Consider the following 57,671-nt stretch of genomic DNA (forward strand, 5'->3'; position numbering starts at 1 on the left):
CCCAACCAACCGGTTGAATCGGCACCCACGAATTTTACATTTAGCCAGGGAGAATAAATTACATTGGCAGTGCCCGGGGCTCCGGTAGCGCCGGTTGATCCTGTAGGCCCCGCTGGCCCCTGCGCTCCCGTTGCACCAGCCGGCCCTGTTGGGCCTGTTTTAGAACATGAGGCAATTATTACAATAACTGCTAATAATAAAATGACGCGAACGGTTAGAATTTTTTGTTTCATTTTTTTTGGTTTAAAGTTTTTTTGGTACTACAATTAGCAATCAATTTAGTTAACTTTTGCAGAATATCTTCTAATAAATAAAATATTGTTTTAGTCATAGAAAATTTACTACGAGGTATCAATAGCTTGCTTAGAAAACCGATTCATCTTTTAAAGAATAAATAGGGCGATATAATTATTGTATATAATGTAACCGAACTAAGCTCACATATATAAGATACAAGTATACCTTTCACTTACATTTGTGTTTTTTGAGCCACACACATTATGAAAACAGTTTTTATTACAGGAGCTAATAAAGGTATTGGCTTTGAAACAGCAAAACAGTTTGCACAAAAAGATTACTATGTCTATTTAGGAAGTCGCGATATCGGAAAAGGCATCCAGGCGATTTCAGAATTAAATAATGAGGGTTTGCAGAATGTTGAAACAATAGAAATTGATGTAAGCAATGATGCTTCCATAGAAAAAGCAAGTAAAACACTGGAAGAAAAAATCAGTAAGTTGGATATACTAATTAACAATGCAGGTATAAGAGGCGATTTTCCGCAATATCCTTCTACGGCAAATGTTGGTATGATTCGTAAAGTATATAACACAAATCTATTTGGCACTATAAAAGTTATTCAATCTTTTCTTCCACTCTTAAAACTTTCGCCAGCACCGAGAATAGTTAATATAACATCGGGGCTGGCATCATTAACCTTACACAACGATCCAGGCTGGAAATATTACCCCATTAAAGGTGCTGCTTATGGTCCTTCAAAAACGGCACTTAACGCGTATACTATTGCATTGGCTTATGAACTCAGGGATACACCTTTTAAGGTAAATGTGGTTGACCCGGGATATACTGCTACCGATTTCAATCAACACCGGCGAACAAAGGATGTAAGTGAAGCCGCTGCATTTATTATAAAGTATGCTACTATAGGCGATGACGGGCCGAGCGGAAAATATTTTAGTGATGATAATAATCCTCTTACTTTCGAAAGTCCATGGTAACCGAATCCAAGAAAAAACTATGAATAACGTGCCGTTGTATTTATAAATTAATGTCAAATAAATGTACTTATTCTATTTTAATTCCAAGGCTGTCCAGTATTTCAAAGGCTTCCTCCGTTACAAACCAGGTAGGCTGGATATTTCCGTTTATTTCATTGTCATTTTTATATTTAATAAGGCCCCTTGAAACTAAAGGCGAAAATGAACCGTCTATATCCGATTGCCCAAAGGGAATCCCGTTCAATTGTTTCTTACATGCCGACACCAGCGATGCGATCATTAATTTAGATAACGGTCTTTTAACAGGTTTTGAAAAATGGCCTTCATGTAATGGTATAACCTTCGATAAGGGTTTTTTCTTCATATTCAAATAAAATATAATAATCAGACTTTATAAATGATGCCTGTCAATGCTTTAAATGACAAGTATCATCATGACTAAAAAATATTTTATACCGGTTCTGGCCGGAAGGGGTTAATTAAAGTGCAAGGTATCTTTCAGTATAAAAAATCAGCAGTATAGAGTACTACGGAAAGCACCATAGCGGATGATTTTTATCATATATCAACCACGGGTGAAAATTTACATTTGTTAATAAATTAAAGCCATGCTCCGCCAGAAAGTGTTTGGGTCACCTGGCCATGAATTATTTCGTCACCGCAGCAGCGAAATTTTCCGCATTGAAGCATTGAGTGATGCCGTTTTCGCTTTCTCTGTTTCGTTATTGGTAATATCGTTGGAGGTGCCGCAAACATTTGTTGAATTAAAAACAATTATCCGCGGCGCTATTCCTTTTTTTGCAACGGTGGCGCTCCTTTTTCTTTTTTGGTATATGCAATATATCTTCTTTCGCCGTTATGGATTAAACGATCTTACTACTATTTTGCTTAACCTGGCCTACATGGCCATTATTCTTTTTTACGTATACCCCTTAAAGTTCCTTTTTTCTATTTTAATCTCGTCGTGGACAGGCATAAATTTATTTCCAAAGGCTAATGAAATGGGATTGACAGTTCTTACCCGGGAGGATTTTCCCCAGCTTATAATATTATTCAGTACCGGGTATTTTTTAATCTGGATGATCTTGTATTTTTTACACCAGAGAGCGCTTCATCATACTATAAAACCTCCATTAAATTTTTATGAAATTCAATTCACCATTAAAGAAAGAAGAGGAGCTTTATGGAATGCAATTATCGGATTAACCGCAATTATAATGGCAACAGCAGGAACAGAGGCTCTTGCAGGCATATGTTATTTATTTATCCCATTTGCGCTAGCGATAAACGAACGCATTTTTAAACTCAGCGTGAAAAAATTAAGCCAAAGGTAATTTTTAATAAATAGATTTGTTGCACATTGCTTAGTAATGATTGCATGTTTGCCGATTTATAATATTTACGCTGAGTCATTTGTTTTGAAACGGTACAGTGTTTGCAATGTTAGGGTTAAGTTCAGCCTTATTTAAATAATTGAGCTTTTAAGTTTATCAACTTGAGGGGCAACTCTAACGGCAAAAATAAATTTTTAACCGCTGCCTGCAGAACAAGGTTGGGTTGTTTGATTGTATTAATTATTTAAATTAAATGAAGCCATTTTTCTATAGCAAATTTTTATTGCTTGTTCTTGTTTTGTTTCTTCCACGTCATTCATCCGCTTTTGGAGTACTTACCCACGAAGCCATTATAGATGCTTCCTGGGATAACTCAATATTGCCATTATTGAAAGAAAAATATTCATATATAACTTTAGAACAGCAAAAAGAAGCGCATGCCTATGCTTATGGAGGCGCGGTTACACCAGACATGGGGTATTACCCTTTTGGCAGTAAGTTCTTTACTAACCTGGTTCACTATGTACGCAGCGGCGATATGGTAAACGCTCTATTAAAAGACGCCCGCAACATTAACGAGTATGCTTTTGCGTTAGGTTTCCTCTCGCATTATATTGCAGACAACTATGGCCATCCTTTCGCCACCAACGTTAGTGTGCCTCTTGTATATCCCAAACTCGAAAAAAAATATGGCCGTGTGATTACCTACGCGGATAACCGGATCTCGCATATGAGAATGGAATTTGGGTTTGACGTTTTGGAAGTGGCGAAAGGCAATTATGCCTCACAGGCCTATCATGATTTTATTGGATTCAAAGTGGATACTGCAGTTTTATCAAGAGCTTTTTCTGAAATCTACGGGGTTGATATAAATAGCGTATTTAATAACCATTTGCAATTAGCCGTAGAAACATTCAGGTGGATCGTATCAAACATATTTCCCACTATCACCAAAGCCGCATGGTCAGCAAAAAAGAATACAGTCAAGTCTCTAAACCATAGTGTAACAAGTAAAAACTTTACATTTAAAATGCGGCGAAAACAATACAACAAACAATTTGGGAAAGGCTATAAACGCCCGGGCATACGGGCAAAAATCTTATCTTTTTTTATCCGTGCATTACCAAAGATAGGGCCATTAAAAGCACTGCGTTTTAAAACCCCTACATCTAAAGCAGAAGAATTATTTGACAAAAGCTTTGATACGATATTAGTACACTTTGCTTATAATTTAAAGCAACTTCCGGAACAACATTTACATGAGAAGGACTTTGACTTTGATACAGGCAAGCCAACAGCAGATTGTGAATACAGCCTTGCAGATGAAACATATTGCGACTGGCTGCTACACCTCGAGGCTGCCGGTTTACCAAATGCTGACATAAGAATCAGAAATAACATTATAAATTTCTTTCACCTGGATAGTAATATAAATGCTTTCGATACTCCTTCGAAAAAATGTTTAAAATTTTATTCAGCATGCAAAGAGATTATGGCATTGCATTAAAAAAAATGGGAGGAAGTCAATCCTTTTAAATTACTATATTTTTTTATAATCATTTATACTTACTGCAGATTGAAAATTAGTTGTTAGTTTTAATTTAATCATTAACTTAGAAGTCAAATATTCCGTGTATTATTCATGATTCAACAATCCCCTACCATAAAAAGTTATACCGATATTGAATTATGAAGAAGCCTTTTGTAATTTTCTCAATTACTGTTCTATTTTCACTCTTTTTGATTACGTGCGCAAAAGAATATAGCTACGAAGGTGGCCCGCAGGCCGAGTATACAATCGAAGGTTCGCCGGCAGAATGCGCACCGGTAGTACTATCGGGAACTTATACTGAAGGTATCACTGTTGATTCATCTAATAATTTACAGGTAACCGTTGACGTTACACTTGCCGGCGGCTACAATATTTTTACAACACCTGTTAATGGTATTTCTTTTTCTGCAACAGGAAATTTTACCGATACCGGGAAACAGGTTGTCACCCTTGCCTGCACCGGCACACCTGCTGCTGTGGGAAGTTTTGTTATAAAAATACCGGGAGATAAGGGTTGCGATTTTTCCCTTAATGTTAAAAATAAAATTTCTTCAAGTTATTTTTTATCGGGCTATCCGAATGATTGCGAAAATCCCGGCATCGGCGGGCGATATGCCGTGAACGATAAGATAACCAATGGTGATACAATAACCCTACATGTGACTGTTATTACACCCGGGACTTATAATATACAAACCGATACTGTTAATGGAATTAGCTTTTCAGCCTCCGGCTATTTTTCTTTAATGGGCAATCAAACGGTTAAGCTTACATGCTCAGGTCTGCCTGACTCAGCTGGCCGCGTTTTTTTTAATGTGCATGCAGATTCTTCGCAATGTAAGTTCAGCATTCCCATAGAATCCGGCTCGCCCCAGGCTGTTTATGTTTTGGAATCCGGAACGTCGGGGGGCAGTCTTTACTGTACTCCGCAATTAGTAAATGGGACTTATTTTTCCGGAGTTTCTCTTAACAATACAAATACAGTTAATATTACAGCTTATGTAACTGTTATTGGCACGTATTCAATTTATACAACCAAAATAAACGGAATGATGTTTGGCAATTCGGGCACATTTACTGCTATAGGTCGCCAGACTGTGGTATTATCCGGAAGTGGAACACCCCTGACGGCAGGAACATTTACGTTTGCTCCAAATATAATAGGACCCGCACCAATAGGCGGAAGCTCATGCGGGTTTGATATAAATGTTCAATAAAAATTATTTCAGTTTTCACCCGAAAATCGTTACTCCGGTTTTGCCGTAGCTTTAATAACATTTGTGACCGGATCAGCCAGTGTTGGAAATGCATCCTTTAAGTTATTGAATTTTATGCGTTATGTAATAAATATCGAAGGGGCAACCAATCCATTCTTTATAGAGCTTATTACATAAGCAAAATCTTCTCCTGTTGTATTGCGGCTACTCATTAGCGTTGTTCTGTAACCTCTCAATCACTCTTCTTCAGATGGATTGATAATATCTTCCATGCTTAATTGCCTTAATGAATGCAAATGCACCGGAGGGCCGGTATATCACATCAAAGAAAATAAAGCCTTAAAGAATTATTTTACTGGATACTTTTTTTCCATCTCATCATAAAAACTTTTCAAAACATAAAATGCCTTTTTCTTCTGGCCGGTTTCTGATATTAATCCTTTCCTGTTCCAGTAATCCTGGTAAGTTGGGTTCATTCTTTTCGGTGACTGGAAATCAACGAGTATCCACGGCGTGATACCACGAAGACCATCAATACCCTTAATAAGCTTTACCTGGTTTTTATAAATAGCTTCCTGGAACTCTTCGCTGAAGCGGGTTTCAGCATCAGCATGAAAACCGGCCAGTGCCCCCCCGCCTGTTTCAGTAATGATAATAGGCTTACCATAATCTATCGTAAAACTGTATTTGCTGATGTCCTGTGGCAAGCCCGAGTACCAGCCAAGGTATTCATTAAAACTTACCACATCTAGTTTTTTTCCAAGCGGATCATCAAGATGAAATACATTATTATTGATATGCCCAAGCAATGCTGCAGATACTAATCTTGTATCATCCAACATGTGCGCATGGTCTGCAAGCGCTTCCATAAATTTTTCTCTAGCTTCAGTCGCCGGTGTTTCATTGCCTATCGACCACACAATTACGCTTGCCCTGTTTTTATCCCTTGCAATTAGTTCAGATAACTGATGTTGCGCAATATCATAAGTTGAAGAATTCTCCCAATCAATACTCCAGTACACAGGAACTTCTTCCCACAGCATTATGCCCATTGAATCAGCCAATCTTGATTCAGCTTCATTATGAGGGTAATGCGCAAGCCGAATAAAATTACAGTTGAGTTCCTTTGCCCATGACAGCATCATCCTGCATTCACTAACATTGCGGGGACGACCAGGTATAAAAGGATCTTCATCATGCATACAAATCCCTCTCAGGAAAACCGGCTTTCCATTGAGCAAAATATCTTGCCCTTTTGTTTCAACAGTTCTAAAACCAATCTTATCTGTCACGGTATCTTCTTCGTCCGTTATTATAACGTTATACAGTTTCGGATTTTCCGGAGTCCAGTAATGTAATTTGTTTGTGGTTATATTAATGTCTGCATAACCGCTATCATTTGTTGTGATCATTGTATGAATGTTTGCTTCGGGGATCGCTACCGTTATCTTTTGCGGAAGCTGCCGGCCCTTCAATTGAACAAATCCATTAATGTGCCTGTAATCAGATCTAGTCAGTTGAATTTTATAATCACTAATGAATGTTGAAGGCATTTCTGCCAGGAAAACGTCGCCCGTGATGCCACCATAATTCCACCAGTCAAAATTTTCTGTTGGTACATTTTCTTTCTTTCTTCTATTATTTGCTTTTACAACAACGAAGTTGCTTCCGTTATGCAGCAGCGACGTTACGTCAAATTGGAATGGAGTAAAACCACCCTTATGTTCACCGGCTTTCTGGCCGTTTATATAAACGGCAGCTTCATAATTTACCGATTTAAAGTACAGAAAATATATTTTTCCAGGTCGAGGCGTAACATTGAAATCATGTTCGTACCAAACGGTTCCTTCATAGTACAGCAGTTTATCATCCTGCGAGTTCCAGTCGCCCGGCACATTGAGCATAGTCGATTTCGCAAAATCATATTCTAACAAATCTGATTTTGATTTTTGTTCTTTGTTTTGGTAAAAGGAATTATTACCGGTTTCATATGGATCAATTATGTAATGCCATTGGCCATCAAGGTTCTGAATGTTACGGGAATCTATGTTCTGAATTATATCGACCTGGGCTGAGGCATAAAGGCCTAGCAGGTTACAAACGACAAAAAACACTAAATACTTTTTCATCTATAATTTATATTAAAGCATGAATGTACTCAAAAAAGAAAAACAAAAAATGCTGATTAATCAGTTGACTATATTTCTCACAAATAATTTTAGCCAATAAAAATTATAGGGTTGAATAAAAAAATATTCTTGTTCGTAATTGCATTCATCATTATTTTCCGAAATGCTATTAAACTCTTCATTCTATTTATTATTTAAAGGTTCATTAAAAATGATTCAAATTAAAAAACAATGTATAGTTGTTTAATGATTAGATCATAACAAATGCTGTTTATAGTCAGAATCAGTTTAATTGAAATGAAATGGTTTTGTTTCAGGCATTAACATGCATACCATGCGAGAGAGTAAAGCGCCTTAAGGAATTATATTTTTTTGCCAAAATTATTTTTCATTACTGCAATTTGCTGCATTGTGCCGAACAAAATTATTTTCATTCCCGGATAAATATTCGTTTCTTTCGGCGGATTAATAATGAATTTTCCATCTTCATTTTTTATACCAAGGCAATTTACACCGGGAGAATGCCAATTGATAATATCATAAACAGACCTGTCTTTTAAATTCATTGGCAGCTCTTCATAAGCAACCGATTCAATATTAATAGACTCAGCTTCGTCGCCCCAAAGGTTGTTAATAAATTCAATTACATCAGGCTTTGAAATTAAGGTGGCCATATGCGAACCACCAATCATTTCCGGCAATATTACATGATCAGCGCCGGCAGTTTTTAATTTGATAACCGTGCTTTTATGCTGTGCCCTGCTTATAATTGTTAATTGCGGATTAATGGGCCTTGCCGATAAAACGATGAAAACATTATCTGCGTCTGCAGGCAACGTTAGTAATAAGGCTTTTGCTTTTTTTATTCCTGCTTTTATAAGTATTTCGTCATCTGTTGCATCTCCATGAATATAAACTAAAGGCTTATCTTCCTCAAGCCAGTTTTTTATATGGTCTTCCACGTTATCGATTACAACAAAATCGATTTTATTAATCATTAGCATTTTTGCAGCCTGCTCTCCGTGGCGGCCAAATCCACAAATAATTACATGGTTCGAAAAATTATCAATTGAGTTCATAAGCTTCCGGTTTTTAAAATATGATGCCATTTCCCCGCTTACAATGTATTTAGTAAGGCTGCTAACGGCATACGTAAAAATGGCAAACGACGAAATAATAAAAATAATATTAAAGATCTTACCTGTTTCCGACAGCGGCTTCACTTCTGAATAACCAATAGTACCAATGGTGATAACGGTCATGTATAGCGCGTCTATAAAGGTATAATTCTCCAGTATCATAAAGCCCAATACGCCGGTAAGCATAATCAGCACTAGTACACTAAACCAAATTAAAAATGGAGAAACTCTTTTCAATTAATTCCTTTTGGAGTTAAGTTATTTCATTTACTTAAAACTGCTTCAATTTCCAGATAACGCCAATTAAACTGTTACGGTATGTTACCACGCCTGGTAAAGAAATCATCAGCTATCGCTTAAAGATAAGAAAGAAGGAGGCCGAAAATAAAAACTAAAATCATATTTCTTGCTTACCAAGGTCATTATTATTTTGAACGTTGATTAATATTTTGCTGGAGCAATTTATTTATTATTTCAAAATAAATATTATGAGAAAGTTATTGTTGCTGGTATTACTGTTCCCGGTAATAGAAAGCTACGCACAGAACTGGGAAAAAAATTATGATTACGTGGATGACTGCGTATGCGGTCTTTCACAAGTTAAGAAAAATGGCAAAGTTGGGTATGTAAATAAGAAAGGAATCGAAATAATTAAACCGCAGTATGATGATGGCTTGCCTTTTAATGAAGGATATACGGCAGTAAAAAAAGGAACAAAGTGGATGTACCTCGATAGTACAGGCAAAGTCGTTACTGATGCAGTTTTTGAAGAAGCGTTAAACTTTAGCAATGGAATGGCAGCCGTTGCTCAAAATGGCAAGTATGGATATATTAATACATCAGGTAAGGTGGTAATACCCTTTGAATTTTCCAATGCCCATCCCTTTTCCGAAGGGCTTGCGCCGGCTGCTAATATGAAAGGGCTTTGGGGATATATTGATAATGCAGGAACCTGGATAATAAACCCCATGTATGACTATACAGATAGTTTTATAAACGGGGAAGCAAGGGTGATGAAAGATAGTAAGGTGTTTTATGTGGATAAAAAGAATACAATGCTTCACGAATAGAATTTGGGAGAGAACATTTACTTATTATTAATTAAAGAACCGGGCACGATAAACTTCGTCTCTCCTTTCGCGTTAGTTTATTCTTTGGATAATGGCCGGCGCGGTCATACTTTTCCCCAGGCCTTATGGTAAATGCGAGATACACTCCCCCGTTTTGTGATTTATTTTTTGAAAATAAGTTGCTTAAGTTATGAACACCCATTAAAACAGGACCAGCCTTAAAGGCGCCACCAATCCAAATTTGCCCCTTTGCATTAACCAGCACTGGAAAATAACCACCTAACGATTTGGTCTCCCACCGGGGTGTAAGCGCCAGCAAATTCATATCCTTTATAAACAAAGTATTCTGCGATGAAAGTGATATAACGGGTACCGTTAACTCTGCATTTACAAAAAGACTTTGCGACACATGTTTATCTACATTGAGCACTAAGCGGGTGGGCTCATAAATGTAAAAATCTCCGGAAGGAATTGTAATGGAATTGGAAATGGTTGCAAGACTATCATTAAAATTATCCAATGTTCTAAGCGGGGTAAATTTATTTTCAAGCACCGAATTAGATATATCTTTCCCGGTGCCTGCAACTTGCCGGCTCCTGCTTCCGTATTGGTATTTATTACTGCCCAGGTCAAGGATTGATACTCCAATCTTTGTATCATAAATATCATCGGAGGCCGCTTCTTCATCTTCACTTGACAATAATAAATATTCAAACCCAACATCAGCAGTTACGGTGTAGTTGGCATTTTGCAAAAATGCTTTCCTGTTGTCCGCAAAAGATTTATTATTATCGATAAGATCCAAGTTAGATGAATAACCATATTGCAAACTGCCGCTTGTAAGTGAGTAACGATCATTATTCACGCCGGCTAGCTGAGTATAGTTTACTTCTGAAGTGTTGACATACGCTCCAGCCAGTGCCCTGTTCAACTTTATTGTAACACCGGCATTTAGTGTCCTGTATCCATCGTCAAAAATTTTTTGGGCATAGGTTCCATAAAATTCTGCCCAGGTGCTTCCAACTGATTCCCCAGATAATGGCAAATTGTTTATATTATTTTTCATAAAATCCGCAAGTTCCAACACAGTATCCTGCCAATCAGATTTACTGTTTAGTATATACACGTAGTTGCGAATATTGGCTCCAAAAGCAATCGCTGCATTGGAATTCAAATTAATCCTGGTATTTAATAAATGGATATTTTGATTGGAAAAGAAAAATCTTTTCTTACTCCCGTTTTGGATGGAAACGTCTGCATTTTTAGGAGAGGAAAAAAATGAATAATTCTTTATAAAAAATGCATTTGTACTCTGCTTAATTTGCACAGCCAACGGCGTAATATCCCATGCAAACGGCGTACTTACTATAGAAGCGGGGTTATTTCCGGTGCCCAGGCTTCCTGCATACGACGATCCGTTAATTGCCTGGTAATTTTGTGCAATAAGAAGATTATAAAACAGCAGGAACGGAATAAAAAAAGACACTTTAAGAGAATACATGATTATTAATTTCAAGCCTAAAATTTAAACAGAGTTAATTGTTTGAAATATACGTTTATAAACGGCCGTGAGTTCGTGAGACAAATACTTTAGCTAAATTTTATATTGTTGTTATTTACGATTAATATTGCTAGTTATCATATTCAACTCTTTAATCCTTTGAAATAACCGTGTAGTATTTCGTGTCAAACCAATCTGGCCGCCTCTTTGCAAAATGTAAAATGTTTAAAAAAATTTTACAAAAACCATGCTTAAAAAAAATTCATAATGCTTATACTGATTCGGGGATTTTATTCTTAAATTTATTTAGTTAACCCTGGAAGAGAACATACATTTTATTACCGAAAGCCCTAATAAAAGCTGAATTAAATTAAAAATATGAATAGAAATAAATTTCTCTCCGTTGTTGGGTTGTCTTTCCTCGGCACGTTTTTCTTTTCTTCAAAAGAAAAAAATGAACTAATAGTCCGCAATGCCTGCAATGATCCAATCACTCCTTCAGTTCCGGAGGGCCCCTTTTATAAAAATGAAGAATTGAACCGGGCGGACATCAGAGAAAGTAAAAAGGGAATTGCGATTGATTATATATTCCTGGTAGAAGATAAAAATTGCCAGCCCATTCAAAATGCAATTGTTGACATCTGGCAGTGCGACGCTAACGGTCATTACTCAGATTTTAAAGCAGAAAACACCATCAATAAAACCTGGCTGAGAGGTTACCAAAGAACGGATAAAAATGGAGCGTGCAGATTTACCGCTATTTTTCCCGGATGGTATGATAACAGAATAACTCATTTACATGCCAAGTTTTACATAAATGGAAAGGATATACTAACAACGAATTTCTTTTTTCCAAAAAATATAGAAAATGAAGTGTATAAATCTCCATTGTATCCAAAAGGACCTAATCCTTTACCCATCTTACAAGATTATGAACTTCGGGTTGATAAAGACACAACCCGCCACGACACGCTGCTAATGAATGTTTCAAAAAGCTCAAATGGAAGTTTAACTGCCTCCTACAAAATTGCCCTTGCATAAAGTTTTTGGGATACTATTATGTAAAATTTTAAAGTAACGGTTTACAGGGTTGGGAAATATTTAATTCATTAAGATTTTTATAAATCTTTTACCAGCGTAAATTTTGTGTACTTATATTAAATAACTTTAAGAAAAGAAAGGCATGTATAAAATCGTAAGGATATTATTGGCTGTATTTTTTATTTCCTTCTCCATACAAGGATTTTCCCAGGACACTGAAAAATCTGAACATCCCTTATTGGATAAATATTATCCACAAGCGCAAAAACCAAAACCTGATACCAATAAAGCCATTACCAATCAGATACAGCCGGTTTATCAGGTAAAGCCCACGCCGTCAGCCAGGAATATCTCATCTCCCACGAAAAAGCCTGTATTAACAGCCACCATAATACCGGCTGATACAATGTCGGAAAAACCCGCTCCTGCAACTAAGATAGTTCCCGCAGTAACAAATACTACTGCAATAACCGCCCCCGTTGCTGATGTGTCAACTGTTTCGGGACCATCCAATAAACCTGCTATTAATAAACAAGACACTATTACGGCAAAACTGCCTGTTCAACGCATTGTGCAGCCTCAACGTGCACCAACGCAGCCTTACATGGATACAAGGTTAGGAAGCAGTACCCCGCAATATGATACATGGAAAAAAAATAACAATGGTGCAGGCTCTGTGACAACAAGTCCAAAATAAAATCATTATCACGACTTAGGCTAAACGAAATTACCCTGGTAGCTCACCTCTTGTTCAGATCATCTTGTGGAAAAACTAGCTCTGGTTATCAATTATATATTGTAACCAATATATCAATAGTTCTTAATAATATATTTTATGCTGCCACCTGATATTATTGGAGACCCCGTTTTCATTATCCCGCTGAATTCCTGTCGGTCAAAGGAAGAATAGTAAGTGAACATATTCCTGTCAATACTTTTTATTTTGCCGCGGTAGGCCTTATCATCAATTGCACCGTAATAACTAAGCATGGTACTCCCTATAGATTTTATTTTCCCCTTGTAAAACTCATCGTTAAATGAGCTATAGTATGTAATGGGAACAGAGCCGGCATTTCGAAGAAACCCTCTAAATGCCACGTCATCATAATCGGTATAATAATCGAGAAACATTGTTCCAATAGTCTTTAATTTTCCTTTAAGAGATTCTTTATCATCGGCAGTATAATATGTAAGAGACGTTCTACCGATATATTTAACCTTTCCGCGGTAAGCTTCATTATCAGTAGAGGAATAATATTCTTCTCTTCCCATATACTTTTCCAGCCGTGGATAGATGCCTGTTAGGGGCGTTGTATACTCCTTACCCCAATCAATAATTTTACCATACTTCGTCATATTAACAACAACAGATTCGTCAACCAAAAAAGTAATGATATCCTGTTTGCCCCGGTTATCAATTGTTACCTGGACAATATTTTGTGCAAAAGCCGGTGAAAGGAAAAAACTAAGTATTAAGAGGAAGTATAATTTATTCATATAATTATTTTATTCGGTTTAAGTTAATGACAAATTGCAGAAGGCGCAAAATATATTATAAAATACTGCTCAGCATAAAATTTAATCGTAACGGCAAAGATTAAACGCAACCGGAAGCGTACTATCGTAATTGTTGTAAGCGCTCATCTTCGTTTCACTTTCGTCCTAAACTATAAAAAATTTGGCACGCATTTTATATTATAGATTTTAACTAAAAAATTATATTATGCTTAAATGGGCCGCTATTTTTATCGTGATAGCAATTATCGCAGCCATATTTGGCTTTACGGGTATTGCAGCCGGTGCTGCTTCTATAGCAAAAATATTATTCTATATTTTCCTTGTATTGTTCCTGTTAACCATAATATTTGGAGCAAGGGTTTTGGGAAAATGAGTGCTGAATATGATGCGGTAATGCAACAAGATGCCGGAATTTCAACATAAATCATGAGTATGAGTTATAGCATGTATCTATGTAGAAATGTTTACACATTTCAATTACTTACGATTTTGGAATTCCTGCATCTTTCTTTATTTATTCCTTCGTCCATTTCTAACGCCCACTCATTAGAACAGATTTTGTACAGCCTTTAAAAAATTAATCTGTTTCTAAAACTCTTTCTAAATATTTTTACAAGTAACTTTCATTTGTCGCAGGCTTTTTCAGTTCGATTCTTCTAGTCTTTTTTTAAAGTATTGATTAAAATATTCTTTATTAAAATACAAGAAAGTTGTCAGGTAAAGGCAATAAATAATACAACCATACTATATAAATATGAAATCAATTTGCTTTATTCTCTTGTTATGTGGCGCGGGCAATATTGTTGCGCAAAATCTTGTTCAGCAAAAGCTGGAACAGTTACCGGTTTATCATCCTGATGAATTTAAATCTGCGGGTGGCGACTGGCTTTTAGGCAGCACCAAGGCTGTAACTCATATTTTTAAAAGCACCAATGGCAATGATTTGACTATAACAAATGGTTTGGTAAGCCGTAAATTTCGACTGCAACCTTATATGGCTTGTTATGAATTCAAAAATCTAATGACAGGAAAAGAAATGCTGCGGGCCATAGAACCAGAGGCTGAAATAGAGATCAACGGTAAATCATATAATGTTGGAGGAGCGGTAGGCCAGTTTGAAAGAGGTTATATGCAATATGATTGGTTGAATAAATTCTCCAACGACGTACATGCGTTTCAGTTAGTTGATTTTTCAATTCGTGATATTCAATCACGATTTGAATGGAACCCCGGCCGTTGGGCCACCAATAAACAATGGCCGCCACAAGGTAAACAAATCGATTTTACATTTCGATTACTGGGTAATGACTTACAGGGAGTAACCCTGGACGTTATTTACGAAATGTATGATAATATTCCGCTTATGTCCAAATCGATGATTGTACATAACGAAGGCAATCGCATCATCAGGATTAATACTTTTAAAAGCGAGAAACTGGCCATGGTAGAAGAAAGTTCAGGGGTTAACACAGAAGGAGTTTTTCCATCGCCTCACATCTGCATACAAAGCGATTATACCTTTGGCGGTAATTCTTTTGCAGACGCTAACCACACTACATATTGGTTAACCGACTCGTTATATTCTTCGCAGGTAAACTATAATCTCCAAAGCCATTGCTTGGTTGAGAGTAAACCTCCAATTGGCCCTGAATATGTTTTGCAACCGGGAAAAAATTTTGAAACATTTCATACTTATGAATTAATGTATGATGGATATGACAAGGAGCGCTGCGGACTGGCTGAAAGGAAAATGTACCGCATACTTGCTCCATGGATAACTGAAAACCCAATATTTCTACACTTAACCACCACTGATCCCGGCAAGGTAAAAGCTGCTATCAACCAATGTGCAGAGGTAGGCTTTGAAATGGTAATCTTAAGTTTTGGAAGTGGGCTCGATATGGAAGATACCAGCAATATCAACATTGAAAAATTTAAAGCATTAGCAGACTATGCGCATTTAAAAGGTATTGAAATAGGCGGCTATTCTTTGTTTTCCAGCCGTAGTATCGATTCAGTAAATGATGTAATTAATCCTAAAACGGGTAAGCCCGGTGGTGCTATTTTTGGCGATGCCCCTTGCCTGGGTAGTAAGTGGGGACTTGAATATCTTCAAAAGTTAAAAACATTTATTACCAAAACCGGTTTTAATGTATTGGAAAATGACGGCCCTTACCCCGGTGATATTTGTGCTTCCACAACGCATCCAGGCCACGATGGCCTTAAAGATTCTCAATGGAAACAATGGTACTTGGAATCTTCGTTTTACCAATGGCTAAGAAAAAAGGATGTTTACCTTAACGCTCCGGATTGGTATTTTTTAAATGGTTCAAATAAAACAGGCGTCGGTTACCGTGAAGATAATTGGTCTTTGCCCAGAGAAAGACAGATTATTTTAGGCCGGCAAAACATTTATGATGGAACATGGGATAAAGCTCCCGGTATGAGTTGGACTTTTGTTCCGTTGACCCAATATCATGGTGGTGGCGATGCGGCAACTATTGAGCCTTTACATAACCATCTTGATGCTTACCAGGCGCACCTCGCTCAGAATTTTGGAAGCGGCATCCAGGCATGCTATAGAGGCCCAAGATTATTTGACGCACCTGCTACCGAAGCATTAGTTAAGAAGGAAGTGGCGTGGTATAAAAAATACAGAAACATTCTCAATGCCGATATAATTCATATTCGCCGGCCAGACGGAAGAGATTATGATGCTATAATGCACGTAGATGCAAAGGGAAAGGAAAAAGCCCTGGTAATGATCTACAATCCACTTGATATCAAAATCAACAGAAAAATAAAATTGCCCTTATATTATACTGGCTTAACAACAATTGCCCGTATAAGAGAAAAGGAAAATGCAATACAGCTGTATCATCTAAACAGGGATTATTCTGTTGAAGTATCTGTTGGTATAGCAGCTCACTCATATACCTGGCTGGTAATTGAATAATGAGGACTTGTAAATTTAATTTTGAATCTTTTTATTTTATATTATGAAAAAAAATTCAGTTTGCCTTTATCTTATAACGGTCCCTCTCCTGCTCTTGCACTTGGGAACTATTAGCGCTCAACAAAAAACAAATCCTGATTCTATTCGTAAAAAAATGCAGTGGTTTGCTGATGCAAAGCTTGGCATCTTTATACACTGGGGCATTTATTCGGTTAATGGTATTGACGAAAGCTGGAGTTTTCATAATAAAAAAATAAGCTATGAAAATTACATGAAGCAATTGAAAGGTTTTACTGCTTCAAAATATAATCCGCAGGCGTGGGCTGATTTGATAAAAGAAAGCGGTGCAGGATATGCAGTTATCACAACGAAGCATCACGATGGAGTGGCGTTATGGCCAACCAAACAACATCATTATAATGTAATGGATAATACGCCTGCGAAGAGAGATGTATTAAAACCGTTCTATAAAGCTTTGGATAAAGATGGTATCAGGCGGGGCGCTTACTTTTCATTAATTGACTGGAGTTATCCTGATTACCCGGGATTTTTAAAAGACAGCAGCAGATATAAAGTATCAGATGACCCCCGAAGATGGGAGAAATTTCAACATTTTTTCCAGGCACAAATTGCCGAAGTAAATCAATTGTATAGACCCGATTTATGGTGGTTTGATGGTGACTGGGAACATAGTCCTGAAGAATGGCAGGCCAAAAAAGTGAGGGAGGAAATTCTAAATGTGAATCCTCTGGCTATTATCAATGGCAGGCTTCAAGGCTACGGCGATTATGAAACTCCGGAACAAAACTTTCCCGTAAGCCGCCCGAAATTTAATTGGTGGGAATTATGTATGACCACTAATAACAACTGGGGATATCATCCTGATGATACCAATTATAAAACGCCTTTTGAAGTTATCAGCATTTTTGTGGATGTTGTAAGTAATGGAGGAAACCTTTTGCTTGACATAGGTCCCAAAGAAGATGGAACTATTCCCCCTGAACAAGTGCACATTTTACGAGAGCTCGGAAAATGGAATAAGAAAAATGGAGAAGCAATTTTTGGTAAAGTGCCCGGCTTACCACAGGGGCATTTTTATGGACCTACTACATTGTCAAAAGATTCCACGATTCTTTATCTTTTCTTACCCGGACAAACAACTGGGAATATTATGGTTAAAGGATTAGTAAGTACAATTAAAGATATACAGGTCCTCGGGACAACGGTACATTTAAAACCAAAAATCGTGGGCAAGATTTCGTGGAGTGCCGTACCGGGTCTGGTTTTTATAAATGTCCCTCAAAAATATAAAGACCCGTATATAACAGTTTTGAAATTAAATTTAGACAAGCCCGTGCAATTATACGGTGGCCACGGAGGATTGAATTAAGTAATAAAAGATGCACGAAGTTCAAATTTCTTAAGTTCTTCCTTGCCGGAAGCTGACGTCTATTATTTTTCCTCGACCCAATTGACATCTATTTCATTTGTTAGAGAGGTAAATCCTTACCTGACGTTCCCTTCTTTTATGTTTCACTGCTGTACAGGCATAGTTCTATCCTGAGTAAGATCCTGGTATTTCACAGTGAATTCATCCTCCGTGAATAAAAAGTTAAAAAAAATTTTCTAAACTTTTTTAATTTTTTAATAAGAAATTATACCTTTATTAAAAAACTAGGGAGCAGCTACTGTTTAAGAGAAATTCATATGACTGAAAAGAAGATTTTATTTAGAAACAAAATTTTAAAGGAGTTGTATTTTGAAGATAATCTTTCTTGTGTGGATCTAAGCAAAAGAATACACAAGAGCTTTCCTATAACGGCAAAACTAATTGAACAATTGATGGTGGAAAATTTAGTAATAGAAAACGGGTATGCTCCATCAACAGGCGGCAGACGCCCGTTAACTTACTCGATTCAAAAAAATGTGATGTACTTGGTGTCTGTTGCTATGGACCAATTTGTTACCAAAATTGCTATTATGGATATGCAGAACAATTTTGTTTCACCGATTGAAAAAATTGTTTTGCCTTTGCCCGATAATACAAAGGCCTTGGACGCCCTTATTGAAAAAATTGCGCAAGTAATTAATTCGTCAGGAATAGAAAAAGAAAAATTCATTGGCGTAGGTATAGGCATGCCGGGGTTTGTAGACGTACAAAAAGGCATTAATTATTCATTTTTGCAATTACCCAATAATGCAAGTATTACAAAACATATTAGTGAAATAATTGGGATACCTGTATTTATCGATAATGATTCGAGCCTTATAGCTCTTGCCGAGTTTTATTTTGGTGAGGCTCGGGGTGAAAAAAACGCGATGGTCATAAACATTGGTTGGGGAATTGGTTTGGGAATGATTCTCAATGGAGAGTTGTTCCGGGGCCATGAAGGCTTTGCAGGAGAATTTAGTCATATCCCGCTTTTTTTAAATGGACAATTATGCTGGTGTGGCAAAGTGGGATGTCTTGAAACCGAGACCTCCTTATTATTAATTATAGAAAAGGCAAGAGAAGGAATAAATTCCGGCAGACTTTCTAAATTGAATTCATTGACTTTCGATGATATTGAACAGGCTTTTGATGGTATTGTAAAAGCTGTCCGATCGGGCGACCAGTTTGCCGCTGAGCTTTTTTCAAAAGCGGGCTATAATATTGGAAAAGGTATAGCTGTATTAATTCACCTTTTTAATCCAAAAAAAATAATTCTGAGTGGCAGAGGAGCCTCGGCGGGTAAAATATGGTCGGCTCCCATTCAACAGGCCCTAAATGAGCATTGTATTCCCAGACTTTTCCAAGGTACAAGTATTGCGATGTCATCTTTGGGTACGCAGGCCGAACTGATCGGTGCCGCAGCTCTGGTAATGGAACATTACGAACAGGAACCCATTATAAACAAACAGATTGCTGCATAAGACGACATTCGTTTCAACAACAAATAAATTTATGAAGACGTTTTTTCTCCCCTGAAAATAATAAAACCATCTCTCATGTCAAAGCTTTTTTATCTCCTAACATTATTAAAATTTCAAACTAAAAAAATGCAACAACTTTCAAAGCGACTGCTCTTATTCGTATCGATATTATTTTGCGCAGCAATTGCTTTTGCGCAGCAAAAACAGGTTACAGGAACCGTAAAAGACAGCGGGGGTAATCCGGTTGTAAAAGCTTCTTTGGTTGTGAAAGGCTCAAAGTCGGGTACTTCAACTGATAAAAACGGATATTTTAGTATTCCCGTGAATGGGCCCGAATCGATACTGGAAATAAGCTCAATTGGTTTTACTACTAAAGAAATTATAGTAGGGCAAAGTAGCACTTTAAATGTTATTCTGGAAAGTGCTACAGGGGCTATGCAGGAAGTGGTAGTAACGGCATTGGGTATTTCCAAACAGAAAAGAGAACTTGGATATTCTATTACAGAAGTAAAAGGAGACGATTTAGCGAAAACGAATGAGGTTAACCCGGTTAACGCATTGCAGGGAAGAGTAGCAGGCGTTCAGATTGACCAGGGTGCCGGCGGCTTATTTGGAAATTCGAAGATTCTTATTCGGGGTAATTCTACACTTGGCACTAATAACCAGCCCATATTTGTAATAGACGGAGTTATTATGGATAATGATATTTTTAATGGAACAGGCCGCGATTTTGGTAACGATCTCAAAGATCTTAACATGGATAATTTCGAATCAGTATCCGTTCTTAAAGGTTCGGCAGCGGCGGCTTTATATGGTACAAGGGCTATCAATGGCGTGGTACTTATCACCACCAAAAAAGGATCGGCAAGAAAGGGAATTGGCGTTACCGTAAATGAGGCCTATAGTTTTTCGAAGCCTTATTCCGGGCCTGATTTTCAAAATGAATATGGTGGTGGCAGTGTAGGAGCCTTTTTTACTGACACCCGCGATCCAAATTATCTATCCGATGGCTGGACGACAAAAATTTTTCCAACAGATCCCATTACAGGAAAGCCTTACATTGATAGGCAGATTGGAAGGGAATTGGAGAATTGGGGGCCAAAAATGGAGGGACAGGATGTAATTAACTACGATGGCACTATAACAAAATACCTTCCACAACCAAATAATTTTTTGCAGGCTTTTCAAACTGGCATGGGTAACAATGTGAATGTTGCGATGGATGGTGGCACAGATAAATCAACTTTCCGGGTGTCTTATAATCACAATGATGCAGTAGGAGTTGTAAGAAATAATAAATTGATAAAGGATGCATTTGATCTGCGGGCTACTCACAACTTTAATAAATCCATTAGCGTAGATGCAAGCGTGGCATATTCCAGCTTTAATGGAAAAAATCCACCCCGTTTGGGTGGCTTAGATGCTTTCGGTTCATTCAACATCGGCCACATGTACACCTGGGTTTTACCACGTAATTATGATACCAGGTATTGGATGCAAAAAGATAAATACACCAGTATTCTTGGAGGTGTGCCTGATCCAAATAATCCGGCTGAACCTAATAAAGTGCCGGAAGCCCGATACTGGTTTGCACTTTATAATGATAATTATGTGCAGAATGAACAATTGGTAAGAGGAAGAATTGCTTTCACTTTTAAATTAACTGATTGGGCGAAATTTGTACTCGAAGGCAACTTTAACAATATTTATACTAAATCGGAAAACTCCGAATTGGGCCAGGGGATTAATTTTTCCGGAGGCTCATATAGCCTCGGCTTTAACAATAAACAAAGTAATCTCTTAAAAGCTATGTTATTGCTAAATAAAGATATTAATAAAGACATCAGCATTAATGGATATATAGGGGTGGAATCGCAGAAGAATAAAGATGATTACGAACTCAGTTCTACCTCAGGTGGCTTAAATTATCCCGGAGGCTTTTTTATTGCCAATTCTGTTAATCCACAAACAACTACTGGCGGTGTTCTAAGCAGAAAGAATTTTAATTCAGTATATGCCAGTGCCGACTTATCCTATAGAAATATGCTTTACCTGCAGGGAACTTTCCGCGGCGACTGGTCATCTGCTCTTACTTATAGCAATGGTAGTGGTAATAATTTTTATAATTATCCGGCAGCAAGCTTATCATGGATATTTACAGAAACATTTAAAAATTTACCATCATGGGTAAGTTATGGTAAACTAAGAGGAAATATAGCCGCGCTGGGCGGAGATACAGATCCTTTTAATCTTAATCCGGGATATGCTTTTAATGGATTCACTCTGGCAAACGGAGGCAATGTTCCTATTTCTACTTATAATTCAAACACTGTATTACAGGCAAACATAAAACCTGTAAGAAAAATCTCTAAAGAGGCTGGAGTAGAAATGCGTTTCCTCAATAGCAGGTTAGGTTTTGATTTGAGTCTTTACCAGGATAATACCAAGAACCAAATTTTAAATATAGGAACTCCAATTGAATCTGGCGTTGGCTCTATTCTAATTAATGCCGGCAACATCCAAAATAAAGGAATTGAGTTATCTATTGATGGCACACCCGTAAAAACACAATATTTTACATGGAATTCATCCCTTACCTATTCAAGAAATAGAAATTTAATCGTTGACTTATATCCGGGCAGAACTGAATTTGACCTGGGTGCAAACATTGCTGAAATAAGCACATGGGCGGTTGTAGGCAAGTCATACGGAACATTGCGCTCTCAAATTAATTCAACAAAATTTCAAGCTAAGGACGGAAGTGGAAACAATATTGCTGATCCGAGAAATGGCCTACCTATTTTGGCCTGGCGTAGTGATGCAAGAGCCGGCTTTCCTGCAAGAAGTAACCAGTGGCAGGATGTTGGCGATATCAACGCTAAATTCCGGGGTGGCTGGATAAACACTTTTACTTATAAGAATATTAGCCTGAATGTATTAATTGATACCAAAATAGGCGGGGATTTTGTGATGGCCTCATACCGGTTTGGTACACATACGGGAGCATTAGCCAATACTCTTACGGGCCGAGATGCAAGCCATGGAGGTATTAGCTGGACTAGCAAATATAACGGAGTAAGCTATGATGATGGCATGATTCCTGACGGCGTATTTGCAGCAGGGCAAAAAATCACCCAACCTGATGGATCAAAAGTAGATGTAAGTGGCTTAACCTATAAAGAAGCCTATGATAAAGGATATGTGGAACCTACGCATACGCCTCAGTTCTTTTATCGCTATGGTTCCTCTTCTACCGGAGTTTCTGATTATTGGATCAAGAAAAACTCATGGGTATCGCTACGCCAGGTAGCACTAAGCTATAGATTTCCTAAAAGCATATATGAAAAGGTGAAACTAAATGGATTGTCTGTTTCTGCAATCGGGCGTGATTTACTATATATATACAAGACATTACCGCTAAATTTTAATCCGGAATCTAATAATTCTAATAATACTGCATATTCAGGGGAAAATGGGTTTCTTCCCATGATTCGTTCTTTTACATTTTCGATAAGAGCATCATTTTAAAAATTAAAAAGATTTTATATCAAAAAATAATTATTCAATTATGAAAAAAATACTATCACAACATAAAGTCCTTGCAGTATTAATTATCTGTATTGTAGGCATCAGTTCTTGTAAAAAAGATTTTGGTTCCATTAATACTAATCCAAGTATCGTTACTACGCCTGATGTTAAGTTTCTTTTTTCTTATTCAGAAAACCAACTTGCAACCTACAAAGGAACTGAATGGGTATGGGAAAGTATGGAACAACTATGGAGATTTACGCAGCATATTACATCCGACCCGTATGAATTAAGCAATAACGTGAACACCAGATATAACGCATTTTATACCTCAATCCTGCCTAATCTTTTTGAGATCAGGCGACAAATAAGCAATAAATCAGATAAAGATGCTTATCAAAAAATGGCTTCTGTTACTTATATATTACAAATATTGCAGGGAATTAAAGTAACAGATATGAATGGATCCATTCCTTACACACAAACCCAGCAAGGAAGGTATGCCAGTAACTATAGCCCTGTATATGATACCCAATCAACGTTGTTTGATACTTGGCTAAAAGAATTAAATGATGCAATAGTAGTTTTGGAAAATAATTCTTTACCTGCGCAGCAAACCTATGGACCATCTGATATTTATTATAAAAGCGACTGGACCAAATGGGTAATGTTAGCCAACACTTTAAAACTACGTATTGCTGCCAGGCTTGAAAACCAGGATAAAGCGAAGACACAAGCCATCTTTCAGGAAGTGATGAAAGACGTGATAGGGCCAATAAGCAATGATGATGCACAGTTGTCTTATACAAGTACTGACTTTTTACCTTTCGGTACTTCAGGAGACATTGATTATAGGTCACCCCGTTATGCATCTGCATCAATTATAAAATTTTTAAAAGCTTCCAACGATCCAAGATTGCCGATATACTTTGAGCAAAATGGTTTACAGGGAAGTTTTAGAGACACGCTCAACAAGTATGCTGTTACACTTCCATCATTTATTAATATTAATGACCCTCTGATTATGTATCAAGGGGGCCCGGCTGATTGGACAACTGATCCTACCTATGCATCATATATTAAAAATCCATTCCAGGTAAGTCTTGCTTCCAAATACTTTCTGATCTCTCACATTAACCGTAAATTCTTTTCACCCAGATATAATGGGAACACGAGCGGACAATTTACGGACGTAATGGTAACTAATGCGGAATCATGTTTATTAGTAGCCGAATTTATTCAGAAAGGATATGCTGGTGGAGTAAATACAAATGGAACTGCAGAAGATTGGTATAATAAAGGAATTAGTTCTTCGATAAAAACTATGAATAATATTGCTATCGCAGCTGGTTCCACTACGGGCTTTAATGGCGATGGATCTACAGAAATTGCTGCTTATCTGGCTAACCCGGAGGTAAAATTTAATGGTAACAATAATTTGGAAAGGATTTACATACAAGAATACCTAAATCTATACCGTAATCCACCTGAAGCCTTTGTATTTTGCCGAAGAACAGGCTACCCGAAATATTCATCCACTTACTATGCAAGAGAAACATTTAATGAAGTTATACCAAGACGCTGGTGGACTAAGGATCCAGGTGAAGTGAATAGAGCCAATTGGTCAAGCGCCTTGCAGGAAGAAGGGTTTACTCCATTGGCCCAGGATGCGCCAACCTTAAATAAGGAAAGAGTTTGGTACGATAAAAACGCACCAGATTTTGGAAAAGGAAATTAATTTTTTGAAAATTCCTTCGATCAACCTCCGTTATTATGCGTTTAAATAATTACAAAAAATAAACTACACTAAAAGATAAATCAAATGAAACAGCTTCCCAAAAAACTGCTTTTGGTTTTAACGCTATTCTTTAGCGCAACAATCGTTTTTGCCCAGCAACGGCAAATAACAGGAACAGTAAAGGACAACGATGGTAATCCCTTGTCGAATGTATCATACTTAATCAAGGGAACTAAAATCGGTGGTATTACAGATGCGACCGGGCATTTCAGCATAAAAGCTGACAGGAGTGCAACGTTGGTATTTAGCTCCGTAGGTTTTTCTACTAAAGAAATAAAGGTAGGCAACCAAAGCAAGGTAGCAGTTAATCTGGCTTCATCGGAAGGAGAGCTAAACGAGGTAGTGGTTACTGCGTTGGGGATTAAACGGGAACGGCGTTCTATCGGGTACGCCGTAAGCACCATTAAAGCAGAAGAGTTAACTAAGGCTGGATCCACTATGAATCCATTCCTTGCTTTGTATGGTAAGGCTGCAGGCGTGGGCGTAAACACAGGGGCTGCTGGGCCAATGGGTGGTTTGAAAATTAATATAAGAGGTGCAGCGAGTTTAAATCCTAACCAGAATACAAGACCTTTATTTGTAGTGGATGGGGTAATCATTTCTGACAGGACAACCTCTATTGGCGGTTCTACCGGAGCAGGGTACGACTATGGATCAAACATTAATGATATTAATTCGGAAGATATCGCCTCCATTGATATTTTAAAAGGTGCCAAAGCAACAGTATTATATGGCACGGACGCTGCCAATGGTGTTGTACTGATTACGACTAAAAGTGGCCGTAATGCCAAGGGCTTGGGAATGACCGGATTTTTTCAATATAGCATAGAAAAACCAAAGTCTTATCTAGATTTGCAAAATGAGTATGGACTGGGAAATAATATTTACGATACCTCTTATACTACCTTGAACGGAAAAACTGTAAGGGCGATCCCTAACAGGCGATATAGTTTCGGCCCAAAATTCGATGGTGCTGATGTAATGTTTTATGATAGCTCAATAGTGAAAAACAGCCCGCATAACAGCTATGATGATCTTTTCAGAACAGGAAGTTCTTATACATCCAATGTGGCTATTTCAGGCAGCAGCGATAAAGGAAGCCTCAGAGCATCTTATACTAACTATGCTTATAACGACATTACAAGCCCTAATGCCTGGCAAAAGCGGAATACATTTAGTTTTAATGGAAATATTAAGGCTTCCAAATTTGCGAGTTTCGATCTCATCTCAAATGTGTATAATATCGTTTCTCAGAACAGAAGAGAGAATAATGCTGGCAGTATTGCCTGGGGTTTTCCGGATGACTACGATTATAATCAAATGTATAATTTATACAGAGATAGAACTGGTTACAAAAGAGATCTTACCAATTATGGAGTGCCCACTGCAGGCGTAGATATTGGGAATTACTTATGGGATCTTAATAAAAACCGCGTTAAGGATGACAAGTTTCACATTATAACTTCTGCAAAAACTACACTGAATTTCACCAAACACGTATTTTTTGTTGGCCAGTTCGGCCTTGACTATGATAATACCAATTATAGCAGCGAAATCAGTGTGGACAGAATATTGCCTACCGTAAGTGGCGGAGGTTTCAGCATTAAAAAAGAAAATAATACTATCCAGACCTACCAGGGGCTATTAAACTACGACAACAGTTTTATGAATGATAATTTCCGGGTATCAGGCTTTGGCGGTTTTATATATAGGTTGCGCACTTCTGAGTCGCTGGGCAGTAATACAATTGGCGGATTAAATTTTCCGGGATGGTATTCGTTTAATAACCAGGCAGGCACACCAAGCGCGGGTAACGCTTATCTGTTAAGAAGCTACTCAAGAGGAAGCGATGTATTATATAGTGCTGTTGCATCAGCCACTTTATCCTGGAAAAATGAATTTTACATGGACCTGCAGGGAAGACAGGACTGGAATTCAACTTTACCTCCTCAGAATAACAAATATTTTTTCCCGGGAGCTTCTTTAACGTGGAATTATACTGACCGGTTTTCCGTTCCTAAAATGAACAGCGGGCAGCTAAGATTTTCGTGGGCTGATGTAGGAAACGGAACAACAAGGTATTTTGCCAACAATCAATATGGTCTAGGTTATATTTCCGGAACAGGGGCACAAGCTGTAGTGGTAACCCCTCCAGGTAATCTTTTACCAGGAGCATTAAAACCTGAAAGAAAAAGAGAATTTGAAATAGGAATTAATAATAGTTTTTTTGCGGGGAACCGACTCACTTTTGATCTATCTTATTATACAAATAACCGTTACAACCAAATCATATCGCTTCCTATTTCTCAAACTTCGAGTTCCGGCGGATTGTTGATTAATGTGGCTAATATGAGAACATATGGTTTTGAGTTTTCAGTAACAGGAACGCCAATTCTTACTAAAAATATAAGATGGGATGTTACCGTAAATGGCGCCCGCCAGGGGTCTAAAGTTTTAGACCTTTATGGAGATCTTAAAGAATACACTTATGCAAACCTTATTAACGGAAGCTCTGCAAGCATAAGAGCCGATTTGAACAGGCCATTTGGAGATATAAAAATGAATGACTATACGAAGGATGATAAGGGTGAAAGAGTAGTAAATGCCAATGGAGTTTACACACTTAATGCGGACCCTACCCAGATGAAAGTATTTGGAAATATAATGCCCAAATTGCTAGGTGGGGTACTATCAGATTTCCGGTATAAAAATATTACATTTCGCGTAGCTCTTGATTACAAATATGGCGGTACTGTATTTTCTTATACCAATGAAAGAATGTACGGTTTGGGCGAATTGCAAAATACTCTGAAATACAGAGATGAAGCGCACGGAGGCTTGTCCTATTACATTGATAACAGTGGTGCAAAGGTTGCCTGGCAGAGCAATCAGCCCGCGCCTGCACAGTCCGCTGATGGTCACGTATATCACGATGGCGTAATTTTACCAGGTGTTATGCTCAATGCTGATGGCAAGTACGTAACCAATACTAAGATTGCATCTGCTTCAGATTATTATCTTACTTATATTAATGACCTTTCAACTTCTTTTCCACCGGACAATCTGTTTAAAAATGATTATATAAAGGTGCGGGAAATTGCACTGTCTTATCAGTTGCCACAGAAGCTTGCAAACAAAATAAAAATGCAGGCGTTAAGCATTACAGCAGCAGCCCGTAACTTATTTTACATATATAAAACAATTCCAAATATAGATGTTGAGTCAGCGCTTGGTGCGGATAGTTATGTTGAAAATACCATTTTCCCCGGCCAGCAAACATTTTCGCTGGGAGTAAATTTATCATTTTAACCAAAAAAATTTAAGAAATGAAACGTTTCATCTTTTATATCAGCCTGATAGCTGCATCGGTCTTCAGTTCTTGCAAAAAAGACCTTAAAGATCGGTTTTACAATCCTGATCAGTTAAGTGAAGGAGTTACCGACATTGTTCCGGGATTATTTACCTCATCCATCAGCACAAATAAAATATTTGTACAGGATTATGGCGAATGGTATTATTTGCTAAATGGAGGAACCAGCATTACGGGGTTTGAACAGATTGCCGAGCGGTATATTTCCTATCGTTACGATTGGTTTGCCACTTACGATGATCTTACTACGGGTAACGGTTTTGATGATTTTCCTATTACAAGCCAGGGCTATTTTCAATCAAGCTATACTCGTTTAAAAACATGGGAAACAATTCGTAATGAAGTAAACAATCGCAGCGGCCAGGATAAGCTGGATGCCAACGTGTATTTTAAACTAGTTACACTTGTTAAGGATTATCAAAGTGCCAAACTTGTGGATCTTTTTAATTCCATCCCCTACTTTTATGCCTTTCAGGGAAGTAATGGCGATAATAAGAATTGGTATCCGCCGTATGATGATCCCAAAGAAATTTACAAATCAATAATTACTGATCTTGGAGACCTTACTGATTCATTAACTATTGCATATAATCTCATGTCGCCAACAGCTAAACAAATACTTGCACAGCAGGATTTGGTTTTTAAAGGTGATATCAGCAAATGGACACAGTTTGCCAATGCTACCAGGTTGAAATTATTGGTACGTATTGCAGGCGTGGATGCGGGTTATGCTAAGCCATTGATACAGGAAACGCTAACCAAGCCCCTTCCTCAGACGGATCTTAGTTTCCAGATGTGGTTTGATACCGATCAAAAAAGTGCCGGCGGGTTTTGGATGCGTGGTCTTTATGAGAATACTTACGCATCTTTCATCCCGAATATTATAATGAAGAGATTGAATTACGGCACTTCGGCTTATGAACCGGGGACAGATGACCCCAGGCTTCCTGTTTTGGCAATGCCTACAAAATATAATGATTACCGGGGCGTCACTTATAATGTTGATACGCAAACTCCCATCTATAATAGTGGTGACAAATATTATCCTTACGCAGATAACCTGCCTGCAAGCCTTTCTACAAATGCTAAATCAATGTATAATTTTGCCACGTTTACACGTAATGGCAAAATGCCTGTTTACATGTTTTCACGGACTGAACTGGATTTGCTTCTTGCGGAAATAGAGATGAAAGGCTTAGCTACAACAGGTGAGGCAGCAGAAGATCATATTAAAGATGCTGTTATTCATTCAATAAATTACTGGTACAATATTAACGGGAACAGCGATTTTAAAGATGACCCCGATGCACAAGGCGCAGCAGCTCCCTTGTATCCAGCTAAACCAAGTGACGTGGCTATTGCTAATTGGGGAGATACAATCAAAGCTAAATTTATGGCAGCAGCTTCTGTTGATGATAAAATGGAAATTTTAATGCAGCAAAAGTTCATTCATCTGAATCTTATGCAGCCTTATGAGTTGTGGACTGAACTCAGAAGAACCGGCCACCCAAAGCTAGAACCATTTACCTGGCATGGCGCTTTGTCGAAACCATTTCCTGAAAGGGTTCGCTATCCGTCTGAGGAACAGACAAACAATCCGACTAACTTATCGAAAGTTTCAGCTGATAATAATTTAACTTCCAAAATATTTTGGGTGCCCGCAGACAGAAACCCGAATCTGTATTGGGATGATTACAATTATAAGTAATTAAAAAGAACAACATAATTTGAAAATGAAGCCGTCTCTTAATAAAATGGGGCGGTTTTTTTATTTTTTACTTGAATAGACTTATAAGCGCAGCCGGAGTGAAGAAAGTCAAAGAGGCTGGATTGGGTGAAAATTTAATTACTTAGGTTCTTCATTCGTATGATCTTTTAAATTTTCAACAAGCTGTGTTTTGGAGGTAACTTCTATTTGCGGTATGTTTTTAAACATTTCTATCTTACCCGTAACACATACTTCAGCGCCTTTATAATATTCTTCAGGCTTATTAAATTCTTTCCTTGCACGTGCTCTTATGACAATAGTTAAAGGAGCATTCGGGTAATAGGCGCCTGCATTTAATAAGGTAAGTGTATCTCTTTCGAAAAATTTCCCTCCAAAAATTTTTGTACATATTCTCACCGTTTCACCAACGTGATTTTTTGCGTCTTCCACTTTTATTTCTTTTTGGGCATAAGAACCAAACGCACTTAAACAAAAGACTATTATTAAAATATTTTTCATAAAGGAAAGGTAGGATTATATGATACACGCCGGTGATACGAGGGTGATATTTATCACTTGCATGACAAACTGCTGTCATTATTAATACCGGGTGTTGCTTATAATTTTATGACTAGAAAATGAACGACCATGAAAACAATAATAGTTGCGACTAACTATTCTATAGAGTCAAATAATGCAATGAAATATGCCGCCGAAATAGCAAAGAGCACTAACTCAACACTGGTACTTTTTAACTCATTCGAGCCTTCAGTGCACACTTTGAACACGCTGCCAAGGAGTTCTTCTTTGCAGGAATTATCATTAGACAATCGTAACCGCCTAAAAGATATCGCTGTCGAATTATCTAACGAATGTTCTATTAACGTCGAATACTTAACAAGAACAACAAACTTAATAGCGGAACTTGACTACCAGGTAAAACGTTTGAAGGCGGACATGGTGGTCATGGGGATGAAGTCGACCGAAACTGAATTGAGGCCGGGTAACACAACAACCCATTTTATCCATCATGCGCAATATCCGATACTTGCTGTGCCTGGGGAAGCTGCTTTTAATGGAATCTCGAAAATCCTGTTTGCATTTAATCCTTCCGGCAATAATGAAGAAAATAAGCTGCAAGTTCTGATGGATCTTGCCGGTATTTTTAATGCACAGATACAGGTTTGCCATATTGAAAAAATAATACAACCTGTAATAAAGGATAGCGACTATTCAACTACTGTTTCTGCGGGCCTTGAAAAGGCTCTCAATGAAACTAATCATTCTTATAAAGAAATAGCAGCAAACGATGTATTCAAGGGAATAGAAGAAGCAATAGAAAACTGGCAACCGGATTTGTTAGTAATGGTTCCTCATAAATATGGACTATGGGGAAGTTTTTGGCATAAGAGCACAACAATTAATATGGCAAAGCGAACGCATATTCCTCTTCTAACGCTGCCAAATACCGTCACAAATATCTCCTGATGAATCGAGAGAAACAAAAAATACTGTTTTTTTAAATAAATCCCCCACTACTCACAATTGATGATCGGGTTTGCGGGGATGACTGCTTTTAGTAAATAACGGTGACGATTAAACGCAACTACCGTGTCATGAGTTTACCATTTTATTTTATTGTGAAGGCATATGTTTTCAAGCAACAAGCCAGTTCCCGGCTTACATGCGAAGTAAATAAGAGCTTTTTTCAAAAAATTTCTTAAATTCATGGTTCTTTTTTAAATCTCCGTATCCTTTTTATTTCTTCACTTCTAAATTTTGTAAAAATGAACAAGAATCTTTTAAAAAAACTTTCAGGCTTTGCATTCCTGGGTATTTTCTTTTTATGTTTTCAATCATTCTTATTTAAAAATGGTGATCCGAAAACAGTAACCGGCGAAATCCTCGATATGAAATGTTATATGGCTTCCGGCGCTCATGGAGACAGCCACAAACAATGTGCAGCAACCTGTATAAAAGGCGGCTCGCCGATGGGCATTCTTACTGATGATGGTAAAGTTTATTTATTAATTGCAGACGAAAAAGATTCAGATCCTTATGACGATGCAAAAAAGTTTGCCGGAGAAAAGGTAACATTAACCGGTACCGTTTCAGAAAAAAATGGTGTGCAGGCAATAATTGTATCTGAAGTAAAAGCAAAAGTCTAAGCTGCGGGTATCCGCTTCGATTATTTTTATAATTCCTCCAATTTAAAGGGAAGCGCACGAATGCGTTTTTTCGTCAATTCAAATATAGCATTGGTCAATGCAGGTGCAACTGTGGGCAGTCCCGGTTCACCTGCACCCTCGGGCTGTTCACTACTTTCAATAACATGCACTTCAATTGCGGGGCTTTCTTCAATGCGTAGCATTTTATAAGTATTGAAATTTTGTTCAACCACTTTTCCTTTATCAATGGTTAATCCGCTTTTATACGTTGAGGTAAGTCCCATCACGATGCATCCTTCTGTTTGGGCTCTTATAATATCCGGATTAACAGGAGTGCCGCAATCAATAGCAGCTATAATTTTTGTTGGCACTATCTTTCCCTGTAATCTTTTCACTTCTGCAACCATTGCTACAAAAGCGCCTGAACGTTCAACGATCGCAACACCTTTACCGGTGTCTGTTTCACGCGGCGAATACCAGTTTGATTTTTCCGCAACTTTTTGCAACACTCCCGTGTATCTTTTGTGATTTTTAAGAAGTGATAGCCTGAAATCAATAGGATCTTTCTTAGCCGCATAAGCAAGCTCATCAATAAATGATTCATGGGCAAAACAATTGGTGGAATGATAAACAGAACGCCAGTAAGAAACGGGAATATAGAATTTACGTAACACCCCGTTGATTCTAAGATTGGGTATGGCATATTCTGTATTAATGCCGCCGGCGATCCCATCTGTTGGCTTTGAATTATTGCCGCTTTGATTTCGAATATCCTGACAGATAACCTTGTGTTCAAGCGAAACCAGGTTTCCATCTTTATTTATAGCACCCCTGCAAACATTAAGCGAGCACGCACGAAATGGCCCTTGTGTGAGATCATCTTCCCTGGTCCAGATTACTTTTACCGGCGTCCCCGTTTGTTTTGACAAGTCTGCAGCTTCTTCGACAACATCTGTCAATGACCGCCGTCCAAAAGCGCCTCCCATCAAGGTGTAATTAATCTTCACGCTATCCTGGGGAACCTTGTATTTTTTTGATAAAAAATCTTTCATACCATTCGGATTCTGTGTTGATCCCCAGAATTCACATGTATCCTTTTTTACTGATACGATAGCATTCATTGGCTCCATAGGTGCATGCGTTTGATAAGGAGTTTCATAAGAAGCTTCGATTTTAACCGGAGCATCATTAAATGTTTTGTCAAAATCTCCTTTTTGTTCAAATACTTCCGCAGGCTTACGGGATGCATCTATATAGTCATCTTTTATCTTTTGCGTTGTCCATGTTTCCAGGTCGCCATTGTCCCATTTAACTTCAAGCATTTTTCTTCCCTGTAAGGCAGCCCAGTAATTATCGGCTATAACTGCCAAGCCTACACGAACTTGTCCGAAAACTTCCCTTTGCGTTTTTAATACATATTTAACTCCTGTTACCGCTTTTGCTTTCGTATCATCAAAACTTATCAGCTTACCCAAAAGAACCGGGGATCGTTCAATGGAAGCATACAACATGCCGGGCACTTCAATATCAATTCCAAATTGTGCATCCCCGTTTAATTTAGCAGGAATGTCTCTCCTTGGAAGGGATTTGCCTATAATTTTAAAGTCTTTGGCCTGCTTCAATGTTGGATTATCGGGAGCCTTCAATTTTCTTGCGTCAGCTACCAAATCACCATAACTCAATTTGGCTCCCGTGCTTCGGTTAATGACCATAGCATTTTCAGCATAACATTTCTCTGCAGCAATATTCCATTTGCCGGCGGCAGCGATAATAAGCATTTCTTTTGCGGAAGCCCCTACTCTTCTCATCAGCTCGTAGTTGCGACGAATACTCTGACTCCCCACAACCATTTGGTCACCATACTTTCCTCTGTCGGCAGGCGATGGCATTATATTGATGTTTGCAATATCTACGTCGAGTTCTTCAGCGATGATCATAGGAATTGCCTCAAAGGTACCCTGTCCCATTTCAGGTCGATGATTGAGCAAAGTTATTTTTCCGTCTGTATCTATATAGATGAATGGGTTCAGTTCTGACTCTGCATTTCCATTTTCCAGGTCAAGATTTACAATTTTTGGCTCTTCTCCAAAAACCGACACGTAACCAAGTGCGAGACAGGTTCCCGACATTGCAGCTATTTTTAAAAATTTTCTCCTGGGAATTGCTGATGAGAATTTCATAACAAACAATTTTTAATTAGATGGATTTAAGATACAAAAAGCAGACTATAAAGTTAGATGATTCCTATGTGGAAACGACGTGCTTTTTATTAAGGCGGTAACTGAATGAAAAACTTTTTTATTATAGGGTGGCTCTTTCTAATAATGGTTTTTATATACTGATAAATAAAATAATCGATGTAATTTTAGTATCTTAAAGCACAGTTATTTCAAAAGAGAATTCTCACCTTTTAAATTTCTAATTATGCCAGAATATACTTTAAATGTGAACAACAAAAACTATAAAGTAGATGTAGACCAACAGATGCCTTTGTTATGGGTTATCAGGGATTTTGTAGGCTTGAAAGGAACCAAGTTTGGCTGCGGCATTTCCCAATGCGGAGCCTGCACCATTCATCTTGATGGCACTCCTGTTCGTGCGTGCAGGTTGCCGGTAACCGCTGCAGCAGGTAAAAAAATAACTACTATTGAAGGTATCTCCGAAAATATTGACCATGCTGTACAAAAAGCATGGATTGAAATGCAGGTACCTCAATGCGGCTATTGCCAGTCTGGGCAAATAATGAGCGCTGTAGCATTGCTAAAAAATAAACCTAAGCCTACTGATGCGGATATTGATGCGGCCATGCGTGGAAATCTCTGCCGCTGCGGAACCTACCAGCGAATACGCAGCGCCATTCATCGGGCAGCAGAATTAATTTAGCGGGATAACTGCATACATGCGTTCCCGTTATGTTAGGCTGCTGCGATTCATTTCTTTATTTTATTAACTTTTTCAACCTTACTATTATGGAAGAAACATTATCAAATATAAACCGACGCAACTTTTTAAAATTTACAGGCATTACCGGTGCAGGTTTAATTATCGGTCTTTCATTCAAAAGCAATAATGGCTTTGCTGAAATTGCTAAACCCGGTGATGATGCAGCATTATATGATTTAACACCATTTATAATGATTGAAAAAAGCGGAGCCATTACCATATTTAATCCCAGGCCGGAAATGGGACAGGGAACTTTTCAATCGATTCCATCGTTGATTGCCGAAGAACTGGAAGTGCCGTTAGATGGAGTCACCATTAAACAAACCGGCGGTCAAAAAATATTCGGTCGCGGGCAATTTGCAGGCGGCAGTAGTTCGGTACGCTCTGACTATTTTACTTTGAGAAAAGCAGGCGCTTCTGCCCGTGAAATGTTAGTAAAAGCAGCAAGTCAGCAATGGAAGGTGCCCGTAGAAGAATGTTATGCCGGTGATGCAAAGGTTTTTCATAAACCTTCTGGTAAAAGTATTGGGTATGGTGATCTTGCTGAAGCCGCTTCCAAATTGGAAGTACCTAAAGATCCCAAACTTAAAGACCCAAAAGATTTCAAATTATTAGGAAAGAAAACGATGCGCCCTGATATTCCGCTAAAATCATCCGGCAAAGCTGTATTTGGTATCGATGTGGAAGTGCCGGGTATGGTGTACGCATCTATCGAGCATTGCCCCGTTTTCGGTGCGAAGATGGTAAGTTATGATGATACTGCTGCAAAAAAAGTGAAAGGCGTATTGTCGGTAGAAACGTGTGACCGTATTTTTGGTAAATACAAGCACGAGGGTATTGCCGTAATTGCTGATAATTACTGGGCAGCTTACCAGGGACGCAAGGCTCTTTCGGTAAAGTGGGACTACCAGGGAAACGAGAACTTTAATTCAACAGAATATGATCAAAGTCTGCGTGACCTCGCTAAAAAGGAAGGAGTAGTTGATCATGAAAAAGGGAATTTTGACAAAGCATATAATGAAGCCGGTGTTAAGATCGATGCTTTTTATGAAACACCTATCGTTTCACACTCTCCTATTGAACCAATGAATTGCGTTGCAAGTTGGTACGATGATAATAAACTCGAGATCTGGGCTTCTACCCAGGTGCCGGGCGATCTTGCCAGCAGTTTGCCCAAAGGTCATGGCATACCCGAAGAAAATGTAAAAGTAAATGTATTGTTTAGCGGAGGCGCTTTTGGCCGGAGGTTATACAATGATGTTATTGATGAGGCAGTGCAACTCTCAAAGAAAATCAGGAAGCCGGTTAAAGTAATCTGGTCAAGAGAAGATGATACACAACTTGGCCCATTTCGCCCGATGACCTATTCAGCAATGAAGGGAGCGCTGTCTTCGGATGGAAAAGTAGTAGCTTTTCAGCATAAAGTAATTTCACCTTCTATCAACGCGTCTGAACATGAAAATTATGACAAAACAAAGCCGGACCGCACAATGACGGAAGGGATCAGCGAACAGAAGTATGACTTTCAAAACATGAAGAACATGTATGTAAATGCGGAATCTCATATTCCTTTTGCAGCTTGGCGTGCCGTAACAAGTACTACACTTGCATTTGCACATGAATGTTTTGTTGATGAACTGGCGGTAAAAGCAAATAAAAACCCGATGGAATTCCGTTTAGCAATGATTCCGCAAGATTCAGATACGGCAAATGTTTTACGCAAGCTCAAAGAAGTTTCCAATTGGGATAAAGCATTACCCAATGGCTGGGGCCGTGGTGTAGCACAATATGAATTTTTTGCCGGCCTTGCCGGGTATGTGGTAGAAGTATCCAAAAACGGAAACGGTATAAAAATTGAAAAGGCTTACGCAGTTATTGATCTTGGCACAGTGGTTAACCCCGACATGGTAAAAAACCAGGTGGAGGGTGCTGCTACAATGGCTTTATCAGCAGCCATTAAAAATGGAATTACATTTGATAAAGGGCATACTATTCAAACCAATTATAATAATAACCCCATTGTTCGCATTAATGAAATGCCTGTTGTTGAAGTACATATTCTTGCAAATGGAGGTCCGAAGATAAAAGGCGTTGGTGAGCCAGGTTTACCTCCTTTTGCGCCAGCATTATGCAATGCGGTTTTTGCTGCGACGGGTAAACGCATCAGGAGATTACCGTTTGATATTAATAATGTATAATTGTGAGTTGTAAAAGGTGAATACCAAATATAATTTGTACCTGAAATATTTGAAAACATGAAGAAAGTATGGATCCCCTTAGTTGTTACTTTAAGTATATTTTTTATTTGCACGGCTTTTTTCCAGGAGTATGATCTTAATAAAAGCATTGAGCGTGGTAAAGAAGTGTACTCCGCCAACTGTATGGATTGTCACATGGCAGAGGGAACTGATCCGCAGAATACTTATCCGCCGCTGGCGAAATCAGATTATTTAAAAAAATCTGCTGATACATTGATCAATATAATTCTTGAAGGACAAACCGGTGAAGTAATTGTAAATGGCCAAAAATACAATGACGATATGCAGCCGCAAAATTATTTGAGCGATGAACAAATTGCAGATGTATTAAATTATGTGCGAAATAGTTGGGGTAACAAATATCCTGCAATTACGCCTCCGCAAGTAAAAGCATTGCGTAAATAATCTTTTCCTTTCACAAATGGTTAACGGAGTCTAAAAGAATTGCGGCATTTCGCAATAAGTGTTAATGTGGTCAATCGGGTTTAATGAAACCGATTATCACAATTTTTTGTTCAGAATAACGTTCCGTTATGTATCATAAAATGACTCATCATTGGAATGGGTGGCAGGTTGAAATAACCTTTATACAATAGGAAGAAGAAAGTTTATAAAATTTCATGAATTTACGGGTAAACTTAGCCTTTATATAAGAGAATCTTAAAAAGAACCGGAATTATAATAATCTCAGCCATGCTGCAAGGTGCAATCTTTTTCAAAATCATTCCATTTGAATTATTTTAATTTTCGGAAATTAGCCTGAATTTACCTATTATAAACTAGCCTAAAAGAGAGTATGAAACGATTAATTTTAATTTCTTTAATAGGAGGATTAATATTCATTAATCTTTCATCCTGTAAAAAAGTACTTGCTGCTGTGTATGGCGGAACAGATGTTACAGTTCCTCAATTTCAATTGATCCTTCCACAGATTTACAGTGTTCCACCGGGCGAAATTCCCCTGGGAAGCTATTCTTATTACATCAACCTGGATAGCTCTGTAAGAGCCAGTACCGGCGGTGTTTTTGGAGCAAATGCGGTTAACTCCGTTAAAATAAAAAAAGTAACCATAAAAATTACTAACCCGGATGCGTACGATAATCTGGCCAATATTGATAGTGCACGGGTAACACTTCAATCGAGTTCAAACAATAATCCTCTACAACTTTTTACCATCGGCTTCCCCGCCACCTACGACGATACCTATGACTATACTACATCAAATAGCCCTGAATTATTACCTTATGTAAAAGGCAATATCATAATCTATAATGTGTTCGGCAAATTGAGAACACCTACTAATAAACCATTAGGGCTGACAGTTGACGTTACTTTAAGAGCTAACTAATGTGTAGGGAAATAGTGAGACCATTATAAAGACTATGATAACGATGTTCCGTTCCAACCATTGCAATTTTTTAGAAGCGGAAATTCTACAATTAAACCGTTTACCCAAATTATTTTTCACGAATAGTGAGAAGGAATTTTTAAAGCTTGTTAGATAAAATTGAAAGAGTTGTGTGTCATAGCGGATAATCGTGATTGTTATTGGGAACTATCATCCCTCTTACAAGAGGTCCTTGCATATTTTTTGGCAATTGAGCCAGGTAAAAAAACCTAAGTGCCGCTATATACCCACAGTGCTGACAAGACTCCTGCTGCTGCTACGATAATGCTTATAAAGATGTACTTTAAGCTCCTTTGTTTTTCTAATATATTCATAACTTAAATATCTTTTCAATAGTAGTATAACGAAAATGATGCCATTTTTATTTTATTCCAGGAATGAATTGTTCGTATAGAACGAATTTTACATCCTGGTATAAATTTGTTTAGGTAGTATAATAGTGCTGAACAACAGTGGCATACAGTACGAAATAATACAGATTATATTCAATTGAGCTTTTTATATTTTATTTTTGGTTTACTGTTTAAAAAATTCCCTTTTTAATAAATGCTATGATGAATAAAATATTGTTTCCGGTTATTGCTTTTGCTTTGTCATTTAATTTTTGTTATTCGCAATCATTCCAGTTAAAAAACGATCAACGGCTTCATGCCGTTACCTTCGGCAACAATAAAATAAAATTTGTGTTGAGCTACGACAATGAATGCAGGATTTCGAGTGTGCAGGTAAACGGTCAACAAGTGCTTGACAAGGCCACCGGAATTTATTCCGAAATAAAAACTGCAAATAAGACATTTTCTACTTTACACCTCGCTGCTTCCCCAGTTGTTTCTGTTACAGCCAACACAATAAACGTTGATGGTGTTAATTATGGCGATGATGAAATTAAAATACACGAAAACTGGAAATTCCAGGTGAGCGATACGGGAATAAAATTTATAATAACAAGAAATTGCTCCAAAGCTTTTGAAGCAGCATCTGTTTCTTTTCCCGCAATCGAATTCAATGATATCAATACATGGGAAGGTGCTTTCCAGGGCTTTGGCGGCATAGCATGGTTTTATTTATTTAATGAAAAACTTTGCACCTATGGTGTTCATACAAACGAAGCGTCTTTTTGGAATAGTAAAACAAATAAAGGGCTGAACATTTCGGTGGATGCGCCGGGCGAACAGGTGGCCATGAAATATACCCGCACCAATGATGATAAACTGGCATATAGCATCGCTATATCCACAAAAGAAATGGTACCCCGTTATGATTCCGGAACTCACCGCCGCCGCTTCATCCGAAAAAAAACAGATGTGTGGCAACCTTTCAAATTATTGGCCGGCACAACATCGCAGAGCATCAATTTTTCTTTTTTTGACTACGCAAAAAAGTATGGCCGCGGCGAATTCAAAGGTATTAATGGCAAACAGGTGACTGCTGTTTTAAATACGATTGCCCGAATGGGAGTGATAGACGCGAATCACTTTGGCGGTAACAGCTGGCATACGCCCTACGGGCCTATATGCCTGCATGAGCAATACATTGCACAATTGGGGCTTGGCATAAATGATCCCCATTATTTGGAGGGATATAAACAATGTCTTGATTTTTATCGTGATAATGCTATTAAACCTAACGGTCGCGTATGGCCGCGGTGGGCTTATACCAATGAAGATGCGATGCCGGGCCAATTTACTGATAAAGGTTTTTATGAGGCCCAATGGGGATACCTTATGGACTCCAACCCGGATTTTGTTACCAATGTTGCTGAACTATACGACCAGACAGGCGATAAAACCTGGGTTAAAAAACAACAAGCAGCTTGCGAAAAAGCTTTGGAATTTATTTTGAAAAGAGATACTAATGGAAATCATCTTGTTGAAATGATGAACGACAACCACACAGAAAAAAGAAGCAGCGACTGGATAGATATCATTTGGGCATCTTATGAAAATGCTTTTGTAAATGCAAAGTTGTACCACGCATTGACGCTATGGGCGGGCATTGAACAACAGTTGGGTAACACTCAAAAAGCATCTTACTATGCCGGCTATTCGAAAAAACTTAAAGCGAGCTTTAACAAAAGCATACATAACGGTGGCTTTTGGAATGATGACAAAGGTTATTACGATTACTGGAGAGATAAGGATAATTCCATACACGGCGATAACCTCGTGACGCCAGTGAATTTTATGGCCATTGCTTACGGGATTTGCGATGACTCTACCCGCCATAATTCAATTTTAGAAAAGATAGAAGCAGAGATGCAAAAGGAACATTTGTTCTTCTGGCCTATCAGTATGTTTCCTTATAAAAGGGATGAAGGATTAGATTACCAGTTTCCCTTTCCTTACTATGAAAATGGTGATATCTTTCTATCGTGGGGAAGTGTGGGTGTAAATGCCTATGCCTCCTGGAAGCCTGAGCTTGCTTTGCAATATGTAAAAAATATCCTGCGGCAGGACAGCATTGACGGTTTAGCGTTTCAACGTTATTCCCGCAAAAAACAAGATGGCCAGGGTGACGATATTCTTTCGGGAAACAGCCTTGCGGTTGTTGGCTTATACCAGGCTATCTACGGTTTCAATCCCTTATACAACAGGTTCTATTTAAACCCTCATCTTACAAAAGAACTTTCCGGTTCAAAATTGAATTATAATTACAGGGGACAGCGCTTAGTTATTGGTCTCGAGACGAATCTATACACCATATCAAACGGGCAATTCAGCGTGAGCGCAAAAAATGATTTTGGCTTTTTTTCAACCAACAATAGTGCGCTGTATTTTAATAATAAAAATGCTGAGTTTTCCTTAAAAGCAACTATAAGTAATAGGATGCATCTTAATCTCACTATCATTGAATGTAATAGCAGAACGTTGATTTGGAAACAGGATTCAAAGAATTCTACCGGCGATATAACCTATACCATTAATGATCTTAAACCCGGAAGCGTTTATTCAATTTATGTTGATAACATGTTGTTGAAAAAAGCTAAAAGTGATGCTAAAGGACGTCTATCGTTTGATGAAACGCTTAAGTTTAAGACTATAAAAATATTGCTGCAGTAAATTTGAAAAATTATTTATAAAGTAAACCATTGGACCATTCCTCATTTATTTTTTTTAATAGATATTATGTTCGGGAACAAATTCGATTTTACTTACAAATTATAGAAACAAATTTTAGTGTAGGCGCCACGGTTACATGCAGCGTATCATCGGATAAAGTTATTATCATTAAAATCGATTGATCGAACCTGTTTGACAACTGTATAACCAGGTTGTTTCATCGTCCGCACAATTTATTTTAATGAAGTGTAGCCCGGCCCTTTTAAAAACCTGCCAGGCATTGCACCTGTGTGATTATTATTTTTTAAAACTTGTATCCCATTTACAAAAACATCGCTCACTCCTGTTGCGTATTGATGCGGCTTATCATAAGTAGCATGATCCTGTACTGTATTAGCGTCAAAGATTACTACATCCGCATAGTAACCTGTTTTAAGCCCGCCACGTTTGTAAAGTTTCAAATGAGTAGCCGGAAGTTTTGCCAATTTATAAATGGCTTGTTGAAGATTCATCAATTTTTCATCACGGGTATATTTGCCTATTACCCTTGCAAAACATCCATAGGCGCGGGGATGTGCATTTGATTTCAGAAAAATACCCTCAGGTGTATAAGAAGGTTCATCACTCCCGAAACTTACCCAGGGCAATACCACTTGTTTCTTCACATTTTCTTCATTCATTAAAAAATAAGCAACGCCTACACGGGTACTGTCGTGGATGATAAGGTCCATCGCTGTTTCTTCAGGCGTTTTACCAAGCATCTTTGCAACTTCGGCTAATGTTTTGCCTGTATATTTTTTTAAAGAATCTTGCTTAAATGAAAGCAATAAAATATTGTCTGCGCCACCGGCGCCATAATATAAATTCTCCCAGTTTTGTACATCTTCATTCATCTCTTTAGCCATTTGCTTTCTTACTACGGGATCCTGCAAACGTTTCCGCAATTTTCCAAAACCTCCATCCTGTAATGTCGGTGGAAAACATGACGTTAGACCAGTTGCTGCCGCAGTATAGGTGTACATGTCTGCGGTAATATCCAAACCCTGCTTGCGTGCGCTTTCCACCATTTCAATTACACTATCCATCTTATTCCAATTGTTTTTACCGGCTGCTTTTAAATGGCAAATTTCAACCGGAATATGGGATTGTTTTGCAATCGTTATAATTTCGTTTATAGCTTCCGTTAGTTGATTCCCCTCACTGCGTATGTGACTTATATAGGTCCCGCCATATTTAGCCGCTTCTTTTGAAAGCTCAACGAGCTCACTTGTTTTTGCAAAGTTATCCGGGGCATAAATCAATGCACAGGTAACACCCAGCGCACCTTCCCGCATGGCAGTATCAATCAATATCTTCATGCTATCCAGTTGTTTGGCGGTAGGGGCTTTATTGTCTTCGCCAATTACATATTGACGAACAGTACCCAGCCCAACAAAAGAAGCAATATTGCAGGAAATTCCCTTGTGCTCCAGTGTATTCATATATTGGCCAAGCGTATTCCATGTTACGGGATATTTAATATCGGTCTCATTTTTTTGAAGTTGCTCTTTCATTTTGGCATTCAAAGGGCCGTAACTCATTTCATCAAATATTTCAGTTGTTACTCCTTGTCTTAAATCACTTTGAGCTCTGCCATCCTGGAAGAGACTTTCTTCAGAATGACCCATCATGTTAATAAATCCTGGTGCAACAGCTTTTCCATTGGCATCGATTTCATTTTTTCCATGAGCATTCGTCAGGCTACCAATAAACGCAATGGTATCCGCATTGATGCCTATATCGCCCTTGTAAGGATTTCCTCCACTCCCCTCATAGATTATTCCATTTCTTATAATCGTATCGTATTGCTGCGAATGGTTGCACGCAGTAATGGAAAGAGCAAGAAAAAACATACAGAATAAAAACCGCATAGCGTTGTATTTATTATTAATAATGAATTAAAATTGTAAAATAGGAATTAATTTGAGAAATATAGGAGTTCTCTTCGCTCCTCTCCTTCTCAATTTAGGAAGCTATATCATCAGTAAGGATAATCTTTATTCATTAAGCAGCCGGTCCACCGTTTCATAAAATTTATTTTTAGATGCTATATAATATTCACCACTGGCGGGGCCATAAAAGTTAGTATGTACCTCCCTTACATTTCCTTTCTTATCTATAAAAATAGTTGTGGGGAAAGACCTGATTGGAGTAAGCTGCGGCAAGGTTTTTTCAGTTTTATTTTCATCACCGGCAGTAACACCGGTAATAAGCATGGGATATTGTACATCAAATAATTTTTGAAATTTGGCCAAGCTTTTTTGGGACCGCGCAGCATCAGTAGTTAATTCATAGGCCAACGCAATTATCTCTACTCCTTTTGAACGATTTCTCTTGTAATAGCCAGACAAAAACTTTGTTTCATCAAGGCAATTAGCACACCAGCTTCCCATCAGCTGAATTACGACAACTTTATTTTTATACTTTTCGTCATTTATTGATACCGGAACACCTTGCAGGTTATTAAAAGTAAAATCCAGTTTTGATGCACCTTCACGTAACCGTGTTGGATCATCTATTTCGGGCAACGCAACAGAATTATTTTTTTGGGCAGTCCATGTTTCTTTAGCGATATAGCCATTATAAAAAATACCTCCCGAAATGGTATTCGCATCACTGATTTTAGCCTCAAACAGATGAACGTTGTCACCATCAAAAGCCGATAGAAAAAGCGAGTCGCCAGTGACAATTCCATCAAGGTAACGGTAATCCGCAGACGGAGTTAGAAAGCTCCCGGTAAGTTTATTTCCATTCTGCTCAAACACTGCAACGGCTTTGCGTTTCGAGCCATTGGCTCTTGTGATACTAACATCCCATTTACCTGATATATTATTTTTTGCTTCGCCGTAAACAGGGCTAAAACGATCAGGGATATTTGCATAACCGCTGAGTGGCCAGTATTGCGTGTTGCCTGATGTGCCTTTTAAATAAATTCCCTTCATATTGCCATTGCCCTGTAATTTTACCCTAAAGGACGATTCAAAGGCAGGCATTGTAAAGAACATCGAGTCTCCGGCTATCTTTACATCAGTAATTTTTATTCTCTCTGCTGCATTAATAACATATAAAACCATTTTGCCGTTTTCGTTCCCTCGTAACAATTGAAACACCACTTGTTTGCCATCTTTGCGCTCCAATGCCAGCCGCCAGTTATCAGGCAATGGTTGTTTAACCTGCGCTTCCGTAAACACAGAAATCAGCAGGCACATAAAAAATAGAATTCTTTGTTTCATTTGCTATAATTTCTGTTGCACAAGTTCGTGAAAGAAGATGTAAAATGAACTTGCAAAAAATACCGGTAAATAAAGTAAGGAAATATATACCGGCAATTACCGGAATAATATTAAGCCAGCGCTTTGAAATTAAAAAAATGAGATCGCTGCTTACTCCCAGTTCGAATAAGCTTGAACGTTATACAAAGTTTCACCGGCAAAAAAATCGCATGCCGGAATCAACTAATCGCATATAAAATAAGACAGGGCTTAGCCGTAATATGAACGGGACGCCAACGAAGAATTTTAATTATTACTAATAATAATCGTTTGAGAATGAAGCTCAGCAACTGCTCTCAGGAGCTTGCACCTTTTTAAAAACTCCTTCCACAGGTTATATAAGGTAGTAGACTGCTGGTTCAGTTTTGAATAATTATCTAATGTTGAGTCACAAAATTCCATCAGGGTTTCACGACGCTTCTCATACACGTTCCTGTAACTATGAAATTTTTCAAATTCATCTTCAAACGCTGCGATGTTGATGGTATTAATTTGCCAGTTTGCAGAATGAGCGACACGTATAGACGAAAATTTATCATATATAGCTTCGATGTCACCTTCATTTGCTTCATTATATTTCGTTATTTCTGTTGCAAGTTTTTGAAGCGTTTCATACACTTTTTTAATTTTCTCGCTATAGTTCACGAGTTCCTTTTCAGTTTGCATCTGGCTTTCTGCCAGTTTCTCCAAACTTGTTTCTTCAACGTCATAGCTCGCATCGCTCAGCTTATCAGCAAGAGAGCAGCTGTCATTAAATGTCGCCTCTGCCTTAGTTAATTCATCACGCAATGCATCTAACGTTTTATTTACCGGTAAAAATTCATTATACAGCTTATTGGCAGTTTGATACATTTCAAATTCAAAGTCATGTAGTCGTATATACGCAGCAAGAAACTCCTCGTCCTGTGCGGTAAAGGTAGTTTTACCGGGCTCGTACTCTATATCGATGTTCCTGGTTGGATGCCTGATTATCTCCTTTTTTACTTGTTCCTGCAATTGTTCCATATCGCAAATTTTTTATTTTTCGTGATAGTTTTAAAACGAGAAGATAATTTTTTTAGTATATAATTATTATACAAATCGTTTTATCAAATTTAATAGAATATCCGCTCGCTTGTACGTGTTAAACTTAACCTTCAACTCATTAAAATGAAGACGAAAGGTGAAACTTTTTATGGCAGCTACCGTTCCTTTTTTAGTTCAACTTTTTATAACAGGAATTAATAACCCCTGTAACTGCGGTTATTTACGCCATGATTATGGTAAGAACGACGGTCGCCCCGGTCGCCTTGTGAATAGCGGGAGCCATTACAGCCCGATAAAAATATAACAGATAACACAAGCACTATCGCGAGCAAACTAAGATTGTTTTTCATGCGGTTAGTTTTTAATAAAATAAATATGTCCGTGACGTTTCATTTAACGCAATTTCGCTGATTCATATTGCAAAAACTCTAATGGATATTTTTAAACGTCGTCGCCCTTTATCGGTTACGGTTCATTCTGCTCGCTTTAAGCATGATCGTAATCATTTTCCTGGTTAAATGGACGGCAATTGTATAACGCAAATAAATATAAAACAACCCCGGTATCGCCAGGTGATGATCTGGGGGTTATTTCTTATTAATGCATTGTTGTTTGCCATGGGAATTCCCATGGCAAACAACAACCAAACAGCTTTTTATTCCTATTGTTTGGGAAATTTGTCATATCTTTTAAATTCTTTTAATTGCTTGCTCTAATAAAAAATGAGACCACGATACACTTCATTTCTATATATGACCGAAGTCATAAATCACAATTGAACGGGCCTATATTTTTGCGCAAACAAAAACTCAATCCATTATGCAAACTGCAAAGAAATTTGATGAGATTACTGACATGCCCGAAGACCTGCCCTACATTTTCCTGCTTATTCCATTTGATCCAAAGATGAATACAAAAACAGGTTTTGAAAAAGTAGTAAATGCCGCTGCTGCCAAAAATGAAAATGAATTAATGAGAAAATATCCTGAAGATAAGGTAAGACCTGTTGTAGTCAAACTCCACCGGGTTATAAAAAACCTGGATCAAAACACTCATAAGAAAAGTATTGCTATAATTGTTTCGCCTCTTATAGAAAAAGTTTATTATTTCGACTATACGTCACCGTTACAATGGAACAGTTATGATATAGCATCACCGCTATCTTAACTGCATGAAGCCTTATTTAGTTTCTTTAGAAATCAGGCATATAATAAAAAGCTCCCCTGCAAAATATGCAGGAGAGCTTTTTAATCATCCCCAACTTATTGTTTTATCAAATAAATTTTCTGGTGCTGCTGGCCTTGTATTACTTCCACCATATAGGTTCCTGGCCGCAGGTTACTTCCAAAGCGGAGCGCCTGGTTTTTAGCCGCATTCATCTTTGAAAGGAACTTTCCATTGATGTCATACAGGTTCACTTCGATCTTTTCATTAGAACCGGAGTTCACCTGCAATTCAAAATATTGTGAACTTGGATTCGGTATCACCTTGCAATCAAACAACTGATCGACATAATCCATCTTGCCGTTGCTGTTATGCGGCACAACTACCTGGGTTGTTTGGGTTGAAGTATTACCGGAAGCATTTGTACTGGTAATCGTTATCGTGTACACTCTTCCGTTACCCCTGCCTGATCTTTCGGCACGCAGTTGTACGTGATGATCGTTTAGTATGATCCAGTCAGGTGAAGTATCGCCATCCCCTGTACCATTCGCAGGTTCATTGCTGCTTACGGAAAGTGTACTGGTAACCTCTCCGCAGTTATCCGATGCTGTATAGTTAATAGTTACATCTTTCATCTGGTGGTTTGGAGGCCATAAGGAAGAAGGACTGGCACTTACCTGCGTAATGACCGGGATTTCTTTATCCAGTACTGTTACGGTAAAGCTGCAGGTGTCTTTTTGTCCTGATGAACTGGTTGCAACAAATGTGTTAGTAGTATTGCCAACGGGGAAGAGGCTGCCACTGGCGAGTCCTTGAGTTTGTTCCACCGTTGTATTTTCACAGGCGTCTGTAACAACAGGTGGATTGTAACTAACGGTGGCTCCGCACTTACCGGCTTCTGAATTTACAACAATATCTGCATTACATTGTATTTTGGGTGGAATAGTGAGAACTGTTACAGTAAAGCTACAAGTATCTTTTTGGCCTGATGAGCTGGTTGCAACAAATTTGTTGGTAGTATTGCCAACCGGGAAGAAACTACCACTAGCAAGTCCTTCGATTTGTGCCACGGATGTATTTTCACAGGCATCTGTAACAACAGGTGCATCGTAACTAACAGTCGCACCGCACTTACCTGCTTCTGCATTTACAACAATATCTGCATTACATTGTATTTTGGGTGGAATAACAAGAACTGTTACAGTAAAGCTACAGGTATCTTTTTGGCCTGATGTACTGGTTGCAACAAATTTATTGGTAGTAATACCAACCGGGAAGAAACTACCACTAGCAAGTCCGTCGATTTGTGCCACCGATGTATTTTCACAGGCATCTGTAACAACAGGCGGATCGTAACTAACAGTCGCACCGCACTTACCTGCTTCTGCATTTACAACAATATCTGCATTACATTGTATTTTGGGTTGGATTGGGATAATGGTTATACCGAATCCGTTATCAGGTCCTCCAACAAGCGGGTCAGTGCTTAAAACACGAACACGATAATTTGACCCTGCCCCTGAGCAAATCGGTATGGTTGCATTAATTGTACCAGTTGTACCACTTGTGGTAGTACTGCCAATTACCTCTCCGGAAAAAAAATTACCATCAGGTGTGCCAATTTGTAAGGTAAAAACATTGCCGGGATTAAAATTGCCTACTGCAGTAAATGCCACAGAAAATGATGACCCGGCTTTTATAGAAGGAGAAGTAGGAGAAATTGCTGTAATTGATGTAATACTTGTATAGGGCACTGGAGTATACTCATACATTTTATTTGTTGGAATTTTCCAAATAGTAGGAATGCCAAAAATGGTTTTATAAAATTCAGAAGTCTCACCAAAACCAATGTACCCCTTGCTACCAACGCTAAAACCTGTAGCAGTTGAAACTCCCGGTCCGGGGAAATTTGCTCTTGGAGTCCAGGCATTGGTAACCGGGTCGTACTCTCTGAAATCTGCCCCGGAACACATATATCCTTTTGTGCCCATGCTGAAACCACAAGGAACGTGGCTAAAGGGATCTATACCCACATTTGCTTTTTCTGTCCATAGATCAGTAGTGTGATCGGTAGCGGGAGTGTATTCCCAAAAGTCATTCTTGCCCCCCCCCCATACCCACATATCCTTTGTTGCCAATACTAAAACCCACAGCACCATCTCTTTTTGATCCGCCAAAATCCGATACGTTCCTAAAACTTTTGGTATCAGGGCTGTACTCCCAAAAATCGTTCATGAGATAAGTAGTACTCGGAACCAAACTACTTATGATAGTTCTATCGATAAAGGATAGCCCGGTAAAAATATTCAGAAGAGTACTAACTATAGTACCGACCGGTATCGAAATACCTCCAGTACCTACGTACCCTTTGCCACCGATACTGAAACCTGCAGCACGTGTTCGCGGTAACATACCATTTGAAAAATCTTTTATTCTGTTCCAATTGTTTGCAACAGGGTCATATTCATAAAAATCATTATAAACTAATGGAAAATCCTTTCCTCCTCCAAACCCTATATACCCTTTGTTACCAATGCTAAAACCAGTTGCTTCCGACCTTGCATATCCGGGAAACTCTGCTTTTTGTGTCCAACTATGTGTGGATGGTTCGTATTGCCAAAAATCCTTATAGAAGACACGGGTTTCAAATACATTTTTATCGTCACGTCCTGTGCCCACATATCCATAACCATTTATACTGAAACTAACCGGGTATGAACGATTAGCTAGAAGATTATCCCCAGTATATTGCCAGGTATCAGCCTGTGCAAAAGAAAAAAAGGAAATTAATAAAAGTAATAAAGTTGCCCAGCTTGCAAATAGTTTTTGCTTACGGCTGCTGGCATAGCCTGGTAAAGTCTTTTTCATTGTATTAAGTTTTAAAATTTTAAAATTTTATTTTCAGGCTGTCAAGCTCTTTTTTTTCAACTGTTGGAGGCATCATGCCTTGTTGTAATTTTTTTATCACCAGGCGGGCTACTTTTTCTGCATCGCTTTTTTTCTCAAAGCCTTTGTTTCCTGACATTCCGGGTATGTTTGGCTGGTGTATCAGTAGCTTGTTATTTATAGATATATCATATCCATATGTATTGCCCTCCGAAGGGATAATGCGATAGGTAGTATCGCCGGGCGAGACTTGCATCATGAAGCCCTTTAAGGAAAGCAATGAATTCGGATAAGTAGCTGGTGTGTTGGTACTCAGGCGGGCCTTTGTTGTTCCTGCCGCAAACAGGACAAAAGCAAATAAAAGGATTTTAATTGTTTTCGCTTTGGAGATTTTTTGTTGCATAAGTTTCTAATTTAAAATGATGGCTTTTCATTTTAAATACCAGGATTGAATGCATTTTTTTTCTTGTGGTTTTAATGGCTTTAATTGACAAATCACCTTTATATTATTGGTGAGCCCTGGGGAACAAAAGGTTCGCTTGATAACTTTTGGCAAATGACATCTTAAGGTTCGAGAATTGAATTCCTCAACACCATAATCATTGGGTAAATTTAATATTGAACCGCCCTAATTTAAATGATGCTTATCATGCGGATTACTGATTTTACACTTGTTTTAAATCATCCTCGTAAGTCGACGACAAATCGAACTAAAAAATGGGAAGTAAAATCCTGACGTTTATTAATGGAAAATGGAGGAGTTCGGAATAAGGTATGGGGCAACTGTGTTTACGAAGTGAAGCAAGCGTTTAAAGAAAGTTTCGCACACAAAAAACCCGGAATCTCTCCCGGGTTAATTGCAGTCTTTCACGAGAATAATTTATACAAGTTTTTGAAAGTTTAGGTTGATTATTAAAGTTAAAAAATAATTTCAAATTCACGTTACTAAAGGCCCGGATATATTTATCTATTTAAAAGATTATCAGTATATTATATCTTTTTACGATATGTTAAATGTGGAAAAAGCAGCGCACTAATGCGTTTTAATTTTTTACCTCGACAACGGTTTTTCATAACCTATTGGATAAAAAGGCCGGGATTTCTTTTTGAATCATAGTATTGAACTTACTTATATTCTGATTGTTTCAGAGATCCTGTATTTTTAACCCCTGAATATGACTCCTTACCTGATCACCTGGGCCATTGCAATTTTATCTGTAGCCGGCATTATTATACGCCCTTATCACTTACCGGAAGCCATATGGGTTGTTGCCGGTTCTTTGTTATTACTTGCCCTGCATTTGATTTTGCCGTTAGATGCTTTACGCGGAATAGAAAAAGGCACCGATGTTTACCTGTTTCTTATTGGTATGATGCTGCTGGCTGAAATTGCAAGAGAAGAAAAGCTTTTTGACTGGCTTGCTGCACATGCTATAAATTATGCCAAAGGGTCTTCTACTTTATTGTTCTTATTGATTTATGTTGTCGGAATTATTGTTACCACTTTTTTATCGAACGATGCAACTGCCGTGGTACTTACACCGGCTGTTGCAGCGGCCGTAAAATCTGCTAAAGTAAAAAAGCCGCTCCCCTATCTTTTTATTTGTGCATTTATTGCCAATGCCGCTTCATTTGTTCTTCCTATTTCCAATCCGGCTAACCTTGTTATTTATGCATCACACATGCCACCGTTATTACAGTGGCTTTCAACTTATATTTTACCATCTTTTTTTGCAATTAGCATCACTTACGTTTTATTATATTGGCGTCTGCGAAAGGATATACAACAGACCGTTGAGACAAAAATAATTATACCACCACTTTCACGTGAAGGTAAAACGGCGGGTATCGCTATTATAGCCACAGCAATTATCTTATTGGTCTCCTCTTCATTTGGCATTCAGTTAGGGCTGCCCACCGCCATCTCCGGCGCACTGGCCACATTAATTGTTTTGGTAAGTGCAAACAAAAAGCCATGGGCAATATTGAAAGGTGTTTCGTGGTCGATACTTCCGCTGGTGGCTGGTCTATTTATAATCGTTGAGGCTCTCGATAAAACCGGCCTCATCACTTCACTCAGTAATATCTTAAAAAACGATGCTGCTCAATGTGCCACACTAACGGCATGGCGTAATGGCACTATTGTAGCGTTTGCCAGTAACCTCACTAACAATTTACCATCCGGGCTCATAGCTGGTAACGTTGTGCAGGCATCCGGAGTTTCGTCACTTATAAAACATTTTGTTTTAATTGGTGTTGATTTAGGGCCTAACCTTTCGGTTACGGGCTCGTTGGCTACAATACTTTGGCTGGTTGCCTTACGCCGTGAAGGTGAAAATGTAAGTGCTCTTACATTTCTTAAACTGGGCATTATAGTAATGATTCCTGCTTTGTTTGCAGCATTCGCGGCATTATTATTATAAATAAGCAAACCCGTTTTACATTTAATAGTAATAACTTAAATTTAGTCCTTATCTTTTCAATAATATTTTTTATTTAACCCTTGGGGCAGTATATCTTTAATCCTTCATCCTCATAATTTTTCTCCGCAAACCTTTATTAATTTAACGCCATTCCTGGGATTATAAAAAGTTTAAATACCCGCCTAAAATGAAGAAAATAAATTTACTTGCCAAAGAAATTGAAGAATTGAAAAGAAAAAAATAACTTTACCGCCTCTTACCACTCTCCTTTATTAAACCACTGGTTGATTTAATCCCTTTCCTATAAATAAATTAAAATAATTTTCATCTATTCATCCAGATTAATCTTACGTATTAATTTGGAAGTTTAAATAGGCAATATGATTAAACAACTACTATTCACCGTTCTTTCAGTTTTTTGTTCATTAATGGCATATTGCCAGTTGTACAACAACGGTGCAACCATAACAATTCAAAATGGTGGTTACATGCTGCTTGCAGGGAATCTGCAAAATGTATCCGGCACTATCACCAATGATGGTAAAATTGAAGTACAGGGTAATTTTATAAACTCCGGAACCTATACTTCCACTGCTAATGAGGATTCTCTGATTATGTCGGGCACTGGTCAGGATACCCTGACAGGCGGAGGTTCTCTTATAAACTATCTTACCATTAATAAAACAACGGCTTCCGATAGTGTAAAATTGGGTGGAACAACAACAGTAAATACAAAACTCGATTATCTTTCAGGTGGTTTATCAACCGATCCAATTTTAAATCCGTCTTTCACATTAACCTCCCCCGTCGCGGCAGTATATAATTTTAGCACGGGAAAAGAAATCGTTGGCAGTGTTAAAAGAACCGGCTGGACTAATGGAACTGCTTTTGTGTTTAATCAACCGAATATGCAGGTTACGACAAATGGAGGAACAAGTCCCACTGAACTTACCGTTACTATGATTCCGCAAAGCGGCGGAGGAGATCCCACACAAAATGAAAGGGAAGTCAAAAGGAAATTTTTATTTACTCAAACAGGAGGTTCAGGATTTAGTGCTGACGTACGTTTTCCTTATGCAACTAACGAATTAAATACAAATGTTGAAGCTAATGTTGTTCCATGGGAATTAATCTCAAGCGAATGGAACGCTCGCTTAATACCCGTAACACATGATGTGGTAAATCATTTTGTTTCTACCACCGGTATTTCTGCAGCAGACATGGCCCTGGAATGGAAACTTGCAGATCCGAAATATACATTTAATGTAACGGCGTTTTTGCGTGGAGCATGGAACGGCACTTCAATGAATACTGCGCTCAATTCGGCAGGTGTTCTTCCTTTATCACAACCCTATAACACTACTCCTTTTAATTATACCGGAACGGAATCTGTGGGCGGCATTCCCAATTCAAATATCGTCGACTGGGTACTTATTGAACATCGTAAACCCGCATCAGGCTTAGCATCAGATGCTACTTCCTCAACTATCACCGGGCGTAAAGCAGGATTTCTTTTAAATAACGGAACTGTGGTTGATCTTGATGGAGTAACCCCAATATCATTTAATATAACCAAACAAGGAGGTTCGTTTATAGTGATAAGACATCGTAACCATCTGGGGGTAATGAGTAATTCAATTCCCTCCAATCCTGCCGGAACGTTTACAAACGACTACTCCCTACTCGCAAATAGTTATAAAGCTTCCGGCGCTACTTCTGACCCTGTAGAGTTACTTTCAGGTGGCTTAAAATATGGTCTTTGGGCTGGTGATTCGAATAAAAATGGAGTTGTAAACGGAACGGATGTTAGTTCCATTAAATTAGCTATTTCATCTTTGGCCACTGGTTATCTCTTTACGGATGCTAACTTAAGTAATAGTATTAATGGTACAGATGTCAGTTTAACGAAAAATACTATTTCATCATTGGGCTCCGGTAGTGCGCCCACGATAGCTAATGGCAATACACGTTTAAGTGCTCAGGTACAGACAAATATTCCAGACCCCATTGTTGAATAATTCAGTCAAAATATTATAAAAAATATCATGGAAAAATACTTACATAAAATTATAATACTATCCTTTGTAATTTTTTTATCTGCATCGCTTACAACAAATGCACAGACCTTTGAATGGCGCCTGTCAAACCCTACGTATAGTAGTGTAGATCCTGATGGAGCAGGACCCGCTACAGGTTCGGTTACGTTTACATTGCAAATTCATACGACAGGTGCAACAGTTAATAATATCAACGTGTTGGCAACCGGATGGAGCTATCAATCCAGTGCTGCGATGATCCCAACTACGCCCGGCTGTTCAGTTGTATCTAATCCGGCAAACGTAACAGTTTCTGCGGCATTTGTTGCAGGAGGTTTTGCTTATACAACAGTTAACCAATGTGCAGCTTTTTCCCAAACAACCGGAGGACAAACCTTTGATAGAACGGTAGCAGGAACGCTGGATGGAACCGGCATAAATCTTACAAGCACTTGGGTGGATGTTTTTACAGCTACTTTATGGACATTGGGCAATACATCTCCAGAAGGGGGCTATGTTATAATTAACTCCGGTTCAACTGGGACACCGGGACCGTTATCATCATATTCAGTATCTGATGATCAGGCTAATGAATATCCTGTAAATTCACTTACTTATACTACGCCGCTCTTTTTAGGATCGCCACTCCCCGTTGTCTTCACCAAATTTGATGCCCATTGTACCAACAGCGGCTCTGTTATTAGGTGGGCTACTGAATCAGAATCCAATTCAAATTATTACGAACTTGAACGCAGTACAGATGGAAATAACTGGACAGCTGTAGCAAGAATTAATGCATCAGGGACAACTTCAACTGCTCATACCTATCAACAGTCTGATGTATTTTCCGGAACGGCTTTGTACAGGATTAAGCAGGTTGACCTTGACGGTCATTTTACTTACACAAGTATAATCTCTTCTAATTGTGAATTTAATAATATGGGAGTTGTGCTTTACCCGGTACCTGCGAGGGATTTACTGAATGTAATCATTCAATCAGATAAAGCTTTAAAAACTAAATTATACATTATAGATGTTGTGGGAAAAATTGTTCAAAAAATGGATGTTAATTTGGCGAGGGGCAATAATGCTTTCCAGATTAACTTGAAAGGACTGGCTAGCGGCGAATACATATTAAACGGCAGCGCACCAAGTATCCAGCTAAACAAAAAGTTCAATGTTGTAAGGTAAACAGGGTATTTTCAATACATTAAGTCCCGGCAGAATAAGCATTTACGGTAATACTGCCGGGACTTTTTTTTATTACTTAAATCAATCTTTGAAGTCCATCTTTAAATTATACATTACAAAGCTCCAGATGTCAGCCGCCTCTTCAATTTGTTTGCCCGTTGGCTTTCCGGCTCCATGGCCGGCCCTGGTTTCAATGCGTATGAGGGTTGGATTGGTTCCATCATTATCGGCCTGTAAAGTTGCGGCAAATTTAAAGCTGTGCGCCGGCACCACTCTATCGTCATGGTCAGCACTTGTTATTAATGTTGCGGGATATTTTACACCTGGCTTTAAATTGTGCAAGGGAGAATATTTAAACAAATTTTCAAATTCAGCTTTACTGTTATCGCTTCTCCCATATTCAGTTGCCCATGCCCAGCCTATCGTAAATTTGTGATAGCGAAGCATATCCATTACGCCCACTTGCGGAATAGCCACTTTAAAAAGATCAGGGCGTTGCGTCATTACAGCACCAACTAATAACCCACCGTTACTTCCGCCACGCATCGCAAGCTTTGCCGGGTTCGTATATTTTTTATCAATCAAAAACTGGGCTGCTGCGATAAAATCATCAAATACATTTTGCTTGTTTTGCAGCATGCCGCCCTTATGCCATGCCTCGCCATATTCATTACCGCCCCTGAGGTTCACCACTACAGATACACCTCCCTGCTCTAAAAAAAATGCGTTGAAAATTGAAAATGCCGGTGTCATCGGGATATTAAATCCCCCATAGCCATACATTACCACGGGATTATTTCCATTTAATTGCAGTCCTTTTTTATAAGTAATAAACATGGGCACTTTTGTTCCATCTTTACTGGTAAAAAATGTTTGTACCGTCTGGTAATTATCAGCATTAATTTTTACTTCGCTCTTTCGGAAAAGATCAGTGTGCCCTGTCGCAATATTGTACCTGAAAATTGTTGCAGGGTAATCGAATGAAGAATAGGTATAAAAAAGTTCTTTATCATCCACATAGCCATTAAACCCTGCGGCAGAGCCAATTCCCGGCAACTGTATTTCCCTTTCTAAATTACCTTTATAATTGGTTTGATATACCCTGCTCGAAGCATCCTGCAAGTAAGTAAGAAATAATTTATGCCCGGCCGTACCTACAGATTCCAGCAATTCTTTTCTTTCGGGAATAATAGTTTTCCAGTTTTCTTTCGCAGGTTTTTTTGGGTCAATCAAAACGACTTTATAATTTGGCGCATCTGCGTTTGTGCGTACCAGTAAGTAATCGCCGTCATTATCAATAAAGTCAGCTTCTGTATCAAACCCTTTTATAAGCAATTTAAATTCTGCAGAAGGGCTTTTCATATCCTTCACCCAAATCTCCGAGCCACTGGTTCCTTCGCTTTTTCCCAGAATCAGGAAATGTTCATCTTCGCTAAGTCCCGCTCCTATAGTTCTTAGAGGATGCGCATTATCTTCATAAATTAACACATCGTCATTTTGGGATGTTCCCAGTTTGTGGTAGTAAACCATGTGATGCTGGTTCTGGTTGGTGAGTTTGCTTGTTTCATCCGGCTTAGGATAGCGGCTGTAGTAAAATCCATCGTCTCCCTTCCACGACGTTCCACTGAACTTTATATAGTTTACTTCGTCTTTTAAAAGTTGTTTATCCGCCACATTCATTATATGTGCCATCTGCCAATCACTTCCGGCTTGTGCTTCAAGATACACGGCATACCTTTTATTTTTACTGAAAGCTGGTGTACTGATTGCGGCAGTTCCATCTTTG

42 protein-coding genes (2 of these 42 running past the window's edge) are annotated in these 57,671 nt (G+C 38.3%); 26 read left to right on the plus strand and 16 right to left on the minus strand.

The features are described from left to right. Window positions 1-233, minus strand: partial view of a collagen-like triple helix repeat-containing protein gene (locus FW778_RS17280; protein ID WP_150416105.1) — the 5' portion only. Its footprint begins 355 nt before the window's first position; only the first 233 of its 588 coding nucleotides appear in the window; its start codon is at window positions 231-233; its stop codon lies beyond the left edge, outside the window. Between the two features lie 267 nt (window positions 234-500). Here FW778_RS17280 and FW778_RS17285 point away from each other — a divergent pair, with 267 nt between their 5' ends. Further along, window positions 501-1,238, plus strand: a complete 738-nt coding sequence (locus tag FW778_RS17285; RefSeq protein WP_150416106.1) for an SDR family oxidoreductase — start codon at window positions 501-503, stop codon at window positions 1,236-1,238. Window positions 1,239-1,305: 67 nt separating this feature from the next. On the opposite strand, the gene FW778_RS17290 is transcribed toward FW778_RS17285, so the two are convergent. Beyond that, a complete protein-coding gene (locus FW778_RS17290) occupies window positions 1,306-1,602 on the minus strand; it encodes a hypothetical protein (RefSeq protein ID WP_150416107.1) in 297 nt (98 codons plus the stop codon). Between the two features lie 244 nt (window positions 1,603-1,846). On the opposite strand from FW778_RS17290, the gene FW778_RS17295 reads away from it, so the two are divergent. From FW778_RS17295 to FW778_RS17305, 3 genes are all read left to right on the plus strand, one after another. Beyond that, a complete protein-coding gene (locus FW778_RS17295) occupies window positions 1,847-2,572 on the plus strand; it encodes a TMEM175 family protein (protein WP_150416108.1) in 726 nt (241 codons plus the stop codon). A 253-nt stretch (window positions 2,573-2,825) separates the two neighbouring features. Beyond that, entirely contained in the window at window positions 2,826-4,079 is a 1,254-nt protein-coding gene (locus tag FW778_RS17300) for a zinc dependent phospholipase C family protein (protein ID WP_150416109.1), read from the plus strand. A 182-nt stretch (window positions 4,080-4,261) separates the two neighbouring features. Then, window positions 4,262-5,341: a hypothetical protein gene (locus tag FW778_RS17305; protein ID WP_150416110.1), complete on the plus strand. Its 1,080-nt coding sequence runs from the start codon at window positions 4,262-4,264 to the stop codon at window positions 5,339-5,341. A 347-nt stretch (window positions 5,342-5,688) separates the two neighbouring features. On the opposite strand, the gene FW778_RS17310 is transcribed toward FW778_RS17305, so the two are convergent. Together FW778_RS17310 and FW778_RS17315 are read right to left on the minus strand one after the other, a co-directional pair. Then, window positions 5,689-7,470 carry a glycoside hydrolase family 2 protein gene (locus FW778_RS17310; RefSeq protein WP_150416111.1) on the minus strand — a complete coding sequence of 594 codons (1,782 nt, stop codon included), beginning with the start codon at window positions 7,468-7,470 and terminating at the stop codon, window positions 5,689-5,691. Window positions 7,471-7,832: 362 nt separating this feature from the next. Then, on the minus strand, window positions 7,833-8,846 hold the full coding sequence (locus tag FW778_RS17315; RefSeq protein ID WP_150416112.1) for a potassium channel family protein: 1,014 nt from the start codon (window positions 8,844-8,846) through the stop codon (window positions 7,833-7,835). Window positions 8,847-9,097: 251 nt separating this feature from the next. On the opposite strand from FW778_RS17315, the gene FW778_RS17320 reads away from it, so the two are divergent. Further along, window positions 9,098-9,679, plus strand: coding sequence for a WG repeat-containing protein (locus FW778_RS17320; protein WP_150416113.1), 582 nt, complete (start codon window positions 9,098-9,100; stop codon window positions 9,677-9,679). A gap of 31 nt (window positions 9,680-9,710) precedes the next feature. Here the strand turns inward: FW778_RS17320 and FW778_RS17325 are convergent, their stop codons facing one another. Continuing rightward, window positions 9,711-11,195, minus strand: a complete 1,485-nt coding sequence (locus FW778_RS17325; RefSeq protein WP_235906386.1) for a hypothetical protein — start codon at window positions 11,193-11,195, stop codon at window positions 9,711-9,713. 363 nt (window positions 11,196-11,558) lie between these two features. On the opposite strand from FW778_RS17325, the gene FW778_RS17330 reads away from it, so the two are divergent. Together FW778_RS17330 and FW778_RS17335 are read left to right on the plus strand one after the other, a co-directional pair. Next, window positions 11,559-12,221 carry a dioxygenase family protein gene (locus tag FW778_RS17330; RefSeq protein ID WP_150416115.1) on the plus strand — a complete coding sequence of 221 codons (663 nt, stop codon included), beginning with the start codon at window positions 11,559-11,561 and terminating at the stop codon, window positions 12,219-12,221. Between the two features lie 142 nt (window positions 12,222-12,363). After that, window positions 12,364-12,918, plus strand: coding sequence for a hypothetical protein (locus FW778_RS17335; RefSeq protein ID WP_150416116.1), 555 nt, complete (start codon window positions 12,364-12,366; stop codon window positions 12,916-12,918). 113 nt (window positions 12,919-13,031) lie between these two features. Here FW778_RS17335 and FW778_RS17340 read toward each other — a convergent pair whose 3' ends face one another. Continuing rightward, window positions 13,032-13,718 (minus strand): hypothetical protein, encoded by a 687-nt coding sequence (locus FW778_RS17340; protein ID WP_150416117.1) that lies wholly within the window; start codon window positions 13,716-13,718, stop codon window positions 13,032-13,034. A gap of 226 nt (window positions 13,719-13,944) precedes the next feature. Between FW778_RS17340 and FW778_RS17345 the strand changes: the two genes are divergently transcribed. The 8 genes from FW778_RS17345 to FW778_RS17380 all read left to right on the plus strand — a co-directional run bounded on the left by FW778_RS17345 (window position 13,945) and on the right by FW778_RS17380 (window position 30,012). Beyond that, entirely contained in the window at window positions 13,945-14,112 is a 168-nt protein-coding gene (locus FW778_RS17345; protein WP_150416118.1) for a DUF1328 family protein, read from the plus strand. A gap of 381 nt (window positions 14,113-14,493) precedes the next feature. Continuing rightward, window positions 14,494-16,695 (plus strand): alpha-galactosidase, encoded by a 2,202-nt coding sequence (locus tag FW778_RS17350; RefSeq protein WP_202552328.1) that lies wholly within the window; start codon window positions 14,494-14,496, stop codon window positions 16,693-16,695. Window positions 16,696-16,738: 43 nt separating this feature from the next. Then, a complete protein-coding gene (locus FW778_RS17355) occupies window positions 16,739-18,085 on the plus strand; it encodes an alpha-L-fucosidase (protein WP_150416119.1) in 1,347 nt (448 codons plus the stop codon). Window positions 18,086-18,402: 317 nt separating this feature from the next. Next, complete coding sequence (locus tag FW778_RS17360) at window positions 18,403-19,608, plus strand: ROK family protein (RefSeq protein WP_150416120.1); 1,206 nt, start codon at window positions 18,403-18,405, stop codon at window positions 19,606-19,608. Window positions 19,609-19,734: 126 nt separating this feature from the next. Continuing rightward, complete coding sequence (locus FW778_RS17365; protein ID WP_202552329.1) at window positions 19,735-23,136, plus strand: SusC/RagA family TonB-linked outer membrane protein; 3,402 nt, start codon at window positions 19,735-19,737, stop codon at window positions 23,134-23,136. 40 nt (window positions 23,137-23,176) lie between these two features. Then, window positions 23,177-24,874, plus strand: a complete 1,698-nt coding sequence (locus FW778_RS17370) for a SusD/RagB family nutrient-binding outer membrane lipoprotein (protein ID WP_150416122.1) — start codon at window positions 23,177-23,179, stop codon at window positions 24,872-24,874. An 84-nt stretch (window positions 24,875-24,958) separates the two neighbouring features. Further along, window positions 24,959-28,243, plus strand: a complete 3,285-nt coding sequence (locus FW778_RS17375) for a SusC/RagA family TonB-linked outer membrane protein (RefSeq protein ID WP_150416123.1) — start codon at window positions 24,959-24,961, stop codon at window positions 28,241-28,243. 17 nt (window positions 28,244-28,260) lie between these two features. Continuing rightward, the gene (locus FW778_RS17380) at window positions 28,261-30,012 is read left to right on the plus strand and encodes a SusD/RagB family nutrient-binding outer membrane lipoprotein (protein WP_150416124.1); all 1,752 of its coding nucleotides are present in this window, start codon (window positions 28,261-28,263) and stop codon (window positions 30,010-30,012) included. 138 nt (window positions 30,013-30,150) lie between these two features. Here FW778_RS17380 and FW778_RS17385 read toward each other — a convergent pair whose 3' ends face one another. Next, window positions 30,151-30,531, minus strand: coding sequence for a hypothetical protein (locus tag FW778_RS17385; RefSeq protein WP_150416125.1), 381 nt, complete (start codon window positions 30,529-30,531; stop codon window positions 30,151-30,153). A gap of 129 nt (window positions 30,532-30,660) precedes the next feature. On the opposite strand from FW778_RS17385, the gene FW778_RS17390 reads away from it, so the two are divergent. Together FW778_RS17390 and FW778_RS17395 are read left to right on the plus strand one after the other, a co-directional pair. Then, window positions 30,661-31,500, plus strand: a complete 840-nt coding sequence (locus FW778_RS17390) for a universal stress protein (RefSeq protein ID WP_150416126.1) — start codon at window positions 30,661-30,663, stop codon at window positions 31,498-31,500. 299 nt (window positions 31,501-31,799) lie between these two features. Beyond that, window positions 31,800-32,180, plus strand: coding sequence for a hypothetical protein (locus tag FW778_RS17395; protein WP_150416127.1), 381 nt, complete (start codon window positions 31,800-31,802; stop codon window positions 32,178-32,180). 26 nt (window positions 32,181-32,206) lie between these two features. Here the strand turns inward: FW778_RS17395 and FW778_RS17400 are convergent, their stop codons facing one another. Continuing rightward, a complete protein-coding gene (locus tag FW778_RS17400) occupies window positions 32,207-34,360 on the minus strand; it encodes a xanthine dehydrogenase family protein molybdopterin-binding subunit (protein WP_150416128.1) in 2,154 nt (717 codons plus the stop codon). A 244-nt stretch (window positions 34,361-34,604) separates the two neighbouring features. On the opposite strand from FW778_RS17400, the gene FW778_RS17405 reads away from it, so the two are divergent. From FW778_RS17405 to FW778_RS17425, 5 genes are all read left to right on the plus strand, one after another. Continuing rightward, window positions 34,605-35,063 (plus strand): (2Fe-2S)-binding protein, encoded by a 459-nt coding sequence (locus FW778_RS17405; protein ID WP_150416129.1) that lies wholly within the window; start codon window positions 34,605-34,607, stop codon window positions 35,061-35,063. A gap of 86 nt (window positions 35,064-35,149) precedes the next feature. Continuing rightward, window positions 35,150-37,321 carry a xanthine dehydrogenase family protein molybdopterin-binding subunit gene (locus FW778_RS17410; protein WP_150416130.1) on the plus strand — a complete coding sequence of 724 codons (2,172 nt, stop codon included), beginning with the start codon at window positions 35,150-35,152 and terminating at the stop codon, window positions 37,319-37,321. 57 nt (window positions 37,322-37,378) lie between these two features. Beyond that, a complete protein-coding gene (locus tag FW778_RS17415) occupies window positions 37,379-37,786 on the plus strand; it encodes a c-type cytochrome (RefSeq protein ID WP_150416131.1) in 408 nt (135 codons plus the stop codon). A gap of 391 nt (window positions 37,787-38,177) precedes the next feature. Continuing rightward, on the plus strand, window positions 38,178-38,729 hold the full coding sequence (locus FW778_RS17420) for a hypothetical protein (RefSeq protein WP_150416132.1): 552 nt from the start codon (window positions 38,178-38,180) through the stop codon (window positions 38,727-38,729). Between the two features lie 611 nt (window positions 38,730-39,340). Continuing rightward, entirely contained in the window at window positions 39,341-41,848 is a 2,508-nt protein-coding gene (locus tag FW778_RS17425) for an alpha-L-rhamnosidase-related protein (RefSeq protein ID WP_150416133.1), read from the plus strand. Window positions 41,849-42,081: 233 nt separating this feature from the next. On the opposite strand, the gene FW778_RS17430 is transcribed toward FW778_RS17425, so the two are convergent. The 4 genes from FW778_RS17430 to FW778_RS23250 form a co-directional block, all read right to left on the minus strand. Beyond that, window positions 42,082-43,758 carry an N-acyl-D-amino-acid deacylase family protein gene (locus FW778_RS17430; protein ID WP_150416134.1) on the minus strand — a complete coding sequence of 559 codons (1,677 nt, stop codon included), beginning with the start codon at window positions 43,756-43,758 and terminating at the stop codon, window positions 42,082-42,084. Window positions 43,759-43,884: 126 nt separating this feature from the next. Continuing rightward, window positions 43,885-45,120 (minus strand): TlpA disulfide reductase family protein, encoded by a 1,236-nt coding sequence (locus FW778_RS17435; RefSeq protein ID WP_150416135.1) that lies wholly within the window; start codon window positions 45,118-45,120, stop codon window positions 43,885-43,887. 285 nt (window positions 45,121-45,405) lie between these two features. After that, on the minus strand, window positions 45,406-46,164 hold the full coding sequence (locus FW778_RS17440; RefSeq protein ID WP_150416136.1) for a hypothetical protein: 759 nt from the start codon (window positions 46,162-46,164) through the stop codon (window positions 45,406-45,408). A gap of 215 nt (window positions 46,165-46,379) precedes the next feature. Then, window positions 46,380-46,535, minus strand: a complete 156-nt coding sequence (locus FW778_RS23250; protein ID WP_202552330.1) for a hypothetical protein — start codon at window positions 46,533-46,535, stop codon at window positions 46,380-46,382. 469 nt (window positions 46,536-47,004) lie between these two features. Between FW778_RS23250 and FW778_RS17445 the strand changes: the two genes are divergently transcribed. After that, complete coding sequence (locus FW778_RS17445) at window positions 47,005-47,352, plus strand: hypothetical protein (RefSeq protein WP_150416137.1); 348 nt, start codon at window positions 47,005-47,007, stop codon at window positions 47,350-47,352. A 95-nt stretch (window positions 47,353-47,447) separates the two neighbouring features. Here the strand turns inward: FW778_RS17445 and FW778_RS17450 are convergent, their stop codons facing one another. Genes FW778_RS17450 through FW778_RS17460 form a run of 3 tightly spaced genes read right to left on the minus strand, consistent with a single transcriptional unit; the run spans window position 47,448 to window position 50,638 of the window. Next, window positions 47,448-49,508: an HYR domain-containing protein gene (locus FW778_RS17450; RefSeq protein WP_150416138.1), complete on the minus strand. Its 2,061-nt coding sequence runs from the start codon at window positions 49,506-49,508 to the stop codon at window positions 47,448-47,450. After that, window positions 49,444-50,217, minus strand: a complete 774-nt coding sequence (locus FW778_RS17455; protein ID WP_150416139.1) for a Kelch repeat-containing protein — start codon at window positions 50,215-50,217, stop codon at window positions 49,444-49,446. The genes FW778_RS17450 and FW778_RS17455 overlap by 65 nt, the downstream gene beginning before the upstream one ends. Before the next feature lie 19 nt (window positions 50,218-50,236). Continuing rightward, entirely contained in the window at window positions 50,237-50,638 is a 402-nt protein-coding gene (locus FW778_RS17460) for a DUF4907 domain-containing protein (protein ID WP_150416140.1), read from the minus strand. Window positions 50,639-51,410: 772 nt separating this feature from the next. Here FW778_RS17460 and FW778_RS17465 point away from each other — a divergent pair. The 3 genes from FW778_RS17465 (at window position 51,411) to FW778_RS17475 (ending at window position 55,885) form a co-directional block, all read left to right on the plus strand. Further along, a complete protein-coding gene (locus FW778_RS17465) occupies window positions 51,411-52,658 on the plus strand; it encodes an arsenic transporter (RefSeq protein WP_150416141.1) in 1,248 nt (415 codons plus the stop codon). 380 nt (window positions 52,659-53,038) lie between these two features. After that, window positions 53,039-54,676 (plus strand): hypothetical protein, encoded by a 1,638-nt coding sequence (locus tag FW778_RS17470; RefSeq protein WP_150416142.1) that lies wholly within the window; start codon window positions 53,039-53,041, stop codon window positions 54,674-54,676. 27 nt (window positions 54,677-54,703) lie between these two features. Continuing rightward, on the plus strand, window positions 54,704-55,885 hold the full coding sequence (locus FW778_RS17475) for a T9SS type A sorting domain-containing protein (protein ID WP_150416143.1): 1,182 nt from the start codon (window positions 54,704-54,706) through the stop codon (window positions 55,883-55,885). Between the two features lie 81 nt (window positions 55,886-55,966). Here FW778_RS17475 and FW778_RS17480 read toward each other — a convergent pair whose 3' ends face one another. Further along, a protein-coding gene (locus FW778_RS17480; protein ID WP_150416144.1) for a prolyl oligopeptidase family serine peptidase crosses the window boundary here: on the minus strand, window positions 55,967-57,671 show its 3' portion. It continues 413 nt past the right edge of the window; 1,705 of the gene's 2,118 nt are visible here — the last part of the coding sequence; its start codon lies off the right edge, out of view — the gene reads right to left on this strand; the stop codon is at window positions 55,967-55,969.

The sequence above is a fragment of the Ginsengibacter hankyongi genome (assembly GCF_008710285.1).
In the GTDB taxonomy this organism is placed as follows: Bacteria; Bacteroidota; Bacteroidia; order Chitinophagales; family Chitinophagaceae; genus Ginsengibacter; species Ginsengibacter hankyongi.

Excerpts from the sequence above, each read along its gene's own strand:
- FW778_RS17285 (WP_150416106.1), top strand. The coding sequence starts at position 501 with ATGAAAACAGTTTTTATTACAGGAGCTAATAAAGGTATTGGCTTTGAA.
- FW778_RS17290 (WP_150416107.1), bottom strand. The coding sequence starts at position 1,602 with ATGAAGAAAAAACCCTTATCGAAGGTTATACCATTACATGAAGGCCAT.
- FW778_RS17295 (WP_150416108.1), top strand. The coding sequence starts at position 1,847 with ATGCTCCGCCAGAAAGTGTTTGGGTCACCTGGCCATGAATTATTTCGT.
- FW778_RS17300 (WP_150416109.1), top strand. The coding sequence starts at position 2,826 with ATGAAGCCATTTTTCTATAGCAAATTTTTATTGCTTGTTCTTGTTTTG.
- FW778_RS17305 (WP_150416110.1), top strand. The coding sequence starts at position 4,262 with ATGAAGAAGCCTTTTGTAATTTTCTCAATTACTGTTCTATTTTCACTC.
- FW778_RS17310 (WP_150416111.1), bottom strand. The coding sequence starts at position 7,470 with ATGAAAAAGTATTTAGTGTTTTTTGTCGTTTGTAACCTGCTAGGCCTT.
- FW778_RS17320 (WP_150416113.1), top strand. The coding sequence starts at position 9,098 with ATGAGAAAGTTATTGTTGCTGGTATTACTGTTCCCGGTAATAGAAAGC.
- FW778_RS17330 (WP_150416115.1), top strand. The coding sequence starts at position 11,559 with ATGAATAGAAATAAATTTCTCTCCGTTGTTGGGTTGTCTTTCCTCGGC.
- FW778_RS17335 (WP_150416116.1), top strand. The coding sequence starts at position 12,364 with ATGTATAAAATCGTAAGGATATTATTGGCTGTATTTTTTATTTCCTTC.
- FW778_RS17340 (WP_150416117.1), bottom strand. The coding sequence starts at position 13,718 with ATGAATAAATTATACTTCCTCTTAATACTTAGTTTTTTCCTTTCACCG.
- FW778_RS17345 (WP_150416118.1), top strand. The coding sequence starts at position 13,945 with ATGCTTAAATGGGCCGCTATTTTTATCGTGATAGCAATTATCGCAGCC.
- FW778_RS17350 (WP_202552328.1), top strand. The coding sequence starts at position 14,494 with ATGAAATCAATTTGCTTTATTCTCTTGTTATGTGGCGCGGGCAATATT.
- FW778_RS17355 (WP_150416119.1), top strand. The coding sequence starts at position 16,739 with ATGAAAAAAAATTCAGTTTGCCTTTATCTTATAACGGTCCCTCTCCTG.
- FW778_RS17360 (WP_150416120.1), top strand. The coding sequence starts at position 18,403 with ATGACTGAAAAGAAGATTTTATTTAGAAACAAAATTTTAAAGGAGTTG.
- FW778_RS17365 (WP_202552329.1), top strand. The coding sequence starts at position 19,735 with ATGCAACAACTTTCAAAGCGACTGCTCTTATTCGTATCGATATTATTT.
- FW778_RS17370 (WP_150416122.1), top strand. The coding sequence starts at position 23,177 with ATGAAAAAAATACTATCACAACATAAAGTCCTTGCAGTATTAATTATC.
- FW778_RS17375 (WP_150416123.1), top strand. The coding sequence starts at position 24,959 with ATGAAACAGCTTCCCAAAAAACTGCTTTTGGTTTTAACGCTATTCTTT.
- FW778_RS17380 (WP_150416124.1), top strand. The coding sequence starts at position 28,261 with ATGAAACGTTTCATCTTTTATATCAGCCTGATAGCTGCATCGGTCTTC.
- FW778_RS17385 (WP_150416125.1), bottom strand. The coding sequence starts at position 30,531 with ATGAAAAATATTTTAATAATAGTCTTTTGTTTAAGTGCGTTTGGTTCT.
- FW778_RS17390 (WP_150416126.1), top strand. The coding sequence starts at position 30,661 with ATGAAAACAATAATAGTTGCGACTAACTATTCTATAGAGTCAAATAAT.
- FW778_RS17395 (WP_150416127.1), top strand. The coding sequence starts at position 31,800 with ATGAACAAGAATCTTTTAAAAAAACTTTCAGGCTTTGCATTCCTGGGT.
- FW778_RS17400 (WP_150416128.1), bottom strand. The coding sequence starts at position 34,360 with ATGAAATTCTCATCAGCAATTCCCAGGAGAAAATTTTTAAAAATAGCT.
- FW778_RS17405 (WP_150416129.1), top strand. The coding sequence starts at position 34,605 with ATGCCAGAATATACTTTAAATGTGAACAACAAAAACTATAAAGTAGAT.
- FW778_RS17410 (WP_150416130.1), top strand. The coding sequence starts at position 35,150 with ATGGAAGAAACATTATCAAATATAAACCGACGCAACTTTTTAAAATTT.
- FW778_RS17415 (WP_150416131.1), top strand. The coding sequence starts at position 37,379 with ATGAAGAAAGTATGGATCCCCTTAGTTGTTACTTTAAGTATATTTTTT.
- FW778_RS17420 (WP_150416132.1), top strand. The coding sequence starts at position 38,178 with ATGAAACGATTAATTTTAATTTCTTTAATAGGAGGATTAATATTCATT.
- FW778_RS17425 (WP_150416133.1), top strand. The coding sequence starts at position 39,341 with ATGATGAATAAAATATTGTTTCCGGTTATTGCTTTTGCTTTGTCATTT.
- FW778_RS17430 (WP_150416134.1), bottom strand. The coding sequence starts at position 43,758 with ATGCGGTTTTTATTCTGTATGTTTTTTCTTGCTCTTTCCATTACTGCG.
- FW778_RS17435 (WP_150416135.1), bottom strand. The coding sequence starts at position 45,120 with ATGAAACAAAGAATTCTATTTTTTATGTGCCTGCTGATTTCTGTGTTT.
- FW778_RS17440 (WP_150416136.1), bottom strand. The coding sequence starts at position 46,164 with ATGGAACAATTGCAGGAACAAGTAAAAAAGGAGATAATCAGGCATCCA.
- FW778_RS23250 (WP_202552330.1), bottom strand. The coding sequence starts at position 46,535 with ATGAAAAACAATCTTAGTTTGCTCGCGATAGTGCTTGTGTTATCTGTT.
- FW778_RS17445 (WP_150416137.1), top strand. The coding sequence starts at position 47,005 with ATGCAAACTGCAAAGAAATTTGATGAGATTACTGACATGCCCGAAGAC.
- FW778_RS17450 (WP_150416138.1), bottom strand. The coding sequence starts at position 49,508 with ATGGTGCTGTGGGTTTTAGTATTGGCAACAAAGGATATGTGGGTATGG.
- FW778_RS17455 (WP_150416139.1), bottom strand. The coding sequence starts at position 50,217 with ATGAAAAAGACTTTACCAGGCTATGCCAGCAGCCGTAAGCAAAAACTA.
- FW778_RS17460 (WP_150416140.1), bottom strand. The coding sequence starts at position 50,638 with ATGCAACAAAAAATCTCCAAAGCGAAAACAATTAAAATCCTTTTATTT.
- FW778_RS17465 (WP_150416141.1), top strand. The coding sequence starts at position 51,411 with ATGACTCCTTACCTGATCACCTGGGCCATTGCAATTTTATCTGTAGCC.
- FW778_RS17470 (WP_150416142.1), top strand. The coding sequence starts at position 53,039 with ATGATTAAACAACTACTATTCACCGTTCTTTCAGTTTTTTGTTCATTA.
- FW778_RS17475 (WP_150416143.1), top strand. The coding sequence starts at position 54,704 with ATGGAAAAATACTTACATAAAATTATAATACTATCCTTTGTAATTTTT.